Genomic DNA, 55,158 nt, shown 5'->3' on the forward strand with positions numbered 1-55,158 from the left:
GTGAATCATCCTCGGCTTTGTCTTTATCGAGATTGGCTCGAACCTTAATATTGATCTCTTCAATATTCTTGATATTGTTTTCCAGTTCTTCTGTGGATTCGTCGTGCAGATCAAGGGCAGACTTCTGAGCCATTTCTAAATCAGCCAGGATTAGCGTCTGCTTTTCTAATAGATCATCTATCTGTCTCTTTATACGATCAGCCTCGCCCTGAAGGTACTGCAAGTTCTGCCGTTTCCGCTGGTTCTCGCCATTCCTCGCAAGGATATCCTGCTGTTGCCTAATCAGCTCTGATGCTGAAACAGGTTCTTTCGGCGCATCCGGATAATACGGTTGCTCTTTGGCAAACTTCTTCTTTTGATCAGCAATTTGGCCAATTGTTGTACGGCGGTTATAAACTTCCTGCTCTTTATGATCTAGTTCGAAGCCGTCCACCTACGCCAATAATCTGCAGAAGAGTATTAGCCTTTTCTTTGGGGCTGGCTTGCATAAACTTGGGAAGATCAGAGGCTGCACCTGCTCCACGAATTCATTAAGGAGCTGCTGACCGCCCTTCTGGCCATTTGGATCGATAACTTTGAGATCACTGTTTTTGCCCTTACGCTCAACAACCAGGCCGTTTGACATTACAATGTGTAATGTCGGTGGAATCACGGAGCCGGCACGTTGCGCCTCAGAAGGGCGATACTTCTCTCCGCCTAAGGCCCAGGCAATAGAATCAAGTACAGAAGTTTTCCCCTGGTTGTTTTTACCGCCAACTATCGTTAAGCCATTAGCAGAAGGCTCGATTTTTACGGCCTTGACTCGCTTAACGTTTTCAATTTCAAGCTTGTTGATTTTAATACTCAAAATGTCCCCATCCTTTCTTGATTCTCAAGGATATAAGTTGCTTCCAGGTCCGCCATGTGGAGTAAAACTGCCAGCGGATACTTTCTGAATGCCTCTCCCATGGCCTGAATCATGGAATAGTCTTGAATACCCGGAGTAAAGCCCCCCAAGACCGCCTCCGAATAGCCATGAATTCACTGGTTTTGAGTTTTACATAACGATTAAAGGCAACAGAGCCGACTTTTCGCCATGTCCATAGGGAAATTGGTCTTTGATGGTGTAGAAAGGTTTTTGGACCCATACACCATTCTCTTTGACATTTCGCATTTCTTGGGTATAGAAGTTTATCTTGCAGAAGTCGTGAGATAAGGCTGTTATAGTGGCGGATTCAATGTTTACTGCTTCCCTTTTTGCCAGACAATCAAAGACGTTTAGCGAGTGCTCCAATAAGCCGTCTTCCCGGGATAAGTGATACTTTGTGCTGCAGGGTGCCGTATAAAAATCGGTAGTCTCCAGCCAGTTAAGCAAGTCCTGGACGCCTTCACGCTTGACGTTCTGCCAGAGTTCAATAAAGCGGGCCTTCATGGATAGGGGCCTCCTGGCTTCTCTGAGGCACTCCGGTGCTGGGCCTTCGAGGATGGGATAATCCCCATCCCAGTCAACTACAGACAATCCGAACAGGAATGATCAGTTCATGAGCCCATCTTAGTTCGTCCCCGCAACCATCTGACCTCTCCCACGCGCCGAATAACCAGTGTTCATGAGCGTTTTGCTCCATAAGTTCTCTCCCAAATCTAAGCGCGGTTTCTCTTTCCCCTGGCGCATGCTCGTGCATAAAACTGAAAGCATGCAGTGGGCTTATAGGCATAATCCCTATTTTCATCAAGCGCCGGCAGATTACCGTAACCTCGCGGAAGTTCTCAGTCTCATTACCCCTAAAAGGGTGAGAGACGAATATCCTTTTCACCGTATAATCCACACTCCTCCATCTCCTGCACCCCAAATTCCAGCGCATTCTCCCGGCTCTCTCCAAGATGTCAAATATGTGCCCAAACTTCTCGGCTGATAATTCTACCAACATGAGTTTTGCTTAATTGAAATCTTCTTGCCAATTCTGCTTTGGTTATTCCATTTGCGTATAATCTTCTTAAACTCAAAACATTGTCCTCGGTTAATTTTGAAAATGGATTATCTTCGCCTAACATGTTTCTCCTACCCTTCATTACGGCATCACGAAGATTTTCCGATTGAGTTCCAAGAAAGATATGATCCGGATTCACGCATGCGGGGTTATCACATTTATGACAGGCTTTGATGTGTTCGGGAATAGGACCATGATGCAGCGCATAATAAAATCTGTGAGCAATATAAGATTTGTGATTAGCATGGAAAATACCGTATCCGCCGTTTGCTTTGTGGCCTGTCCATATCCAGCAACTATCTGTCTTTTGTACATTGGACATAAATCTTTCCTCAACTGGCTTTATCAAAGACATTGAATAACATCCGTGTGAGCAGAATTTTTGTTTTTGATCTTTTCGGGCAATGAACGCCTTGCCACAATTAACACATATCCGGTCTTCATATTGGCGATAGTGCTTTTGCATACGACCTCCTATTGTAGAATCCAAACCTCTAGTTGCCTCCGGCCAAACTCCAACGCTCGTATTACCGCCGTCTCATCCACCGACGGATCGCCAAGGTAAATATCCATGTGCCCGCTCCCGACTCCCCTATCTTCAACAACAAAGATTCCGCGGTTAGGCTTGTCCTTGAAGTAAGGAATATAAACTTTAGTTCCAAATGGAAGCTCAGGACCGGCAGCCACCGTGTACCACTCTTCGGTTTTGGTTTGACTTGCTGTTTGCCCATAAGCTGGATCTGCAGGTGTTTTGCCTGTTGACTCTTTGCCGTCTGTGTAACCAGTGCATTCCATCACCCGGCGCTCGATCTGCGGCGCGCCCCGGCTGATCTGGTGCGGGCTATCCCGTACTACTGGAGCCGCTATCGGTTTCTCCTTAGACTCCGGAGCAAAGGCTTGTCCATGGACTGGAACCAGGCTTGAGGCCAACAAGGCCAGAGCCAGGAGGAACGCGCTCAGCATCCTCATCCTTCACGCCTGCAGAAAATGTGGCTTCATCAAACTCCCCAACGGCCTCTCGGGCACAAAGTCAGGCCGCCCTTTTTCGTAGTACCTCATCCGCGGAATCTTGTTCCCGCCCAGCTGCTTGCACTCAGCGCCGTGGAAAACTTCGCATGCTTGGGCATAATACCGGCAGCCGCTATCCCGGCATTGTTGGCGCTTCTGGCGTTCACTTTTGGTCATCGTCACCGATCCCTCCTGGCTGCCAATGAATCAATGCACTCTCGGCAAACCTGCTTCCCTCTGATCTCTACAAGATGCTCGACATTACCACAAAGCACACAACCGGGCTGATATTTCTTGAGGATGATTTGATCGTCCTGAGTAAAGGCCTCAAGTGGATCGCCTTCTTCAATCCCCAGGGTGCGCCGAAGCTCTTTAGCGATAACAATTCTTCCAAGATCGTCAATGCGACGAATTATGCCTGTAGCTTTCATCTGTTTTCGTCTCCTCTCTTTAAGGGGCAATAACTCCGGCCCATAGGAACCGGCGTATGGCTTTGAGGTAAATCCGGAAATCCCGGACCGTCCCACTGAAGCTGTCTAGGACGATCTGGTTATGATATGGTATATTTTCGGTCGAGTATGCTATACTATTGTCAAGAGTAATTTTTTCTAGGTCCGTTTGGCTTTGCAGAGTCAGCGGACCGTTTTGTTTTACGGGAATTGTGTAGCCGCAGTTCGGGCAGGTCCAGTCCAATTCTTGAGCAGAGGAATGGAATGTTTGCCCGCAGTGTGGGCATGTGCGATGTTGCATGGTTGTTGCCTCCTTATTCTCCTTTGCATCGTATCAGTGTTAGGCTTTACTCCAAAATACTCTACCAATGAAGCGCGGCAAGTTTATTTTTAACTTCAACGGGTGGAAATAAAAAACGTATGTTTCACGCCCACCTTTTGCAGCTTGCTTATCGCTGGCATATCGAATGACTTTGCTTACCATTACAACTCACCTCCCCTCCCTACGCCACTCTCTGCATCACAATCCAACATCTCACCGCGATCTCGACCGCTTCGCCGGGGCTTGTCCTCTGCTTATAGCCCACGCGATTGACCATGATGTCTAAAGTCGTGAGCTCCATGATCTCGCGGAATTCGCGGTCCGTGAGCTTGCTAAGTCAGGATTCAAGGAGTTTGCGGAGCATTGAGTTCATCCTCCTTAAGCCATCTGATACAGCATTGCAACTCTTTATTTCCCTCGCATACAAAGTTGTCAGCTACGCTACAGTCGCTCTTGCAATATTTGTCTGTAATATCTCGGCTAATAATCTGTTCTGCTACTTCCGCGATTGACATAGCCTTGATTCGTTCGAACCTGGTCAACTCGTTTCTTCCTCCTTCAACTCAGCAATCTCAGTCACCATTTGCCTGATGTCATTCCGGAGCATCCGTAAATACTCAGTTAGCATTGTAGGTTCATCTAATGCACTTTGTCCTGCGGCCTTTGCAGCCTTGAGGTCATCCATCAATTGATCTCGTTCCTTGGCTGTGATAGCTTCCCAGCCGTAAGCTTCCTGGATTTCGTCCTCGGTTTCGTAGTCACTCAGGACGGCTGTTCTTTTTTCGATTTTGGCAATCTCCTTGGCCCGCTTGGCTATTGCTTTGCCTTGGAGCTTTTCGAGTTCTGCTAAGTACATCTCAAGCGCTTTAAGGTTTGCTGGCGGTGTTTCTCTTTGCATTAAGCTTTCACCTCATTCCCGGCTTTATTTCTTCGCAATAATCACAATCCTGGCAATTGTAATCACAGTCACCAAGACCATCCGTTATGTCCTTAGCATCTGAGCACCAGCAGCCGTAGTAGTTGCACCATTTATGCATTTTGGCTTATCACCTCCGATTTTCTAAAAGAGCAACCGCATGTATAAAATAGTCTAAATCTACAGGCGCCCCACCAGCATTTAAGAAATCTTCAATGATACTGAAAACCGTATCGTCAAACCCTGGTATCCTAGCGCATAGATCGGGCCTTATCTTCATGGCCTTGATAGCCCCGGCAAAAGGCGGAGGTATCTTCGCATCGCCAAGCGACCGTTCAAAATAATCGGCGATTTCGGCATAGTTTGTCATCATTTAACCTCTTCTTGTTTCAGCCAATTAAGGCAGCATTCGTAGCAATTAGCAGTATCGGATTTTGTGCACTCGATATCTGCTAAGCCCATTTCATTGGGGCACATAATAGTAACTGCCATCTCCTCAATAGACATGCTCTTAATCAGCTCATAGTTTGTCATACTGGCTTCTACCTCCCTTAGATGCTTGTCCACCTACACCGGCCACCGCTTCGGCTCCCGGCGTATCGTCCGCCCGGCGGCAAAATACGTCGCGTTCCAGTGCCGGCCATACCGCTCCTCGCGGATCCGGCGGACGCTCTCCTGGATGCGCTGGTCGCCGATCAGCGCGCGGAGCGCGGTGCGAAGGAGGTTCTTGATGTTCATATCTTTATTCTCCTTTCTCTCCTACCTGGGGAATCTCGAGCAGCCACTCTCCTCCATCCAGTCGCATGCTGCCTGGCACTCGTTGCATGGCAGGATGCGCTCTCCGCACTCCGGGCAGAGTGACGCGCGGTAAGCCGGAATTTCAACTTCGATCATGCAGTTCGAGCACACCTCAAGGGTCTTGCGTTCCGGTTCCGCCGTAACCATGGCATGCACAGCTTCACGAAGGGCTGCCTTTGCTTCCCAGTCCAGGTTGATACCCCACTTTTCGAGCCAGGATTCTAGCGGGGATTTAGGGGTTTGTTCTGCCACCGATATCACCTCACTTTTTGACAGGGTTTTCCTCTTTCGCGTCGAAATGGTAGTTGTCCAGACTATCATCTTTTGACGAAGGGAGGTGCCTCTTATGCCAAGTACTGGCGAAAAACCAGGTAAAGGAAGTTATCAGTGCACTAAATGCGGCCAAATTATAAGACTGGATGACAACACTGATACCCTACCGCCATGCCCAAGATGCAATGGGACAAACTTTAGAAAAATAGGCTAGTCTCGCTGGAAGGGTGTTCTATTATAAGGATTTTTGGATCCTGTGGAAGAACACTCTTCCTAACCACATCCACCACCTGGAAGTAAATCGCCCTTGCTCTGTGCTGTACTGGCTTAGATATTTGCGCGGTATAAGTTGCCCTGTTTTCATGCTTTCTCGCCTCCTTTCCCTCTAAGCTATCCGCTTGCGCCTCAGCCGCTCGTAATACTCGCTGAGCGTCTGTTTGCGCTGTTCGTAATTTGGTATTGCCAGGATGAGGCCGATGTCTACACGCTGGATGACCTATTTTTTGATTAGATGAATCATTCTCTTGCCTAGCAGCTTCCCAACCTCAACCGAAGCAAAATAGAGAACCAATACCCCGCCTATGACCACCAACTCTTTCATGCCAGTACCTCCTCTCCTAAAGATAGCTTTCTTCTACTCTGCCATTGACACCCTTTGACATGTACACGCAACCGCATTCCAAACACGTTAGGCTAACTATGTCGTAATCACGGTCGAAGTTTTCCTTTTCGGTGCGTAAGTACTTAGCTAACTTTGTTCCAGCTCCGCATCCAGGGCACTTATCTGCAATTCCGGCTCCTTCGATGCTGATGATCGGCAGGTCTTTGTAGTACTGCAGAATCCTGACGGAGTACCCGAAGATCGGCATGCGCTGGATATTGGGATATTTTTGGATGATGTAGGCGATCCAGTGCATCATGTCGTTGCGGCTGCATTTACCGTGGGCGTAGCTGTTGATGAGGGAATGAATACGGGTACGGTCCTCAATGGACGGAAATTTGAGGGTTGTTGACATGGAGTGGGCCTCCTTTCTAACTAGGCTGTTTCTAAGAGTGATTTCGCCTCCTTCCAAATCTGTGAGTTCTTTATCTCACGAGTTCCCCATCCAGTTAAAAGCCTGAGAGCATCTTCTTGCTTACCTTTTTGGACTAGTTGAGCAAGTAATTTAGGTAATTCCGAACGAATCTGCGCGTGATACTTAATAAGCTCCCATGCGTCTGAACCAACACCCGTGGGCGTAATTGTAGCGCTATCCAGATTTTTTTCTATGGATTCTGACATCGCCGTTCCCCTCCTTCCCTTATCACCCCACAATCAATAACGATCTGCACAAGCTCCTTGACTGTCATGTCAATGTCGGGGATATTGGAAAACTCTTTTGGGAGTTCTACTTGGGCTACCATGGTTAATTCTTGAGGGGTTATGCCGTCTTCAATAAGCGATGAAAAACTATCGTAAAGCTTACATTCGTCACCGTGATAGGTTTTAAGAGCTGGACTCCAAAGGTCTTTTGGAAATTGACAGTATTCGCAGTGATATTCAGTCATTTAAGCGTCCTCCGGTTTTGTTGGGATGCTTTTGTAAGTTACTGTAAACTTCTTGTCCTTCCCTGTACTATCTACGAACGCTATTACACCAGGGTATCCGTTGTCTTCTACCCACTTACGAACTTTTTCAATGACGCTTTTTGTGTATTGAGTAGCAGTTCCAGAGTGACCGTTCTTTTCAAACGTAACAATTTCTTTTTCATCATCTTTGATATCTAAACGCCGTATAATAATCCCTGCTACTTGCCCGTGAGGTTTATCATTTGTGGAGTAAATACCTACAGCTTTCGCAATATACGTGAGGTCAAACAGTTCTCTTTCTGCTTTCATTTCCTCGATCGGAAGGTCCATGCCACCCTTACGATAGATTTGTTTGAGAGCGATGGCTCTGTATTGCGGTTTTAGCCCTGCTTCCTCAAGTACCGGCAGGATAATCTTTGCGGCCTCATTCAGGGCAGACATGCTTTCGATCTCGTCTGCCTTCTTACGGAGCATTTCAGGATTGGCTCTGTTCGTGATATAGGCACCGTGATCAACTACTGAAGGAACAACTTCATCAAATATCCAAGACTCAAACTTTTCAGCCCCGGGTAGTTCAGAATTTGCAATCAGTCTATATACATCACCTTTGGGGATTACATTGACTTCAATTTCCTTGTCTGGACTTTGCGGATGAGGTACCTCGCGTTTCGCTACCCACCGGCAATGCTTCAGAATAGCGTCATGTGGGTTCCTGTACCCCAGTGCTTTAGCGATATCAGTTGCTAAAAATTTCAATTCCCCGTTGTCCTCTACTGTTCTGACCTGACCGAATGATTCGTTGTTAAAAACCTGTAACTCATTCATTTCAACACATCCTCTTTTTGGCTGTGCCTTTTTCTTCTCGGATTTTTATCAGATTTATTGAACTCACACTCATTAGGAGGAAACACAGCGTCTAGGCATACAAGCATTCTTTGACGTATAATAGCTTTTTTCAATCTGCCACCTGGTAACTCCAAGACCTTCTCTATTCTGTCTAACCATTCAAGTTCTTGCCTTGTTATCATCAACATTTATACCACCCCTCAATTACTAAACCGTCATTTCATCCAAGATAGCTGTTTTAACTTCATCTAAGACCGTGATAACCTGACCAATGCTAACACAGTTATCTTTAGCAAGCTTGAGCACAGATTGTTTATTGAATGGTTCACGGTCAGCGTTTTCTGTTCCAAACAGCAGGAACTCAATCGACACGTTGAAGTATTCAGCAACTTTTTGAAGCCTCTCTATTGTCGGGGAGCTTTTCTCCCACTTATAAATAGATCCGCGGCCAATTCCTGTTGCTCTTTCAAGCTTAGGAATAGAAGTCTTGTGTTGCTTACAAAGTGTTTTGATATTGCCCATCAATGACATCTTGTCCCCTCCTTTCCGTGGAATAAATTAGTAAATTATACAGCTTAGATGTTGACAAACCACTGAAAATATTCTAATATTGAGTACAGCAAATAAACCAATTAAAAGTCGTTTGGGGACGATTTTTTAATAGGTTTTCGAAGTCCTTGGTTTTTTATTGCCTTATTTGCCTATACCTAAGCTGTTGAGATAATGATAACCTAAAATTTTAGGTTAGTCAATGGGTTATTTCCTAAAATTTTAGTTTGAAGTAAGGGGTATGCTTAATGAGTATTGTAGAAAATATTAGGTCTCTTTGTAAGCAGCGTAATACGTCCATTCCTAAACTAGAGAAAGAATTTGGGTTTGGTAATGGCGCTATCTATAACTGGGATAAAAACTCCCCATCGGTCGACAAAGTCCAAAAAGTTGCAGACTATTTCGGAGTAACCACTGATTTTATAATTAACGGCTTCGATAAGGAGATAGAAGACGTAATTAAATTTTTGGCTAAAACAGATAGAAGTCGACCATACTTTCCTGATAATATAGCTGAAATCTTAGATATTGAACTTGAACCTCTCAAAAAAGAATATTGGGACGTTCCGCTGGATTTAGAGCCTTTAGAAATGGTAGGGCTTCTCAAGGAGTTCCCCGTAACAATTGAGTTTAAGAAAGATCTATTGGACGCTCTTAGTAGGGTAAAGGAAAGAGTTAACTCAAGCGACAACGATTCCCGCATATTTACTCTCGCCGCTCATAAAATAGACGGCTACAATGATAACCTTACTCCGGAAGAGCAAGCAGCAGTGCGGGCCTTTATTGAAGCATATAGAAAACAATTTGCTAAAAAAGAGGACAAGCCGGAATGATTAAATTAGAAGAATTACAGCAAGAAGCTGTAGGTAAAGGCATTAATCTGGTCAAAAGCGAATTGCCCGTAAGAATTAAGGCAGTATATTACGCTCCCGAGGATCTCCCCCCGACCATCGCGCTTAGCAACGATATAATAACCCAAGCAGAAGAAACCTGCGTCCTGGCTGAAGAACTCGGTCATTACTACACGTCTTCAGGAAATCTACTCTCCGCAAACACGGATAGAGTCTCAATTCTTAAGCAGGAGAATCGTGCCAGGCGCTGGGCAGCCAGGAAGATAGTCCCCCTTGAAAGTATCACCCAGGCTTTTGAATCCGGAGCTCAGAACAGATATGAGTTTGCAGAATATCTTGGCATTACCGAATCATTTTTCGATTGGTCAATCAGCTATTATAAAAAAATTCACGGTCTGTTCATGACCGTGAATAATATGTACACTATATATTTTGAACCTTTTGGTGTCTTTAAGAATTTTGAATAAACTTAATGTTCACGCGGAGGAAAAATGACTAAAGTTGCAATTTATATTCGCGTTTCAACCAAGCGCCAGAAAGATAATTATTCTCCATCTGTACAGAAAAGAGCTATGACAGAGCACGCTCAAAAAATGGGCTGGGAGATATTCGATTATTACTCTGATCTTGGAGAGAGTGGCGGAGATATTGACAGAGAAGATCTTGATCGCCTTATGCGGGATGCTAAAAGAGGATGCTTTTCCCGCGTATTGGTATTAGAGCAGGATCGCCTTTCAAGGCTAGAACAAATTGACTGGGTGCATCTTGCCGATTCATTAGCCAAGCTAAGCATTAAACTTGTAACTCCAACTTCTGAAGTTAATCTTAGCAATGAAGAAGAACGTTTTATGGCTGATCTTCTGAACCTAATCGCCAATCGTGATAAAAAGAAAATTAAGCGAACTACAGCAAGAGGAAGACGCGAGGCCCATCATGCGGGCATTTATTTCGGTTCTACTACAGCCTTTGGAGTTGAGATAAATAGAGAAACGCAAGAATGGTATACAGTACCTAGGGAGGTCGAAATATCAAGGATAATCTTTGATAAATACAGCTCTTCGTTTGGATTTAATGCCGTCGCAAGGTATCTTAACAGCAAGGGATATAAATCTAAAAAAGGCGGTAATTTCACTCAGAGAAGAATATCCGATATTATAAGCAATCCCGTGTGTATTGGAGAATTTGAGCAAACGATTTTAGGTGAAACTATCCGGCATAAAATGAAGTGGGTTCCAGATCACGGGTCATACATTACTCGCAGTCAATACTATAAGGCTCAAGAAATTGCGAAAGAGAGAGGTGAAATCCAGGCCTTGTGGGAACCAAAATATTTGTTGATCGGACTCTTAGTCTGCGATGAATGCGGTAGAAAATTTCAATCACACGGCTCTGTAAATACGCTGGCCAGTGGTAGTAAAAAAACCTATTATTCATATCTTCATAGGGATGCACTTAAAACCTGCAGAGCTCGGCATAAGATGGGCGTTATCCATGAACAGATATTATCTATTTTGAAAAGCGTCGCCGGTAATCCGCAGGTTCTGAGCCAGATGCTTAATGAAAATACAAAGAAAGATAATATCGAAGCCATTGAAGCGCAAGTTAATCAATGTAAAGAAGATCGTTCAAAAGTACTTTCAAAAAAGAGTAAACTTCTTGACCTTTATATGGCTGGGGGATGGGATATAACCGAGCTAAATAATAAAAAGCATGATCTTGAACAAGAGTTAGAGCATTTGGATATTAGAGAGCAAGAATTAACAAGTAAGCTCACTATCGCGTCTCAAAACCTAATTGATGTAGACCTAGTAGCTGAAGCATTGAGCGTTTTTAATAATTTCGATGAGCTCTATGACAAAGAGCAGATCGAGTTATTACGATCGTTTATCTCTGAGATACGAGTTAAGAAAACAGGTGAAATGAAGCTATTTTTTAATGTTGATATCGGGGATAATTATCAGTCCAATTTGGGCGCGACTTCTTGACGTCACGCTTCGAGACATAGTCTCCACCGGCCCCGGTAAAAATTTTCTTGGCAATGATCTGATCCATGACCGCTTCGATTTGCGGTGCGGTAAGATCCGCTTTGGGTTGGGGCAAGGTGATGCTTACCGCGCCTCCGAGGGAATTGGTAAAAGTCAAGCGCAGAACTTTTGTGACAGTCGTAGCCATCTTCTCTCCTCCTTTCCTTGAAAAATTCGTCCTTTAGAATCTAACGTCTCTCATTTGGCTTAATCCGTTAGGTTCTTAGTGTTAGATCCTTTGCGTGAGCTCCCGTTAGACCGTCTCGATCAGCTCGAAGCGGTTGTCCCGGCGCACTCCGGTTACAGGATATTCCTGTAGGCCATAGAGAGCCTGGGCTACGTCAAACACGTCCTGGTCAAGGGCGCTTGACTTGACATTGGGGAAACTCCGTTGGCGTAGAATGGGAGACCCGGTTGCGCTAAGCCCGGTTTGGTAAGTCACCACTAAAACAGATTCCCTGGCGCTGGCAGAAACAGCCATTTCTTTCACCTCCTCCTTCTTTAAGTAGAACATATGTTCCGTTTTCAGTATAGGCTCCTTTCTCAGTTGAGTCAATACTTTTGGGAACAGTTGGTAATTATATCCCACTACCCTTGATTAAAAGTTAAGCAGATCATCCGGCTTGACTCCGACCGCCTCTGCAATGCGCATGGCCCAAGCCGGGCTAACATTCCGGCGCCCGCGCTCCAGATCGCTTATAATATTGGGGGCTAGACCGGTGCGCAGAGCCAATTCTTTTTGCGTGCCGATCGCCGCCCTCAGTCTTGCCTCTCGGATCTTCCACCCGCGGTAGACAGATTGTTCCTCACTCATGCTTTTTACCTCCTTCCCTTAATTACTAATGCGACATCAGCTATTATTAAAAAATCTCATATTCTTGTTCCATCTCTCATTATAAAACATCTAAGCTTATTCGAACATATGTTCTGTTAAATAAGCTGACTTCAGTAAATAAATATTACTTCTCACATGTTTTTTTCGCCGGAGAAGGAAACAAGAAGCGGATGCAGAATTAGAATAATAGTGAAAGATCCTATTTTTCGAGTTCCAAGACAATTGAATAAGATGCGGAAAAAATTAAGGAAAGGAAGTAATGCCTGTGGAGCAGCAAATTAGTCCCTTTACAGATTTCCTTTCGGGCAATCATCTCGTCTTGGGCGCGGCCGGGGTGGGCAAGACCCGCTTGATCTGGTCGCTCCTGCAATCCCGCGAGTTCTGTGGTGAAAATAGGATCAATATTGTACTGACTGATTCGGCTAAACGCATCTGGCAGGAGCACACGGAAACCCCCATCATCCCAGTCGATCCCTATGCTACCGATATGCGCTGGATTGCGGAACCGTCCGAACCGGGAGTGTATTTTGCAGCCTGTGACTACCTCCCCCGTGTCATAACCTTCCTTGAATGTCTAGCTAATTTCGCCAGGAGTTATGAAGGGAACATCCCTAATCCTGTACGTGTTTTTGTAGATTACCCCCTCAAGTTTTGGCGCGATGCCTGCTTTATTGAGCAGTTAGGCCGTCTCCACTTCATCAGTGAGTCGTTATCCTCTGAAGGAACGCAATTGCTTGAGGTTTGGCAGGTACTCACCCCTTCCAAAGAATTGTCTCCTAAAGCCCAGTCTCTCTGGGGCAACTCCAACTTAATTGTAATCAATCCCTTTACCCAGGCCTGGCTAAAAGAAGCAGACATCTTTGTGGGCAAACATGAGCCCCCGTTGTCTGCTGTCCAAGACGTCGTAAGCAAAGACGTAAGCCAAGGCTTTTACTATCTCCCTCACAAGTCAGAGAGCATTTTCCTAAGTAGCCAAGCGATCGGCTAGCTTAGCAAGAATTCTTCCGAAAAGCCAACAAAGCCCTTGACTCGCACCACGAGCAAGGGCTTTGTTTTTGAATCAGTGCTATTATTGACCAGATTAAATAAGAGGCGTGAGCTAACTCCGCCTCTTATCTTTATGCTTTTTCTTCGAGCAACCGCGCGAATTCTTCCTCGGTCAGTACCGGAATATCCAGTTCTTTGGCTTTGGCCAGCTTGGAACCCGCTTTGTCCCCGGCTACCACAAAAGCCGTTTTCTTGCTCACGCTGCCTGCCGCTTTGCCGCCGTAAGCTTCGATCAGGTCTTCGATTTGCTGGCGGTCCCAGCGCTGCAAGGACCCGGTCACCACAATGCTCTGCCCGTCAAAAATACTGGGGCGACTTGACTCGGCGGCGGTCATTTTTACCCCGGCTCGATCCAGCTTAGCCAGAAAATCCTTTGTACTTTCCTGCCGGAAAAAGTGCGCAATGCTCTCAGCCATGGCCGGGCCGATGTCCGGAATCCCCTGCAGTTCATCAGCAGTGGCCTCCTGCAGTCTCTCCATCGAGCCAAATTTCTTGGCCAGAATCTTCCCGGCTTTTTCTCCAACATGCCGAATTCCGAGCGCAAAAATCAAGGGAGCAAGCCCCCGCTCTTTACTATCCGCGATTGCTTGAAGCAGGTTCTCCGCGGACTTCTTGCCCATCCGCTCCAGGTCGATGATGTCTTCAAACTTCAAGGCATATAGGTCAGCCGCATCTTTAATAACTCCGGCTTCAAGGAGCTGCTGGATCACTGCCGGACCCAGCCCGTCAATATTCATGGCATCGCGCGCGACAAAGTGAATCACCGCTTCCCGCTGCTGCGCCGGACAGGTGATACTGGTACAGCGGTGGGCTGCTTCCCCTTCTTCCCGTACAACAGGACTACTGCATTCCGGACAGCGCTCAGGCATGTCAAAGACTTTCTCCCGGCCGCTGCGTTTCTCCGGCAGAGTGCGTACGATTTCCGGAATAACATCCCCCGCTTTATGTAAGATAACGTGGTCACCGATGCGCACGTCTTTGTCCCGAATGTTATCCATATTATGCAGAGTTGCCCGGCTCACGGTAGACCCGGCCACCGGCACCGGAATAAGGACGGCCGTTGGAGTCAACACTCCTGTACGCCCGACCCGCACAATAATGTCTTCAACCACAGTCTCAACTTGTTCGGCCGGAAATTTATAGGCAATAGCCCAGCGCGGGCTCTTGGCGGTGAAACCGAGCTCTCTTTGCTGTGCCAAATCGTTCACTTTAATGACGAGCCCGTCAATGTCATACGGAAAACGGTGGCGTGCTTCTGCCATCCCTTCACAATAGGAAATCAACTCTTCGATATTCTGAAAAACTTTGTATTCCGGGTTTACCGGAAAGCCCTGCTGCTTTAGGTAAGCAAGTACGTCGGTCTGGCTCCTGACCTCCGGTTCTTCCGCTCCCAGCATTTGATACGTAAAATAATCCAGCTTGCGCTGGGCGCTAATTCGGGAATTAAGCTGGCGCAGGGAACCGGCGGCGGCATTGCGGGGATTGGCAAAAGTGGGCTGGCCTTCTTCTTCGCGCTCCTGGTTGAGCTTGGCGAAGGAAGCCTTGGGCATATACCCCTCTCCCCGCACATCAAGCCGGAGAACCGTTTCTTTCAGGCGCAGGGGTATGGTAGGGATGGTTTTGACATTGGCCGTGATCTCTTCCCCCATTTCCCCGTCCCCCCTGGTCGCTCCCCGTACTAAAAGCCCGTTCTCATAGCTCAAAGCCACAGTGAGGCCGTCTATTTTTAGTTCGACCACATATTCGACCGGACCGGCCGCTGACCGTACTCTGCGGTCAAACTCCCGCAAATCCCCGGCGTCAAAGGCATTATCCAAACTGAGCAAGGGCTCCAGGTGGCGCACCTTCGGAAATTCCTTGGCCACAAACCCGCCAACCCGTTGGGAAGGGGAATCCGGGGTGACCCATTCCGGATGCTTATGCTCTATGTCCAAGAGTTCGCGCATTAAGGAATCATACTCGGCGTCAGTCATAGTCGGTTGATCGAGGACGTAGTAGCGTTCATTGGCTTCTTCGATCATATGCCTCAATTTTGCCAAGCGCTCGTGCTCAACCTGCACGCTAGTCCCTCCTTCTTTATTGGTCATTCCAAAATTCACATGCCAGTGGCTCTCTCCACATGCCCGCATTCCGACGCAGCGCATATTAGTAGTTTACCCGTAATTAGGGCTTTTCTTCCATGGATTGTTATAGCTTAACAAGCTTGGCGTATTCCGCAATCAGCTGTTTCAGTTGCCCGTCAAAAGCCACGGTGAGCATGGCCTGGCCCCCTTCTCCTTTAACACTGACTACCACACCCCGGCCAAACTTCTCATGTTCAACCTTGTCTCCAACCCGGTATTCCTCTGGCGTACGCTCGACCAGAGGAGTCCCCCCTCCCCGGGAATGTCTGCGCCCATCACGAGCGAACGCTGACCCATAAGCAGATTCTCCTGTACCCGCACCCAAAGGGTTAGATGTGCTTGAAGCGATAGAACGCTGAGACCCAGATCCAGGTTTTTTCCTCAGCGGTGGGTCAATGGGGTCCTGCTCACTTAACAGCTGCGGAGGAATTTCATCCAGAAAACGAGATGCCTGGTTATACTGAGTCTTGCCGTAAAGCATCCTCTGTCCGGCATAGGACAGATAAACCTTCTCCTTGGCTCTGGTAATCGCCACATAACAAAGCCGCCGCTCTTCCTCTAACAGCACAGGCTCAAGCTGGGAACGGCTGCTGGGGAAAATCCCTTCCTCGAGGCCGATGACAAAGACCACTGGAAATTCCAGGCCTTTGGCACTGTGCATAGTCATTAAGACCACAGCAGCTTCCCCTTGATCCAGTTGGTCCAGGTCTGTTACCAAGGCCACCTGCTCCAAAAACCCTGCCAAACCTTGAGCCGCAGTTTCCCATTCTTCCAGACCAGCTTCTTCGCCGGCCGCACTTTTCTCATCATATTCCGCAGTCACAGACAGAAACTCCTGTAAGTTTTCCAGACGCGCCTCAGCTTCCAGGCTTTTTTCATTCTCAAACATCAAGCGGTAACCCGTTTTCTCAAGTATCCCTTCCACTATCCGCGTTACTGAAGGGTCTTGGGCCACTAGTTCCCTGAGTTCCTGCATTATATGGGCAAAAGCCAGGAGGGGTTTCTGCGCCCGCGGCTGCAAATCCGGAATGTACTCTGCTTCCAATATCGCATCCAAGATCGGCATGCCCTGTTCGTGCGCGTATTCCAGGATTTTAGCCTGGCTGCTTTCCCCCAAGCCCCGTTTGGGCACATTAAGAATGCGGGCAAAATTCACTTCATCAGCCGGATTATGCAGAACGCGCACATAAGCCAGGATATCCTTAATCTCCATGCGCTCATAGAACTTAAGTCCGGAAAAAATGCGGTAGGGTATTCCATCTTTCATGAGGCGCTCTTCCACTACCCGGGACTGGCCATTTGTGCGGTAGAGCACGGCAAAATCGTTATAGGGCCGCCCTTCCACCTCTCGCAAACGCCGGATGCGTTCCGCGATAAAGCGAGATTCATCGTGCTCATCATACGCTGTATAGCAGACTAAGTTTTGCCCTTGCGGGTTTTCCGTCCACAGGGATTTTTCCTTGCGCTCCGAGTTGTTGTGCACTACGGCATTAGCCGCATCCAGGATGAGCTTGGTAGAGCGATAATTCTGCTCGAGCTTTAATACTTTGGCCTCGGGGTAATCCCGCTCGAAATCCAGGATATTCTGGACATCCGCTCCCCTCCACATATAGACAGACTGGTCATCATCCCCCACAACACAGAGGTTGCGGTAGCGTTCGGCTAAAAGCTTGACCAAGACATACTGCGCGTGGTTCGTATCCTGGTATTCGTCAATAAGAATATAGCGGAACTTCTCCTGGTAATAACGGAGTACCTCTGGCTTCTGTCTGAAGAGCCGTACCGTGAGCATGATAATGTCATCGAAGTCCAGGGCATTGCAGCTTTTTAACTTCTTGTGATACAGTGCATAGACTTTGGCGACCTGATTCTGAAAATAGTCAGAGGCTTGCTTATCAAACCCATCCGGGTCTAAGAGCTTATTTTTGGCATCGCTGATTACCGAAGCCACTCCCCGTACCGGGAATTTCTTCTCATCAAAATTCAATTCTTTGAGGCAGGATTTGAGAACTGACTGCTGGTCAGAAGTGTCATAAATGGCAAAACTGCGGGTATACCCGGGCAAATTATCAATCTCCCGCCTGAGAATACGAACACAGGCCGCATGGAAAGTTGCCACCCACAGCCCCCGGCCTTCGCTCCCTACCAATGCCTCGACTCTGCCGCGCATTTCTTTGGCCGCTTTATTGCTAAAAGTAATCGCTAAGATCTCCCACGGCTCCACACCTTGGGCAATCAAATGCGCAATCCTGTACGTGAGCACGCGAGTCTTGCCTGACCCTGCCCCCGCTAAAATCAAGAGCGGCCCATCCTTATGTAGAACAGCTTCCCGCTGCACCGGATTCAAATCATCTAGTCTGTACATCCTTTCAACGGCCCCTTTATATATCTCTCACACTCTTATATTTTTTACTTCCTCTTCTTACGATTCATACGGCAGCTTGCAGAGCTTTCCGGTATCCGCTTAGATCGTAAATCGAGGATGTCACTTGTTCATTATAGCACAGCCGGTATTTAATTCGGGCAGGGAAAATGCCTTGGACAACGAAGTAATTATGTAGAAAAAAACTCATGCGGAAATTAATGGAGGCAACTCATGGAGAAGTTCAATAAAGAAAATCTTGCCCGCACCATCGAAAACAAAATCGGTTCCATCGTTGAAAACGCGCCCACAGTCACCCGTTACCGCAAACCTTTGGTAGGTTTCGCCTCAACTAAAGACCCGCTTTTTACTGAGATGAAAAAAATCATCGGGCCTCATCATCTTCATCCCCTGGAGATGCTGCCGGAAGGGAAAACAGTTATCTCCTTTTTCCTTCCTTTTGCTAAGGAAATTGTAAAGGCCCAGCGCGCCCACACGCAAGTGGCCCGGGAATGGGCTGTGGCCTACATCGAAACTAATGAGCTAATTGCGGAAATCAGCTCGGCGCTTATAGAAAAATTGACAGCTCAAAATTTTAAAGCTGTCACGCAAAAAGCTACCCACAATTTCAACCCCTCTGACTTGACTGCAGCCTGGTCCCATAAGAGTGCAGCCTATGTCGCAGGCCTCGGCACTTTCGGGCTTCACCACATGCTTATCACTCCCTCCGGCTGTGCCGGACGTACAGGAAGCGTTGTCACTTCCACGGAAATTCCTGCCAGCCCTCGTCCATCAGACGAGTTTTGCCTCTACTATAAAACGGGGAAGTGCAGTTTCTGTGTAGATCATTGTCCGACCAAAGCTTTGACCGAGCTCGGCTTAGATAAGCAAAAATGCTACCGGAATTTGTTAGAGGTTGACGCCTCTTTTCCGGACTTGGGTCTGTGTGATGTCTGCGGCAAATGCGCCGTGGGGCCGTGCGCGCTGACCAGCTTGTAAAACCGTCCAACAATATGGCGGTACTCAAATACTCCATCCTACTTCAAAAAATCCTTATATAGCATACTGGGCTGTATTCCCTGATTGTTTTGATATTTGCCGCTTAAGTAGCGATCATACTCTCCTTCGATAGCATGGTAATAGATCTGGCAGATCTCCACCCCGGGATACACCCTTATCGGCTGCACACAGAAGATCTCCAGGGTCCAGTACCCGCTAAAGCCTACATCTCCAAACCCTGCGGTTACATGGATAAAGAGCCCAAGCCTGCCTACGGACGACCTGCCCTCAAGCATAGGTACATAGCGGTCTGTTTGGGTATACTCCAGCGTCCGTCCTAGATAAAGCCTGCCTGTTTCCAGCATTAATCCTTCAGGCGGAATAATAAGCTTACGCGTTTTATTTTCTTTCTTCATATCCAAAACGGGTTCCTCATAGACGAGCAGTTCGTTATGAAGGCGCAGGTTATAACTGTTGGGATTAAGCTGTTTCTCATTGAAAGGCTCGATCACTATCTCTTGGCCCAGCTTGTTCTTAATTTCCCGCCCCGAAAGAATCATCAATACCATCTCCCCACGCTTAGGTTAAACACAAAACGTAAGTTTATAGCTCTGCCGCCTTAGAAAAACTCGGCTGGCGCCGAGTCCTTGACGAAGGCTGCTGCCCCAGTTTTTCTTATGCGCCCTCAGACTTATACTTTCTAAATAACCAAAAAGGTCTCGCCTGTACGTCCAATATACCATAGTTCAAGCAATTTCAGGAAGAGCAGAAAGTGAAAAACAGGATTTCTAGAAGCGCGAAGGAGCACAAGAACATAGAAGGAAATAATCTTTACCTTGCAGGACTTCCCAACTCTAGTGTCGAATTCAGAAAATTGGGGCATCTGCCCATCGTACCGCTGTACCAGGAATTGCACAACCAATGATTAAACATGAGGTGTAAGATATGACGAACTCAAATCCCAAGGTTACTCCATCTGATCCCGCTTTAGATCTTCTCTACCGCCAGTTTCAACATGACCTCTTTGCCCGCCATGTGGGCATAGACATTTTAGAAATCCGTCCTGGATACGCCAGGGTTACGGCTACCGTGCAGCAGAATATGCTTAATTCCCTGGGTACGACCCACGGTGGAGCGGTCTTTACGGTCGCAGACTTCGCCTTGGCCATTGCTTCTAATTCGCATGGGGAAGCGGCCGTGGCCACCAATGTCTCCATAAACTTTATTAAGGCAACGGAAGCAGGGAATAAGCTCGAAGCGACCGCGACTGAAGAAAACCGCACCCGCAAAACCGGACTATACCGGATTGAAGTCAAGGATAATAAAGGAGACAAAGTGGCAATCGCCACTGCCTCCGTTTATCGTCTCGGCAAGCCCTTAACCGGGGAACTAGGGCCGGGAGTTTCTAAGTGAAACTCTACGGAAAAACTATCATATTGAGTACCTCTGATACATCCTTATTCAAGAACGTTGAACGCGTTTTCAATTCTGGTCAAACCCTCGGCCAACACAGCACGGGGGCAGGCGATATTGATCCGTTCAAAGCCCTCCCCGCCCGTTCCGAAGATGTACCCTTCATCCAAAGCCAGTTTAGCTTTTCTCAACATGAGATTTTCCAAAGCCTTGCCATCCAACCCGTATTCCCTAAAGTCCAGCCATACCAGGTAAGTGCCCTCGGGTTTGATTACTTTAACCTTAGGCAGCTTCTTACTGATAAAATCCGTTAGAAAATCCAAATTGCCGTTAAGGTAAACCAATAGCTGTTCAAGCCACTCTTCCCCGTCATTATAAGCTGCTTCCGTGGCCACGATCCCGAAAATATTCGGTCGTCGTACCCCGTTTTGCTCGAGGATGTCGAGATAGGTGCGGCGCAAATCCCGGTTTGGAATAATGATATTTGAGGTTTGAAGTCCGGCCAAGTTAAAAGTCTTGCTTGGAGCCGTGCAGGTGATGGAGTTTTGCGCTAATTCCTCCGAGATCATCGCCAATGGGGTATGCTTGCAACCCTCGTACACCAAATCTGCGTGGATCTCATCAGCTACGATCATGACCTTATGCCGTAAGCAAATCTCCCCGAGCCGTGTTAACTCTTCCCTAGTCCACACCCGGCCCACCGGATTATGGGGGCTGCACAAAATTAGGAGTTTAGTATCTGGGTTATCCTTGAGCTTCTGCTCCAGGTCGTTAAAATCCATGCGATAGTGCCCGTTCTCCAATCTAAGCTCATTAATCACAATGTCACAGCCGTTATTTTCAACTGCGCTGTAAAATGGGTAATAGACAGGTGCTTGGATTACTACTTTGTCTCCTGGGTTGGTATAGGCGCGCACTAGCCAGTGCAAGGCTGAAACAACTCCTGGGCTGTAAGTGATCCACTCCCGTTCGATTTTCCAACCGTGCCGCCTCTCCATCCAACCAATCACAGCCTCGTAGTATGGATTGAGGCGGTCCGCATAGCCATATACTCCTTCCTCGGCCTTACGCACAATAGCCTCAGTCACAGGTTGAGGCACCTTAAAATCCATGTCTGCTACCCACATCGGCAGCAGATCCTTTTCCCCAAACTTACTCTCGGCAAAATCCCACTTTAGGGAATTGGTATGCTTACGCTCAATAACCTCGTCAAAATCGTACCTCATAATTAATCAAAGTCTCCTCTACCGAAAATATCCGGAAATACATACTCCTACGAGCCTGTACCGTTGCTAATGCGCATATACAAATATAGATTAATACCCCGGTTGAGGGTTTTGCAACTCGAACCCTTGCTTTTTCAGGTAATCCATAATCTTGTCTTTTTCCTCAAGTCTGATATGGACCAAAGGCTGGATTTGCCCATTAATTACGCCGTTCCATTTCAAAAAAATACTTTGCGCAAACGGTTTCTTCAAAATCGGATCTACATAACTAAGATCGATTACAATAAAATTTGGGTCAATATTTTTACGGTTTGGATCAATTTCTGATTTAGCAATACTAATGACTAAACTTGAGGACGTATCTTTCGGTATTTCGTTCACTAAAGCGAACTCATCCTTATGAATCGGCGGTATGGACAGGTTTTGGTTAAAGACCAAGGTCCGACTGCGCAAATTAACGGCTGGATGTATCCCTACATTAAAGAACTTAAATTCAAAGTTCAGTTCCGGAGTTTGCACTACTTTAGGGGAATCTTTAAGGGTGAAGTAAGGACGGTCCGATTCCCGTTTATCACCCCAGGCTGAAACGGTTATGTATACTGTGACCAAGGCTGTAAGCGCCAGGATCACCGTTGCGATTGTGGCCACAATACTCGACCAGCCTAAAAATTCTTCTGTTTTTCCTCTGCTTCTTCTGCTCAATCTTGTCCCCTCCCCACTGGAAATACGCTTCTTTAGTATTAATAGGTTGGGACGTAAAAAATTCATGTTTTCAGTATAAGGGCAAAAATTCCATTATTTTATCTTAATTCCTAAAGCTGTGGCATCATCATTGCAACACTTATCTGCGCTCAAGCCAATTCAAAATATCCACAATCACCTGCTCTCTTTCCGGTTCTTGCAGCAGTTCATGATACAGCCCTGGATAGAGCTTCACCCTTTTATCTAAAGCAGTAGTCCGCTCAATAATCTTTAAAGTAGGTTCATACGGAATAATCTTGTCCTCAGTCCCTAACAGAAATAGGCTTGGTAGTTGATACTTAGAAGCTTGTGACTGGGCCAGCCTGATTCCATGCTGCAAAAATTCCGTAAAAAATGATACAGTAGCATAATGTAAAGCGAGTGGGTCTTGCGCAACATCCTCCCGATACTTTAAGTTCCTGCTGGACTGGCGTCGGACGATCGGATAAATTCGTACCCTGCCCAGATAACGTCCCGCAAGTTCGAATAATGCGCGCGGAATCCAGGCTGTTCCCCAGGGCATCGTGAGAGCGGGGGCCGCAAAAATCTGCCCGCTTATATTGCCCGGTTGATAGATGCCGTATAAAAATGTGATTAATCCGCCCATGCTATGACCCAGCGTAAACAGTTTGACGCCCGGGAACTCGCCTTTAATACTGGCTACAACCTTATCTAAATCAGTAATAAAAACGCTAAAGTCATCAGCATGTCCCCGCTCTGCTTCAGAACGTCCATGCCCCCTGTGATCGTAGGCATAAGCAGCATATCCATTATCCACCAGCGATGAAATCACGTGCTCATACTGGCCGGAGTGCCCTCCGTACCCGTGGCTGATTAACACGACACCTTTAGGATGTGCCGGGAGCATGCGGGAATAGAAGATTTTCGCTCCATCCTCTGCCTCTAGGAACTCGTACTTTCGATCAGTCAAAGCTCCGCCTCCACCTCTATTTCTACGTCTACGTCTGCTTCTTCTTTTAGGGTATAATAACCCACCCGTTTAAGCAATACTACTTCCCCTCGAGTTGGTGCAGCCTGTCTAAAGCCATTTCGTTCATTCGAGTATTCCCACCTTTGTGTACAACGGCGCTACGAAAATAAGTTTTCGCTTCTTCTCCCTGATTGAGCTATTTATCCGCATTTTGATCTGCAGAATCAGAAAACCCTTGAACAATACGAGTCCAAGGGTTAACTAATTTGCTTACATGAAAATAATTCTAAGGTTAGAGCTCCCGATTCACTTGCGTCTTGAGGCAAGCTCAGCCGCTACTTCGTCCAAACCTACTCCTCTCTCCTCCAGCATCACGAGCAAATGATAGAAAAGGTCTGCCACTTCATACCGGATTTCAGCCGGAGCGTTGTTTTTGGCGGCGATAATCACTTCCGCACTTTCCTCTCCGACTTTTTTCAGGATTTTATCGATCCCTTTATCGAAAAGATAGGTTGTGTAAGCTCCCTCCGGCATATCGCGGCGACGCGAACGGATCACTTCAGCCAGATCCTGCAGGACGCGGCTCAAACTTGGGGCATGGCGCTGCTCAGTTTGGCCCCAAGTGGGCACCGGCTTTTGTTCTGCCTGACCGAATCTAGTAAACCCAGCCTCAGCGTCGTGGTAATGAAAACAAGAAAAATAATTTTCGTGGCAGGCCATCCCCGTCTGCTCCACCAGCAGGAGCACCGCATCTTGGTCACAGTCGAAGCGGATATCTTGTACCGCTTGCGTATGTCCGGAAGTTTCCCCTTTGCGCCACAGTTGCTGGCGGCTGCGGCTGTAATACCAAGCCCGCCCTTCCGTTAAAGTTAAGCGCAGAGCTTCTTCATTCATATAAGCAAGCATTAAGACCTCACCCGAGTCTACATCTTGAACCACCGCCGGAATCAGGCCTGCACTGTTCCAGCGTATACCTTCCAGGTTTGGCTCATATTTCTTCAGAGAAAATCCTAATTCTTTTCTCTCAATATCCATCCTTAAATCCACCCTATTCTGCTAAAAATAGTACCACCTTCGGAGTCTCAATTTCGGGTATGCCACCTCACCGGTATGCCTCTTGCTTCAAGGTAGTCCTTAGCTTCTTCAATACTGTACTCCCGATAGTGGAAGATGGAGGCCGCTAGCACTGCGTCTGCTTCCCCTGTGCTGAGTCCTTCCGCCATATGTTCCAAATTCCCTACCCCACCGCTGGCAATTACGGGCAAGGACACCGCCCGGCTCACTGCCCGGGTAAGTTCAATGTCATAGCCAGACTTGGTGCCGTCCTTGTCCATGGAAGTCAGAAGTATTTCCCCCGCGCCTAACTCTTCTGCTTCCTGGACCCATTCCAACACATCCTTACCTGTTGGGGTGCGACCGCCATGAATGTAGACCTCCCAACCCCCATGCTCACGGGTGCGGGCATCAACCGCTACTACGATGCACTGGCTCCCAAAAGCGTACGCACCTTCTTGAATTAAACGCGGGTTTTGCACCGCAGACGTATTAAGAGATACTTTGTCTGCACCTGCCCGCAGCATGCGTCGGATATCTTCGTTTGTGCGCAGTCCGCCCCCGATGGTAAAAGGAATAAACATCTCTTCCGCAGTCCGCCGCACCACTTCAATCATTGTTTCCCTGCCTTCTGCCGAAGCAGAGATATCAAGAAAGACTAATTCGTCAGCACCTTCCCGGTCATAAAGAGCAGCCAGTTCCACCGGATCCCCGGCATCACGCAGATTGACAAAGTTCGTGCCTTTGACTACCCGCCCCTCATGCACATCAAGGCAGGGAATAATCCGTTTCGCGAGCATCAGCTTCACCTCCCGCTATAGCGGCAACGTCCAGATTATGTGCACCATACATGGATACCGCTAACATGAATAGTTCTGCAGTCTCTTAGGATTTACCGTTCTACCGCAGCGAACGCTTCCTCCAAGGTGAAAGCTCCGGCATAGAGAGCTTTGCCCACAATCGCTCCTTCGATCAATACTCCTTGATCGGCCTGAGCGCGAAGTTTGGTTAAATCCTCAAGCCCCGCGATCCCCCCTGAGGCAATCACGGCCAGGCCCGTCGCCTGTGCCAACCGCGCCGTGCTTTCAACATTGACTCCCTGCAGCATCCCATCGCGGGCGATGTCCGTAAATATTACCCGTTTCACTCCCACCTTCTTCATCGCCAAAGCCAGTTCCACTACACCCAAATCCGTGGTTTCGGCCCACCCCTGCACGGCTACGCGGCCATCTTTCGCATCAATCCCGACCACTATTCGTTCCCCATACCTCTGTACAGCTTCTACAACCAAGTCAGGATCGCGTACTGCCACCGTACCCAGAATGACCCGCTCCACTCCCAGCTCCAGGAGTTCCACGACCCGCTCCAGGGTTCTGATCCCGCCTCCTACTTGAACCTTTAACGACACTGCACCGACAATCTTTTTTATCACTTCATCATTAACCGGTTCTCCGGCAAAAGCACCGTTCAGATCAACGACATGAAGGTACTCCGCTCCCTGGCGGGCAAAATCTTGTGCAACCGCCACCGGATCATCCGCATACACTGTCGCCTGCTCCATTCTCCCTTGCAGCAGGCGCACAGCTTTTCCTTCTTTCAGGTCAACGGCCGGAAAGATCAGCACTATCCTTCACTCGCTTTCCAAAATTCTCTAGCATTGTTAAACCCCATGGACTTGACTTCTCCGGATGGAATTGTGCTCCCCAGATATTACCCTTCCCTACCAACGCAGGAAAGCTAACGCCATAGTCACTGCTCCCGATTAACACATTAGGATCAGAGGGGAGGGCATAATACGAATGCACAAAGTAGAAAAATGAGTTGTCCGGAATCCCTTGATGCAAGACATTCTCCTGTTCCCACTTCACATTGTTCCAACCCATGTGCGGTATTTTGCGTCCGGCAGGAAATTTTACCACCCGGCCTGGAAGCAGCCCCAGACCCCTATGTTCCCCATGTTCCTCTCCAACCTCAAATAAAACCTGCATCCCTAGGCAAATCCCGAAAAAAGGCCTGCCCGAGTTGACAAAATCAAGGAGCGGTTCTATCCATTTCCCTTGGCTGAGTCCCTCCATGGCATCGGCAAAAGCCCCAACACCGGGCAGGATTACACCCTGAACGGAGCTAAGTTCCATGGGGCTTTCCATTATCCGGGCCTTATGCCCGACTTTTGCCAGAGCTTTCTCTACACTGCGCAAATTCCCCCGCCCGTAATCCACAATCCCGATCAACTTACAGCACTCCTTTAGTAGAGAGCACCCCGGCATAGCGTGAATTTGCACGCACTGCCAAGCCAAGAGCGCGCCCCACTCCTTTGAAAACCGCTTCCAAAATATGATGCCGGTTTCTCCCCGCAAGCAGCCGAATGTGCAAAGTTAAGCCCGCTTGCACCGCTAAGGCCCGGAAAAACTCCTCCGCCATTTCCACCGGAAAATCCCCGGCCATGCCGTCCGGACAGTCAACGTCCCATACCAGGTAAGGCCGATTGGAAATGTCCACCGCTACCTGAACCAAGGCTTCATCCATCGGAAACATGCCCTCTCCGATCCGCTCTATCCCTTTTTTGTCCACGAGAGCCTCTCGTAAAGCCTGGCCTAGCACAATCCCACAATCCTCGATCGTGTGGTGGGCATCTACATTCAAATCTCCCTCGCACTCTATTTCAAGATCAAGATAAGAGAAGCGGCTGAAAGAATTAAGCATATGGTCAAAGAAGCCGATTCCGGTTGCAGCCCTGCATTCCCCGGTTCCGTCAAGATTCAGACTCACTTTTATGTTAGTCTCCCGCGTTTTCCGTTCCACCAAAGCTGTGCGCATCCAGTTCATCCCCTTCATGAAACTATTTCGTACCACCATGCCCCTAATCTATCTGACTGCTTGCAGCTTGACCAACTTCCGGGCCATAGCTATTTCCCACACTGCTTTAATCAAGGCATCATTTTCCTCCGGCAATCCGGCGCTGACGCGCAGGCTTTTACCTAGCAGCGGAAGATCTCCCATATGGCGCACCAGGAATCCCCGCTCCAGAAGTTCGTGGTGCCAAGCATCAGCATCATCAGGCTGAAACAAAATGAAGTTCGATTTGGTGGGGTAGACCTTAAAAGACGGGATTTCCGTCAGGGCCTGGAATATTTTTTCGGTTTCCCTTTTAATAACTTCAATCTGCTCTAAGTATTGATCCAAGTATTTTAAGGCCAGAACCCCTGCCTTCTGGGAAAAAGAATTAACATTGTACGGCTGCCTCACCCTGTTGATAAGGTTGATAATTTTCGCTTGTCCCAGGAGATAACCTAGCCTTAAGCCCGCCAGGCCGAAGGCTTTGGAAAAAGTGCGCATGACCAAAAGATTGGGGCAAGTTTGGATCTCGTCAACCAGAGACTGGCCGCAAAACTCCGCATAGGCCTCATCCATCACCACAATTTTGCCGCTTGATTCCACAATCCTTAATAAGTCTGCACGCGCGAACAGGGTTCCGGTGGGATTGTTCGGGCTGCACAGGATGATTACGCTTACCTCGGGTGCTTGGGCCCGCGCCAAAATTCGTTCCACATCTAAGTTAAGCCCATTGACCAGGGGCACAGGCAAATCTTTGGTGCCACTCACCTTCGCTGCAGCCTGATACATGCCAAAAGTGGGAGGGTGCAGGACAACAGCCCTCCCTTCCCCGCCAAAGGTCGAAAGCACCATATGAATAAGCTCGTCCGAACCGTTTCCGACTAAAATTTCTGCAGCGGAAACACCGGTATACCCTGCAATAGCGTCTTTCAACTCACAGGCATTAGGATCAGGATAGCGGTTAAAATGGATCATTGACCCCTCTAACTCCTCCCGCATCCCTTGAGGCCAGGGAAAAGGGTTTTCATTGGCATCCATTTTCACGACTTCGTCAAAAACCTTCCCACCTAGGGGCTCTAAACTCAAAACGTCTGCCCTGGCGAAGTCAGCAGGATTAACCAAAACCTTATTAACATCCATATCCTTCGTCCTCCCTACTTCTCCTTACTCCCGTGCTTCAACTGCCCGCGCATGTCCTTCCAAGCCTTCGCGCCGCGCTAAACCGGCGATTTTCCCTGCATCCCGCTTCAGGGCCGTCTCTGAATACCCGATCACACTTACTTTCTTTAAGAAAGTGTCGACTCCCAGCGGGGAATAAAAACGGGCAGTGCCACCCGTAGGCAAAACATGGTTCGGCCCGGCAAAATAATCCCCAACCGGTTCCGGGGAAAAACGTCCCAAAAACACTGCTCCGGCGTTGCGTACCCGCCCCAGCCAGGAGTATGGGTCTTTAACCACCAGCTCGAAATGTTCCGGGGCAATGCGGTTGGCCAGTTCCATCCCTGCTTCTAAATCAGCTACCAGCACTGCTGCTCCGTATTTCTCCCATGAGGTCCGGGCAATTTCCGTCCGCGGCAAATCCTCCAACTGCCGCTCCACTTCCCTGATCGTCCCTTCCAGGAGCTCACGGTCCGGTGAGACCAGGATAGCCGAAGCGAGGCGGTCGTGTTCCGCCTGGGACAGCAGATCTGCCGCCAGTTCCCTTGGGCGTGCGCTGTCATCTGCTAAAATTAAGATCTCGCTCGGACCGGCAAGCATATCAATATCCACAGTGCCAAATACCTGTTTTTTGGCTAAAGTAACGTATATATTTCCCGGACCCACAATCTTGTCCACCGCCGCGATCTCTTCTGTGCCATAAGCAAGGGCGGCAATTCCGTGAGCCCCCCCTACTTTATAAATCTCGGTCACTCCGGCTTCAGCCGCGGCCACCAGCACTTCCGGCACCAGGGTTCCATCCCGGCGCGGAGGGCTAACCATCACGATTTCTTCTACTCCTGCCACTCTGGCCGGCAGGGAATTCATCAAGACTGAGGAAGGGTAAGCGGCAGTGCCTCCGGGCACATAGATTCCGACCCGGCGTAAAGGCTGGATGAGCTGTCCAAGGATCGTGCCGTCCCTCTCGGCCTCGAACCAGGAAGTGCGTTTTTGCTTCTCGTGATAGCGAAGGATGTTGTGCTTAGCTTGCCGGAGAGCTTCCAGGAATTCCTCGTCCACTTGGGCATAAGCTTTTTCCAGCTCGTTCTTGTCAACTTTGAGTCCGCTTAAGCACAAATCCACTCCGTCAAATTCTAGGGTCATTTCTATAAGAGCCTGGTCCCCTGCAGTGCGCACCCGCTTTAAGATTGCGGCGACCTGCCTCTCTAAGTCTTCATCATCTCCATAAGATTTGCGCGTCAAACGGTTTAAGTCCAGATCTGTGATGCTTTCGATCTTCACGCCCTATCCCCCCAACTCGTGGTTCGATACGATAGTCCCCGGTGGGGACTATCGCCGCCATGCCATTCTGATGATACTGCTGTTGGACTGGCGGAATCGATGTTCGTGTTTCGATGCAAGTGTCATTCCGGGGCTTAACGTTAATATCCACTGTTACCGGGCTGAAAGCTCCTGCTCCCGTAACCTTTCGCTAAGTTCCTGAATCCGCAGATATTTAATTCGGTAGGAAACCCTATTGGCTATCAGGCGGGTTGTGGCTTCAAATATCTGGGCCACTTCACGCAAACGGTTCTGGCGCAAGGTCTTCCCGGTCGAGACAATGTCAACGATCATGTCCGCCAGTCCAACCCGCGGAGCCAGTTCAATGTTTCCATGCAGCTTGATCAGAGTCATCTGCAGACCCTGCTGCGTGAAGAATGATTCCGCCACCCGCGTGAACTTGGTTGCTACCCGTTGGCGGTTAAGCCCGCTCAAATCATACTCGCCGCTTGCCCGCTGGGGCGGCAGCTTTTCCTCGGGCATAGCGACCACAAAGCGGCAATACCCAAACTTAAGATCTAACAGTTCTGCTACATCCTTGTTTTCTTCCTGCAAAGTATCCTTCCCCACAAACCCGATGTCAGCCGCCCCTAGCTCAACATACGTCGGGATATCTGTCGGGCGGCAGATTATAATGCGGGCCTCCGCTTCCGCCAGGTCAAACACTAGCTGGCGCGAATCCTCGTTAACCTCGCGGCAATCGAGCCCGGCCCGGGTGAGAGCATTCACCGAATCCTCAAGCAGCTTGCCCTTAGGCAAGGCGATCGTCAGAAAATTTCTAGACAAGCTCTTTCCCCTTTCTTATATTTGAATTTTACTTGTCATATTTTTCAGTTCTATTCCAAGCGAAAGAGTGTTTATCTTTTTATCACTTTATCTTGTTAAAGTGTTAACATAGTAGTATTATAACAACGGTTTTACCCTGTGGCAATAATAAAATTATCCAACTTCGAAAAGAATTTTTACGTTTAAAACAAAATGAAGCTTCTCCATTCCTCGTGAGAAGCTACGATCTAAAAATTAATTTTAGTTCAAATAACTTTCTGAATTAACGCTACCCCTGCCACGCATAGTTTCTGCTCTCTCACCATGACCTTCATCACCTGCATGGCCTCCTTGGCGGTCATGGGAGGACGGTAGGGCCTATCTTCCGTCAAAGCCTGGTAGACATCGGCCACCGCCATCAAACGTTCCGGCACCGTCAGATCGGTTTTGTGTTCCGGGTATCCTCGCCCATCCACCGTTTCGTGGTGGTTTCCCGCCCACTCTTTGATTAGCTCAAACCCGCGCACGCGGCTGAGGATAATTTTCGTGTAATACGGGTGTGATTTGACGAGCTCAAATTCCCTTTCAGTCAGCCTCCCCGGTTTGTCCAAGACGCTTTTGGGCACAGCCAGCTTGCCGAGGTCGTGCAGCAAAGCCGCTACCCGCAGCTGAAACACTTCTTCTTCTGTCTCCAGGAACATTGGTGCTAATCGTTCCATGATTTCCGCCACGCCACGCGAGTGGTTATAGGTGTAGGTACTGGTGCTGTCAATGATGGCCGCAAACACATTAGCAATCTGCTCTACTTCCGCCCGCGTCAGACGGGCAGTCAAGTTTGGTTGGATATCTTTGAGAATCAATTCAATTCCGGTGCTCGTAAAATCAAGCCAAAACTTTTCCTGGGAAGTTAACTCCAAGAAAGCATCCACAATATCCGGGGCAAAACATTCCCCCCGGTGTTTTAGAACCCATTCCTGGTGCTCGGGGAGCTGGTCGAAATAAAAGCGGTTCCTGTCGAAGCGGCGTTCCAGGCGGTCTGCCAATTGAATGATTTGCGCCCCCACAGGTGCATCCCCCTGACATTCCTCTCCCAACTCATTCCAGGAGGTGTGATGCCAGAGCACATAATCTGCCGCCTGTAGAGAAAAAGGCATCATGGACATGAGTTCTTTGCCCATCTGGGAGTGGTCCATAAAAATGGTACGCCCAGTCTGGACGTCGCAAGCTGTTTCCGTCGCCCCGATATCATGCAGAAAGGCGGCAATATAGACATTTTCCACTTCCGCTTCGGACAGGTTTAAAACTCTGGCTAGTCGCAGCGCCGCGTAAGCCGTACGCGTAGCGTGATTAAGGGGCTGCCGTTCAGCGAGGTCAAGCGCCATCGAAAGAGCGCGGAGGAGTTCATTACGATCGTAAGTCTTCTCTTTGGCGGCATGGATCACGCCTATCAATCCCCCATCTCGATTCCTAAATTGCGTGCCGCCAGCAAAAGCGGATCCGTCAGGGGGATGAGTTTTAATTTATTAACTGCCTCGGCCAGAGGTACCCGTACGATCTCTCTGCCTTTTAAGGCCACCATTACTCCAAAATCCTCCTCCAAAGCGGCTTCCACTGCCGCTACCCCGTAACGGGTGGCTAAAATCCGGTCATAGGTAACCGGGGAACCCCCGCGTTGAAGGTGGCCAAGCACGGTAACTCTTGCTTCCATCTTGGCCCGCTCTTCGAGTTCACGGCCAAGCTTGGCCCCGATACCGCCTAGTTTTACCGGATCGGTTCGGCCCGCAATCGTCCGTTCTACCACCATCTCCCCGTCAAGCGGGTGCGCTCCTTCGGCCACGACCACTAAACTAAACTTCTTGTCCTGCTTGGCCCGGTTCTTGATGGCGAGCATCACTTTATTTAAGTCATAAGGAATTTCCGGAATTAGGATAACATCCGCACCCCCGGCCACCCCGGCATAAAGAGCAATCCAGCCGGCATAGCGCCCCATTACCTCCAGAATCATGATGCGGTGGTGTGACTCAGCCGTGGTATGCAAGCGGTCTAAAGCGTCCTGGGCCGTAGCTACTGCAGTCTGGAAACCAAAGGTTTGGTCTGTCGCCATTAAATCATTGTCAATGGTTTTGGGGACTCCGATGACATTTAGCCCTTTATCCCCCAGTTCCAAAGCGATTTTAAGGCTGCCATCCCCGCCGATAGCTACTAAAGCGTCCACCCCGTGCGCCTGCAAATTCTTGAGGACATCTTGCGAACGGTCAACCGGTTGCCCATCCGTTTCGTACGCAAAAGGGTTATCCCTGTTGGTTGTTCCTAAAATTGTGCCTCCACGCGGGAGAATACCCGAGATCTCACTCAGACTGAGCGGGATAAACTCTCCCTCCACTGCACCCCGAAAGCCATCTCGAATACCGATAACCTCAATCCCGTATTGGTAAGCGGTTTTCACTACCGCCCGAATTACTGCATTCAGCCCGGGACAGTCTCCTCCTCCGGTCAGTACGGCAAGTTTTTGCATACAGAACCACCTTCCAACCCAGATACTATTATTCTATAACTATTATTATACATGTGAACAGGGCTATTTGCCATTAGAGGGTGATTTTACCTAATTTCTACTCTACGCCATAAACGTGTGCGATATTCTTTTTCCCTGCCAATTCCTCGGCCTCATTCCGGGTTAACTTTGCTAAAGCCATCTCTACCCGTTGACCTTGTGCGCGCAGTTCGCGGCAATAAGCAATGACTTTATCCGGATCAGGTCCGTAAACGAGCACATCAGCCGCTAACGGTGAAGGAACGGGAAACTGGCCGCGAATGCTCCCCAAATGAAGCGCAAACCCGGTCGCGGGCAGTGGATAGCCAAAATCTTCGCAGAGCGTGTCATAGCGCCCACCTTCAACTACCGGAATCCCGATACCGGGGACGTAACCTTCAAAAATCACTCCGGTGTAGTACGAAAAGCGCCTCAATATTCCCAGATCGATGGCCACAAACTCCTGCACTCCAAAATCAGCCAAGTAGCGATAAATGCGGCGCAGCCCCTCTACTGCCTCTCTCATCTCCGCACTCTTGCTCCAGCTTAGAACCTCCTCCAAAACTTCTTCCTGCCCATGCAAGTGAGGCAAGCGCAATAGCAGTTCACGGGAGGTATCAGCAAGATCACTTTGAGAAACTATCCCTTCCACTCCGACAATGTCCTTGCGCGCCAGAGCATCTTCGAGTCGTACCTGTACTTCTTCTCCGATGCCGGTCGCACTAATTAATCCCTTAAAAATCCCCATATGCCCGAGATTAAATTGAAAATCCTCAATTCCCAGGGCTCGGATCCCCTCGACAGCAAGGGCAATAACTTCCGCATCCGCAAGTTCCGAGTCTGAGCCCATGAGTTCCACCCCGACTTGGCGAAACTCGCGATGGCGCAAAGAGGAATTGCGAAAAACATCCGCCCCGTAACATAGCCTGAGGGGTAACGCCGACCCGCGCAGCCTTGTGCTCACAAAGCGCGCGATCGGAGTTGTAAGTTCCGGACGCAGAGCTAAAGCATGCCCTTGGCGATCGAAAAATTTATATAGTTGATCTTCCTTATCCGCATCCGGCTCCACACAAGCCCGGTATTCGAGGGTTGGTGTGACCATCTTTTGATAGGACCAGTTCTTAAAGAGTTTGAGAATACTGGACTCCAGACTTTCCTGAAGCGCCAGCTCTTCAGGCAGCAAATCATGCATCCCCTCCGGGAGACGCAAACCCAAAACAGATCTTTGCATTTAGAAAAACACTCCTCAGTCGCGGCATTATCTTATCATTCTCTTAACGATTCCGTCATCCTCTTGCTCGGTAATCCTCCGCGCGCTTGCCTGTCTGCTACTCTGCGTTTTTCTCCGTTTCTCCGCATTCGGCCAGGCGGCGCAGAATTAGCTGATAGCCGTCAGCACCGAAATAAAGGCACTTTTTGACCCGGCTAATGGTGGCAGTGCTCGCTCCTGTAGACTCTGCTATTGCCAGATATGTTTCTTCCTGCTCCAGGAGTTTGGCTACCTCGAGGCGCTGCGCCAAAGCTTTAATTTCGGAAACCGTTGCCACATCTTCAAAGAAACGGTAACATTCCTCTTTCGTGTTTAGGAGCAAAATAGCTTCAAACAACGAATCAGTCATCTGATCACGCCAGCGTTGATCGACACCCATCTTTCATTCCTCCAAACTATGGAACGGCAGATTTTCTCTTTCTTACTTTAAGATATTAAAGTATTAAGGTGCTGTCAAGCGAGGATTTTCAAATCCATGCCCGCCAGCATAAAATCTTTGTCCTGGTAACTACTTAATGGCACACAAAAATCCCCCTTGTGTAAGTCGCAAGGGGGGATTTACATTAGATGATCTCACTGTTTCAAGAAGATAGAGCCATTCAATTTAATCACTTAGATTTTAGACTGCTCATAACAATTACTATAAGCAAAACAAAAAACCAGAGCGTTGAAATACGTTCTGGCAAATAAGCCCATTGCCACCCTATTGCAGAAGATGGCCCATCCCTTATATAGATATTAAACCCAGTTTGAAAGAAAACTAGGTGGTGCTTCCTGTAGTTAGGAAAGCATTATCATTTTATTGGCAAAACCTAGCAAATTTAAGTAATCGAGACTAGGCTGAAAAAGGCCTAGGCATATGCACCTAGGCCGCAATTTATTACCATGCTTTATTATTTTTATTATCTTTATTATCTTTATTATCTTTTTGCTCCTTATTGTCTTCAACATCAGTAATATTATCTTTGAAGATTAACACTAACAATAATACTATAATAACCCCTAACTCTGTTTCGATTACTTGATTATTGGAACTTTTAATATCTTCGCTCATACAGTGTCACCTCCTTAGTTAAGATGTTTGGAAGAAAGTTGAGGGGTGTATAAAATATCTTATTCAACATGTCATTGCGTGTTCATGGAGTAGGAAGTTGGGAAAATACAAGGGCAGGAAAAAATCCTACCCTTTGCTAGAACTACTATTGGGATACAAAAGTAATCTGTCTGATAGGGATGCGGACTACCGGGCGGATTCCATCAATTGGATTTCCATTGTTGGCAAACAGCTGAGCGTTGGTCAATAATGCAACTCCATCTTGGATTCCACCAAAGCTGCCAACCCAAAAACTTGAATCTGTACCTATTCCCAAACGTGCACCGATTGGATAGGTGTCAAATAATGCTAGAATTGGAGGAACAGGACTAAAGGGTACTCCGAATGGTAATCCAAATAGCATATGGTTAATCCCCTTCCTTTTCGACTACCACAAGCGTGGTGATATAAGATAAGAAATTCGGGATTACCATTGATGATTACTTCTAATTTAGGATATGTCCAAGTTTTTAAAGTGTTACAAAGTAGTTGTTTTATTTGGGTAATACAAAAGAACCAGGCTTACCCCTAGTTGGCCTGGTCCTTTTTTGTGTGTACGCTACTTGCCCAACAAAGTAGCGCTCTGATGAAGAGTACTAATCCTTTTTACATGCGGACGTTATTAAATACTCAGATTTAGCCATCCGAGATGAACCAAGTTGTCTCAAAATACATACTATACAGTAACCCTAAAACTGATTTCAAGTAGACTAGAAGAAAATTATGGTAACATTCAACGGCAAGAGAAACCAAAGCTAAGCTACCAGGGGGAGATAAAATATGTTCATGGGCTTTTTACTGCTCATTAGTGGTTCCTTCTTGTATTGGCTGTTGAAACCTCCGGTTCCTCATAATTCTATACTCCAGGAAGAATTCGTATTTCCAATGAATCCTTCTCTAGACGGTGAGGGCGTGGCTGGATGTTTGACTTCCCAACACTATATACGTTAACCCTATTTTTCCTTATGGTTCTGTTTCTCATTTGGAGGCCTCATGGTATTAATGAATCCATCCCCCCTACCATTAGTGCAATATTAATTTTACTCGTCGGAATCGTTCCGCTGAGTGATATATCCAAAATACTGGGAATTGTAAGCGGAGCTTCTATTACCATCCTTTCTACGATTGTGATGTCCATTGTTCTTGACAGCATCGGTTTTTTTCGCTGGACCGCCTATAACCTAGTGAAACTAGCCGATGGTTCAGGGGTTTTGCTCTACTGGTATATTAATCTGCTCTGCTTCCTCATGACCATGTTTTTCAACAATGACGGAAGTATCCTCATCACCACCCCTATTATCATTCATATCGTCACTATTTTGAAACTTAAAGCTAATCAACAATTCCCTTATCTTCTTTCCGGGGCATTGGTTGCTACTGCCTCTAGTGCACCGATTGCTGTAAGCAACCTGGCCAACTTGATCGCTTTGAAAATTGTCGGGTTGGATTTGAATTCTTATGTGTCCATGATGTTCGTTCCTTCGATGGTTGGAATCACGACCATCACCTTGCTTCTGTTTTATTACTTTCGTAAGGATATCCCGAAAAGAATCCTGGTTCTTCCGGCATCCTCTATTGACGGAAAATTCTTCGACTCCCCCTCTTCCATTCCTCGTCATCCTTTAGAGAACAATGCTCCCCATCGTCCTCCTCCGCACCATCCTCCGCACCATCCTCCGCACCATCCTCCGCACCATCCTCCACACCATCCTCTACCGGATTCCCCTCCTCGCCTTTCTTTAGCGGACAACACTAATCATCCGGCTGAGATCGACATGCCCATGTTCAAGATTTGCATCGCTATTGTCATCCTGATTAGAGCCGGTCTGTTTGTAGGCGCTAGCTTTGACATCCCTATCGAATGGATCGGCATCTTCGGTGCCCTATTGCTCATTGGATATAGATGGTACCGGAAAGGTGTAGGGCCGTACGACATTGTAAAGAAAACGCCTTGGCATATTATTTTATTTGCCTTTAGTATCTATGTCGTCGTTTACGCCCTGCATAACATCGGTTTAACCGCACTGCTTGTCAAACTTCTTCGCGAACCCCTATCAGCCAACTATTTGAGCGCCAGTCTGATCAGCGGCGGATTGCTTACGGTGATGTCAAATTTATTCAATAATCTTCCATCGGTCATGATCGGGACCTTTACCCTTACAGGAATGGGACTGGATTTACCCACGCTGCACATTGCCTATCTGGCTAACATTATTGGATCAGATATCGGCTCTTTGATTATTCCCATGGGAACTCTGGCCTCCCTCATTTGGATGTTCCTGCTAAAGAAAAATGGGATTAGGATTAGTTGGGTGGATTGTATAAAAGTAACCATCATGGTAATTCCCATTGGGCTGATCATTAGTTTACTAAGCCTTTATATTTGGGTAGAATGGCTATTCTACTAGAAAGAATCATCGCGTTCAGTGGTAGAAACTGTGAGAAGGCCTAGGCATATACACCTAGGCCAACATTTATTGCCATTTATCTTTATTGCTAAAAATAGTAATATTATTAGTATTAGTATTTGTATTATCGTTATTATTTGGATTTCTGTTTTTATTTGAATTACTGTCATTATTGTCATTATTGTTATTAATTTTATGATAATCTTTGACGAACAGTAAAAATAATACAATTATAATCGCCAACTCTGTTTGGATTACTTTATGCCCGTGACATTCACAATCTCCGCTCATAAAGTTTCACCTCCTATTTTAGAAGTGCGGAACCTAGGCATATACACTTAAGCCAACATTTATTACCATCCTTGATTTCCCTGATACCATTGAAACTCTTTATTATCTTTATTGCCTTTATTGCCTTGATTGCCTTGATTGCCTTGATTGCCTTGATTGCCTTGATTCTCGTTATTATTGTTATTCCCTTTATTATCTTTATTATCTTTATTATCTTTATTATCTTTATTATCTTTATTATCTTTATTATCTTTATTTCCTTGATTCTCGCTTTCCCCTGTTAAACCATATATTTTCATCAACTGCCTAACTTCTGTAACTAAAAATAAGACTATAATAATCGCCAACTCTGTTTGGATTACTTTATGCCCGTGACATTCACAATCTCCGCTCATTAAGTTTCACCTCCTATATTTAGCGCATAGAAGAAAATCGGGGATGTCTAATATATCTTATTCAGCATGTCCATTGGGTGTTCATGCGAGGAGTTGCAGAGTTAGAAAAAACATGGGTAGGAAAAAATCCTACCCTGCAACTCCATCCTTATACCCTATTTATTTTATTCTTCTTCTCCTTTATTCCATGCGTAGATGTTGTATATCAATAATGCTATAATAGCAGCCAATTCTGTTTGGACTACTATTTGGCTACTACCTTTAGGATCTTCGGCCATATAGTTTCACCTCCCTTATTAAAACGTGCAAACGAAAGTGGGGGTTGTCTAATCTATCTTATTCAACATGTCCATTAGATGTTCATGCGAGGGGTTGCAGAGTTGAAAAAACATGGGTAGGAAAAAATCCTACCCATGCTTAAATATTATTGGGATACATAGGAACTTGGTTATGATACTTTTATGCTTCATCCTGTTCAGACTCTTCTTGAAAAGCCGTGAGAATTGAGTCTAATGGTTCACGTCCACAAGCAACTGCATTTACTTTATCGGCAAATTCCTTTCTGATTAAATGTTTAAGCGGTTGTTCAACACTATTGAAATTCTTAAACGCCTCCCTGGCCATTGCGTCCCATTCCTGATAAAAATTCAAATAATCATCTGCTTTTACTTTCGTGCGCGCTGTACCTTCTTCAAGCACACATTCAAAATCTTCATCATCGCCCATAGTTCCGTAATCACAAGTTATTTGTTCACCAGGGTATATGTCTCTTGCCGCTAAATCGAACTCATATGCCGTAGCGATGCAATTCGGACGAAAGCTGTGATTCATATACCTTGAGTGATCCCAGCAAACGATATATTGGCCGTTGTTATTTTGATAAGAGTATTTATATACGATTTGCTGCCGAAGTTCATCGAGGGAATCGACATAATCCTCCTCTAAGATCATATCCAACTCATCCAAAATCCAGATGATTGTTCCTTTCGGGATAAATTTTGTAGCAAATATCCCGAGACCTACCTCTTTACTTACGAAGCGGAGTTCTGTGTCCGGATGCATCATGGTTTCTAGTTCACCCCCTCAGAATAATATACAATATACACCAATTTTTCGGAGGGTCACTTTCCATATGGAATGGGAAGAGGTTTTTTTCCTAATACGGAAATATTTCATCCCTTGATACATCTTGGCAAAAGAAGAGATCAATCTACCCTTGATGAAGTAGCAAAGCTGAGCATGTTTACATAGCTTATACCAGATATGTTTGTCCATTAAGGAGGATGTGAACATGGATTTCTCAACCTTTGGAAGACATGTCGTTGCGGATGCTTGGGGTATAAATTTCGAGCTACTAAATGATGTTAAACTGTTACAAAAGTATATGGTTGAAGTCGCTAAAGCATGCTGCCTAACAATTCTTTCAGCTCAAGCTTATAAATTTCAACCACAGGGAGCAAGTATTATTTTGCTGATAGCTGAAAGCCACTTTTCAATCCACACTTACCCTGAAAAAGGATTTGCAGCGATTGACTGTTATACTTGTGGAGAAGCAGTTGACTCTCATGATGTTGTCACAAAATTCCTTGCAATACTAAAACCAAATGAATTTAACGTAGTGAAACTGGTACGTGGCTTAGGAGCTATCGAAATATTGGAAAATCAGTAATCTTGCCGTAAATGAAAGGAGTCATTACTGATGGTTGAAAAGTATTCTTTAACCGGCTATGAAAAGGATGATGATCATTTATGGTTATGGGATGACGTGCCCGAAAAGGGATTTGAACTAGGATATAAGGTAGAAGAGTTACTTCACTATGAAAAATCAGAATACCAGGAAATAAGCATTGCTGCAAGCAGTGGGTTTGGAAAAATGCTAGTCCTTGACGGCATCCCCCAATATACAACTAAAGATGGCTATATTTACAATGAAATGCTTACTCATGTTCCCTTAACCACCCATCCCCACCCCAAAAAGATCGCCATAATTGGAGGAGGCAATTGTGGAGCAGCCCGTGAAGCTATAAAATATGATGCCATGGAAGAACTAAATATCGTAGAAATTGATAAAAGAGTAGTGGAAGTAAGCAATATGTGGTTGTCAAAAACTGAAATATGGAAGGAAGACAAGCGTGTAAATATTATTTATCGCAATGGAGCGGAGTGGATCAAGGAACAGAAAGCGATTTATGACATTTTACTTTTAGACAGATCCGATCCATATGGGCCATCAATTGGTTTGTATAAAGAAACATTCTACAAAAATATTTTTAATAGCTTAAAAAATGATGGTTTAATGGTTTGTCAGTCGGAATCCCCTTACTTTTATTTAGATATTTTAACAAATACTATTAATATTCTGCGTACTATATTCCCTATTGTTTTGGTTTATTTAGCTACGATACCATCCTTTCCCGGCGGCATCTGGAGTTTTACACTCGCTTCCAAAAAATGGAGCCCTCTCACTGCTGATCTTTCACGTTTGAAGTGCGAAGATAGTCAGTATATAAATCAGCAATTATTTACTTCTTGTTTTCAATTGCCAAATTATTTACTAAAAGCATTAGATATTAAATAGCACCTAGGTTCAATTGCTTTTTTCAGGGCTTATCTTCACACTTAAAGCACCATTCTCATAGTATGTAGTACAAGCTTACAATAGAGGGTGATGAAAGTGAATGATAAATTCTTTAACAATTTTTCGCTTCTTGGTAGTGCCGGTGGTGTGGCAAAGGCTATATTATCCATTCTAAATAAATCTGCTGAGGACAAAAATGATCTAATTCACCCCTTTATAGTCAACTCAACATTTCACTTAATAGACTACAAACAAAAAGAAGTAAATTATTATAAGAATCTATTTCCAAATTTACAAAATAATTTATACGCTTATAATTTTGACCTTAAAAACACCTTCATGTTTAAGGAACACCTAAAAAACACTCAAACAACCCATGTAATTGATTGCTCGTGGGCTGATACTGTTGATATGTTAAGGATCTGCAATGAATTAAATGTTAATTATATTAATACTGCATTTGAAAGCACAATAGTAGATGAAGATGAATCATTAGAGGGCTTCGGTTTAATTGAAAGGTATAATTTATTTGAGAAGAATAAACATGATTTCAAAAGTTCAACGGCAATAATAGCCTCCGGAATGAATCCGGGAGTTGTGCAGTGGATGGCATTAGAGCTAATCAAGAAAAGTCCTGATCAAAAACCGCTTGGGTGTTATATCGTTGAACATGATAATTCATTTTTTGCTGACAAGTCCTTGGCCGACAAGAAAACTATTTATACCACCTGGTCACCGGAATGCTTCCTGGATGAAGCAATAATTAGCTATCCCATGTTCCTTAAACATCGAATGCCACTTTTTTTATACGAAAATGTATATGACCTTGAATTTAAGGTATCGTTGGGAGAAAGAAGTTTTACCGGTTGCCTGATGCCGCACGAAGAATCAATAACACTTGGGAAATTATTTGATATGGAAACGGGCTTTATTTATAAAATAAACGACCATACTTCAGAATTAATCCGGGCAAACCTTGACCACATTGATGATCTTTGGCAGTGGGATATGGAGGTACTTGACCCTGCCCAAAAAGAACTTGAAGGCGAGGATTTAGTTGGTGTGCTTCTTGTTTATAAGGATAAAGAAAAGTTCATGTATAATGTTTTAGGTAATAAAGATATTTTTAATAAATATAAAGTCAATGCAACTTATTTCCAAGTAGCCTGTGGCATATATGCTGCAATTGCAACCTTACTGTTGGATAATCTTCCCCAAGGAATTTATTATGTCGACGAGCTACTGGTAAAAACAAATACGAACTATGGGAAATACCTGACTTATTATATGACTGATTTTGTAGTAGGAGAAAATAACACTTCGCAAGGAAGTCTGCTGCACAGGATAAAGCAAGAGGATACCTCAAATATCTCAAACCCCTAAAGGAAAATCGCGGCGAACATCGAATCCGTTCGTCCCGAAGAAGTCTCTATGGAATGGACGAACGGCGATACTGTCCACCGGACAGTATCGTCTCGAACTTCGAACCTCGATTTAGGGAGTAGGTCCTATTGGCCTATTCCCTTTTTTGTTGGTGAGAAGCACTCAGTTGTCTTCTAATACATAGGTTAAGGAGGAGGAGATGAAAATGAGTTTCTCAACCTTTGGAAGACATGTCGTTGCAGATGCTTGGGGTGTTAATTTTGAGCTATTAAATAATGCTGAATTCTTGCAAAAGTACATGGTTGAAGTCGCTGCAACCTGCTGCATAAAAATTCTTTCTGTCCAAGCTTATAAATTCCACCCAAGGGAGCCTCCATTGTTATGCTGCTAGCTGAAAGCCATTTTTCAATCCACACCTACCCTGAGCAAGGATTTGCAGCGATTGATTGTTATACTTGTGGAGAAGCAGTTGACCCTAATGATATTGTCACAAAATTCCTTATGATATTAAACGCAAATAAATTCTATGTTAAAAAACTGCTACGCGGCTTAGGAGCATCGAAATATTATCCTAAGGAGCTGGTGATGTGGAAATAAAAAATGGCTTGATTCAGGAGGTTTCTAGTATACTCGCATTAGATTATAAAGTTTTCCCAAAGGAATGGCATCTTTCCGAGCACTTCGTTAAACAAATATTAACAAAAAACCCTGAAATCTATCGGGTTTTATATTATCTGGATAAAATCAAAGGATATTATTGTCTTTATCCTTTGCCTAAAAAGCCATATGAAATGCTTCTCGCAGGGAATCTTAAAGAAACAGAACTGTTGGATTATGTAACTGATTATTCTAATCCTAAAGAAGTATATTTATACTTCTTTACTTTAATCGTTGATATCCATGATCCGTTACACAAACAATATGCCAAAAACTTAATTCAGGATATACGTAAAACTTTATGCAGTCTTGAGGAAAAAGGTATTCGTTTTAGTGAAATAGGTGCGATTTCCATAACTAAAGAAGGGGACAGAATCTTAGAGAGAATGGGACTGTGTTTTACTGAAGACATTTCAGAAAAACTTGGAACAAGGGCACTAGTTTATCGCTGCAAACTCTCAGAATTGAAAATTAGCCTGGATTGAGGCAAGAACAGGGACAAACACGGTTTGTCTAACATATATTGAGATTAGGACACGGTAAAATAATTGGACTGTTCTAAAACTTGAAAAGAAAGGAGGGTAAGAAATGGCTGACGACAGCACACAATACCAACAAAACAGACTCGATTCAGTTATTACAAGCCTGGAATTTATATCTGCAACAGCTAGCTTCATTGCAGTCATTCTTCCTCTAATTTCCCGGTTATTTCCTGCAGAGGACTCCGAGGAGGAATAATTGTTAAATAAAAATGAAGTTTTTCTAATGGTATTTCTAGGCTTACGGCTAAGACAATCGAAAAGTATTTTTTACTTCAGTAACTAAGGTGCCAAAAAAGGCGCCTTAGTTTGCTTAGTGTTTGAAGGTTTAATGAGAGAAAGAACCTGCCTCGAATAACATCATCCAATGATTAGAATCAGTTGGAACATACGTTAATCGAGACAGATCCTATTTAGAATATATGCCAAACACAGTAAAAAAGTTACAGAATAAGCTCCATTCATAATAATCCTGGGGTGCTGCCAAGATAAGAAGGATCCAATTCATCCCATTATAGTCAACTCAAAATTTCACCTTGTAGACTATAAACAAAAAAATGGAATAATACTTCCCAAGGAAGTCTCCTACGAAGGATTAAGCAGGGAGCTACCTCAGCCCCCAAAGGAAAGTAGCGCTGTGCCTAGAGTAAGATCAAATTCACCAATAACTATATTTTAACCTCGAAAACGAAAAAGGGAGTAGGTCCTATTGGCCTATTCTTTTTCGTTGAAAAATACTCAGATATGATCATCTGGGATGTATCCGAGTTGTCCCCAAATACATACTATAGACTAAGCGGAAGACAACCACAGCATTTAACGGTACTGACCTGACCATTATTGGTGAAGGACATCAGAGCAGAAAAATCTGAGTTAAAGATAATCACGGTAAGAAAAAACCAAAGCAAAAGGGATCAACAGCAGAGAATAACTTCTGTTTCCTGACTCCTCGGTGAAGGGAGGGAAGATAAAAGAGTAATCACTCTGATTGTGAGGTAATTAGACATGATGGTTCAGAACGAACTCGTGTGGTTTATTCTAGGGATAATTTTTGCAATAGTTATTGGGTGCCTGATCTGGCTTTACTGGCGATATTGGGGAGCAGGTTCACTTCAGGACTATATATCGGAAAGTGAGGAGCCAGATGGGGACTATCGGATTTTGAAAAAGGTCAAAACTGCTGTACAGAAAATAGCCTTAGTGGAGCAGGACGGACAATTTTTTGTATTCGCAAATGGGGACGAGATGTTCAGTACCGCAGAAGGTGAGGACAAATACGCGGAGGCGCTTATTCACGTGCCGATGGCCGTTACCCAAATGCGGGAGCGTATTCTTATTATCGGTTCAGGTGGGGGTATTTCAACCCGTGAAGCTCTCCGTTATCCGGAAGTAAATGAAATTACGGCCGTCGATATTGACGCCACAATTATGGACTTTGGCAAAAACTTAGAACCCTTGGTCAGGTTCAATCAAGGGTCGTTGAATAATTCCAAAGTTCGTACGGTAATCCAGGACGGTCGTCAATTCTTGGAAAACTCGACAGAAAAGTGGGATGTCATTATTATTGATCTCCCAGAACCAAGTAGTTCGTGCCCGCAGCTTGGTCGTCTGTTCAGCGTGGAGTTTTATAACCTCTTAAAAGAACATTTACAACCGGGAGGTATTCTAAATGTGGCCTGCTCCGTTTCCTCTGAGATGCCTTCATACTATTGGGCTGTCCAGGCAACGCTCAGGGCAGCCGGTTTTAATATATTACCCTATCATTTTGACTTTATCGTGGAATGGGGAGAAGATTGGGGATTCTGTCTTGCAGCAACTCAACCTATTTTGAAAAGGGATGTTCAAATTAAGGTTCCAACCCGTTACCTGAATCAGGAGCGATTAAAAGATATGCTGCGCATTCCCTATTATCTCTTAGGCGATTGGAACAGTAAAGACATACAAACTGATAACAATAGCCTTCTTGTGGATGTTGTGGAGGAAACCTGGGAAGGCTAGGGGTTTGCTTGGCATCAAGTTTTGGAACTGCCTGCGTCAAAGGGGTACGAAAAGGGAATAGGCCAATTGGCCTATTCCCTTTTCGTGTGTATAAACTCTTGTGGATCTGCTCACCGTTTAATAATAATTAACCAAAGGACAATATTGCTTCGCGGATTATTTTGGCAGCCAGCAAGGATGTCCTTTCACTATGGTCATTTACCGGGGATACTTCCACAAGATCAAAACCTACCACCCTTAAACCCCTCAATTCATGAATCGCCTGGATAATTTCATTGGAACTACACCCTCCTGGCTTAGGTGTACCGGTACCCGGTGCATAAGCAGGATCTACCACACGATGTCCAGGGTAACGTAAACAGGGCGGTCACCGAACTGTGTAACTACCTTATCTTATCCACCTTATCCAGCATCGATGGGTGAAGAAGAGGAACAAAATCGAAATCCTTATCATCAGGATTTTCAAGCAAGTAGTCAATGATTCTCATTGGAACTCTTACCGAAAGTATCAGACACCACGTTTGCAAGTTGGATATTTGATACAGTAAGACAATTTTGAATCCGGTTCTTCTCGCTGGACTTAAAGTTTGTGAGCTTAAAACAGTAACGCATCAAGTCACGCAATTGACGAATTGGAAGGGGCGGCATAAAGCTTCCGGCAACAAGGTCATGCTTAAACAGGTCGGCAATCCACTTGGCATCCTTTTTATCGGTCTTCTTGCCGCGAATGGCCTTCACGTACTTTGGGTGAGCCAGAGTGATTTCACAGGTGGCTTCTAAAATATTGTACACGGGTATCCAATACTTGCCAGTGGATTCCATGCAAACATGTGTGCAGGAATTGGAGGAAAGCCACTCTGACAGCTTTCGCAAATCGTTTGTGAAGGTAGAAAAACGATGGGATTTGTAAGTGGGCTGATAATTGGCGGCTGTTTCCTATATTGGTTATTAAAACCTCCGGTTAACCATAATTCCATCATCCAGTAAAAATTCTTATTTTCTAAGAATCCATCTCGCGACAGTGAGGATTTAGCTGGATGTTTGACTATGAGAAAAGCCTAGGCTTTACACCTAGGCTAATTGGGTGTTCGTGGAAGGAGCAGGGATTTAGGAAAAAAACAAGGGTAGGAAAAAATCCTACCCTTTGCTATAACTACTATTGGGATACAAACGTAATCTGTCTGATTGGGATGCGGACTACCGGGCGGATTCCGTCAATTGGTTTTCCAACGTTGGCAAACAGTTGAGCGTTGGTCAATAATGCAACACCATTTTGGATTCCACCAAAGGCGCCGGTCCAAAAACTAGCATCCATACCTATTGTTAAAGTTGCACCAATTGGATAAGTGTCAAATAATGCCACAATAGGAGGAACAGGACTAAAAGGTACTCCGAATGGCGATCCAAATAACATATGGTTAATCCCCTTTCTTTTCGTTTACCACAGAAAGTGGCGACATAAGATAAGAAATTGGGAATTACCACTGATGATTACTTCTAATTTATGATATGTACAAGTTTCTTAAGTGTTACATGATCTGTACTTGCTCGGCTTAAAAAACCTTGCGTTCCAGTCCTTTGCTATATTATTTCTACTCTTCCTTCTACCTCGATGGGGGTTTTTATTGAGTCCAGTACCGGACAGTGAGCCTCCACTGCTGCGGCCAATTGTTGAATTTTATCTTTTGGCTCAGGGCTCGCTATTTTGGTCAAATAACTAATCTTCCTAAACCCCGGTTTAGCCTCCCCAATCCCTAAATATCCTCTTAGATCAATATCCCCGGTTACCTCTACTTCAACTTTATCCAGTTTAATTCCCATTACTGCGGCGTATGCCGCATAAGTTATCTCTTGACAAGTACCCAAAGACGCTAAAAATGTTTCTAAAGGGTTAGGGCCCGCATCAGATCCCCCAAATTCCTGTGGCTCATCTATAACCACTGTGTGATTGCCCACTTGGGCTTCAGTTTTTAGATTCTCTACTAGTTTTGTGTTAGCTTGAACTACAGCCTGAGCTAATTCCGGCCTTTTTGTGAATGCCTTGATAACTTGGTTAAAAATTCCTTGCAAATCTTTACTCATTTTGTTCACTCCTTTTTTCTTTTAATAAATCCAGAAAAGCTTCTACTCTTAATCCAAGCTGTCCATCCCCATCTCCGTAATCAGTCTGAATTTCAAGTAATGGGATATTTACTTGCTTAAGCGCCCTTTTAATTTTACCTGCTTCGTTGTTATAAGGATGACAGAATTGCAAGGCGTAATGTATAACCCCATCGACTTGATATTCACGGGCCAGTCGAATTATATCCTCAACCCGCTCTTGATTTGGAGTGAAACACGCACAGTTAATCCCCAGGTGTCGATGGGCTAATGACCTGATTTTGTCTTCCACTGCTTCACCTTGCCCGTTACATAAGTTGCTAAAGAGCCTGGTCCCAATACACGATTCTTCACAAACTACCACAGCGCCATATCTTTCAATAATATTATGGAGCCGCCAATTAGGAAAGGACATAGGACTTCCGGCAATTAGCACCCTGAGAGCGCCCTTTTGAGTGACTCCAACTCCCTCAGCTATCCTTTTTTCTAACTCGTCGCAGAGAAAATTAACCTTCTCTGTAAACCGCTTTACCTCATCCTGCATGCCTAACTGCACAACCGTCAGAGCATCAAGCCCACTGAGAGGGGCAGGATCAGCCATGCGGCAATTAAACAGTCGCTGGAGGGCTTTGAATTTTCCTTCTACCAACATAATACTTTGCTGCAATTTTTCAGATGTTATTTTCTGGCCGCTCACGTTCTCCAAATATTTCTTAAACTCCAGGAATTCGCCGGTAAAAAACTCTTTGCTCCGTTCATTCTTTTTCTGAGGCACCTCAATTAAATATACGTGATGGTGGTTTACAAGTTCCTCAAACATTTTTTTCTTACCATCACATGTTGTTTCCCCCACAATTAAATCACTGACTTGCGTATACGGACAGGCTTTGCTTACTTTATACCCAAAAGATGCTTTGATGAGAGGACATGTATTACGCGGAAGATAATATTCCGCATCTTGCTCTGCAAAATTTGACCCTGCACAAAGTCCGACATGTTGCCCGTCGACAGCCAAAACCAACTCTTCAGGAATAAAGACGCAGTAGCTGCCTACCACTATGCCGCCCTGCCGGCGATGTTCTACCAGTTCCTTAACCCGGTGTCCATGGGGATCTGCTAAAACAGAATCGAAATAATCCATATTCACAGGACGATTGCTTTGTTTCTTATGATGTTTTCTAACTAAAACAGCCAAGCCTCTGAGAAGCCGATCATGCTTATCTAAATCAACCCCCAGTTTATCCCACATTTGCTCATATTCTGTCATCAAGATACCTCTTTTTCTTCAATTGGAGAGTCAACTCATTATAGCAAACATCAGAGTTTATTATAAATACTTTTTATCGCTATAAATGATTGATATCTATCGCTATTATCGATACATTTTAGATAAAAAAATGCAGGATAGACCTGGAAGACAGTTCAACACACAAGTAACACTATCAATAAATACGGTCATAAAAAAGGAAGGCCCCCAAGACAACGGAGGCCTTTTCTGACCCTACACAACTCTATATCGATGAAACAAATGATAATACGTGGAGATTTAACTATAATTGGGTATTCCTAAAGTGTATCCACCGTCTACAAAAAGGGTGGCACCCGTAACATAGCGTGCTTCATCCGAAACCAGGAACAGCGCTGCAGATGCAATTTCTTCAGGTTCTCCCAATCTGCCCAGAGGAATTCGTTTCAGTTTGCTTTGATGCTCAGCCTTAGTATCCGGACTTTCGTTGGTTTTTCCAATAACTGTTTTAGTAGCGATGACCCCCGGGCAGACTGCATTCACCGTGATACCGTTAGGAGCAAGTTCGATAGCCAAAACTTTCGTCATCATGTTGAGTCCTGCTTTCGTTGTCGCATAATGAATGATGCCTGGTCTCGCAATCTGACTGGACGTCGAGCTTATATTGACTATTCGACCCTCCGTCTTCTTCTCAATCATTGCAGCCGCAAACAGTTTTGAACACATGAACGCTCCGGTAAGATTGGTGTTGACGACATCTTCCCATTCCGCAACAGAGAGATTGGCTAAAGGAGTCACCGGATATATTCCGGCATTGTTTACCAGAATGTGTACTTCATCATAGGTTTCATAAGCCTGTGTCAGTAGTTGTTGCACATCACTCTCTTGCCTGACGTCAACTGTGAGAGCGGTACATCCAGGCCTCAGCTCATTAAGCTTCTTTACAACATCGTTTAAGCTTTTCTGATGACGGCCGGTTATCAATACCTTGGCACCTTCTTGGGCAAGTCTTAATGCTATGGCTGCGCCAATCCCTTTAGATCCTCCGGTAACAACTGCAACCTTGTTGCTTAAATCCGTTTGAATGGGCATTAAATCCGCCTCCTAACTAACCGTTCTCAACGTATAGAGAGCAAATATTTTAGCTGCCGCAACTAATTCATCCACAGGTACAAATTCCTTGTTTGTATGAGCTACGCTCAAGCTGCCCGGACCATAAAAAACGGCGGGAATCCCGGCAGAAAGGGTCCAGTAGGCATCACCTGCTGACAACACTCCTGCAAACGCAGCGTTTTTCATTGTAATTTCCTCCGTTAGGCTCTTGAGGCTTACTAGATAGGGATTGTTTTGCGGAACTTCACGAGGATCCCGGCGTTCAAAAACCGAGAATTCCTTGAGTGTAAATTGAGGGTCTTTCGCCTTCATTCTCTCGATCGCTTCGAGAATTTTATGTTCAATATCAGTCGAGGTTTGAGGCGCAACAAATCGATAATCGATGGTAACACTACATTGATCAGGAACAATGTTTGTTTTTTCTCCACCTTGAATGGTCCCAATATTAATCGTATCCACTCCCATTAAGGGATGAGCTTGACGTTCAGATTGGAGAATCTCCTGAATCAAAGCCATCATTTTTTCAATGGCATTTATCCCAGCCGCCGGATTGCCTCCATGAGCAGATTGCCCCCCGACTGTTATTTTGACCCAAATCCGTCCTTTAAACGCGGTGAACAAGTTGAGACTACTTGGTTCACCTAACAGGTGAAATGTCGGCTTGGGCCAGCCTAGTTTGTCCAAGCCTTCATTGATTACATAGCGCAACCCCATAGGCCCAGCAATTTCGTCATCAACTGTTGCGCATAGATAAAGGGTTCCTTTTGGTTTAACTCCAGCTTCTCTCAAAGCTCTGATGGCTATGATTTGAGCAGCCAGAGCACCCTTCATATCCGCTGTGCCGCGTCCAAGCAGTTGGTTCCCTTCCAAGACAGCTTGAAACGGATCATGTTTCCAGCCTTCTCCGGCGGGGACGACATCCATATGCCCACTTAACATTAGTGTTTCCTGCGACGTTCCATCTCCGACCCACCGACCACAAACATTGGGTTTACCGGCTTGCCCGGAGATGATCTTAACCTCTAAACCCAGCGTCGAATACTCCTGTGCGATAAACTTCGAGATTCTTTCATAGTCTGCGGGAGGATTCTCCGTAGGCATAGCAACCAGTTCTTGGGTCAATTTTATGACGTCTTCCTGGCTGATATTTGATAATACCTTGTGCTCCAAGGTTTGAAACGACATATACATTCCCCCAATCAAGCGATTAAAACGATCGAACAGTTTTTGTTCATCCCTACTTATTCGACAAACAATTCGGCAATGAGAGTCGCTCGTTTAACCATACAATTTAATAAGACGTATTCATGAAGAGCGTGAGCACCGTCGCCTACGGCACCAATTCCATCAAGCGTTGGAATACCTAATGCAGAAGTGAAGTTACCGTCGCTAACACCCCCTACGTTTTTGCCTCCCAAATCCAACCCTAGGTTGCGGGCGATTCGTTTGGCCTTTTCATAGAGTTCGCGGTTCTGGACAGTAGACTCTAAAGGCGGACGATTGATTTGTCCGGTTATTTTCACCGTCGTACCGTCCATAAAAGGCTGTAACCCTAATATTTCATGTTCGGCCCGTTCAAGTTCCGTCTGAGTCATTGCTCTAAGATCAATTTTAGCTTCCGCGCGATCGGCGACGACATTGGCTAGTGTTCCGCTGTTCACAAAGCCAACATTTACTGTTGTACCTTTTACATAATCAGTCATAGCATGAAGCCGAATGATTTGACGAGAGATTTCCTCAATGGCACTGATTCCCTTGTCATGGTCATTCCCGGCATGTGCGGATTTTCCCGTTACGGTCAGATGATAAAGGCCCCAACCTTTGCGCGTACGTTTTACAGCTCCTTCCGGGCCAACCGCAGGCTCCGGAACCAACACAAAGGTGCTTTTTGCGGCTTGTTCCTCAATCAAAGCTCGCGAACTTTGGCTGCCTATTTCTTCATCAGATGTACACAGGAACACAATTTTTTTGGAAATGTGTTTTCCGCTGTTGATAAGTGCCTTGAGTGCAAAATAAGCTTGAACGAGTCCACCCTTCATATCAAAGACTCCGGGACCGAAGGCTTTATCACCCTCTATCCGAAACGGTCGCTTTTTGATTTCTCCTACCTGCCACACGGTATCCATATGGCACAACACGAGAATTTGCTCTTCTCCGGTCCCCCAGGAAGCAAGCAAGTGGTTTCCTGAATTCTCCTGCTCTATAATCTGAACGGCCGCTCCAATTTCTTGAAACTTGGGCGCAAGATAATCCGCAAGTTTGTTCACTGCTTGTTTGCACGTAGAAGGGCTTTCTATCTCAACCATTGAACGTAACATCTCAACCATTGGATCGTATTGTTTCTGCAGATATTCTACAAATGCCCCCAACGCTAATTCCTCCTCATCATTTACCCACTTTCACACTGCATTTTATTTTAGAGGTTTATTATAGGTTTCAGGCAAGGTTAAAATAGCAATGAATGAAACAATGGCAGCTCCAATGACATAGAAAGAAGGTGCCAAATTATTCTTGGTCGCGGCAACTAAAAAGGTAGCAATAAAGGGCGCCATACCGCCCAATAACGCGGTTATGATGTTATAGCCAATGGATAATGTGGTGTATCGCACATTGGTTGGGAATATTTCAGCAATAAACGCTACCCCTGCACCCGAGAACATAGAAAGGAACAGCCCTAGGACCAGTTGTGCAATAACCAGTTTCATGAAGGAACCATCACTCACAAACATAAAAAGTGGATAGGTAAAAATAGCGAATCCAATGCAGGAAGTGAGAAGCAGTGGTTTACGACCAATTCTGTCGGAAAGGTGACCCATTAAAGGGATAAATATTACAAGAAGAATGTAAGAAAAGAAATTTGACAGCAGGGACTGATTAAGAGGCAACTTTAAAATCTTATTGATATAACTGGGCATAAAAGTTAACAAGATATAGAAGGATACGGTCCATATAACCGTCATTCCCATTGCTTGAATAATGCCCTTGTAATTTGTCCGAACCGCAGTAGTTATTGGGTTTTTAACGACCTCAGCAGACTCTTCTACTTTCTGGTACGCCGGGGTGTCTTCAAGTTTAACCCGCATGTACCATCCAATAATACCGAGTACTATCCCAAAAATAAATGGAAGTCTCCAACCCCACGAGTGCAAAGCTTCTTTAGCCAATACATTAGTCAGTATAAGACCGGTCAAAGAACCCAGCATTAATCCGCCGATTGTGCTGACTTGTTGCCAGCTGCCATAGAATCCTCTTCTGTTATCGTTGGCATATTCAACAATAAATGAGGTCGATCCTCCCCATTCTCCACCCGTAGATATTCCCTGAAGCAACCTGGCTAATGTGAGTAAAAGAGGTGCGACGAAGCCTATAGTTGCATAAGAAGGAATAAGCCCGATAGAAAATGTAGAAAAAGCCATGATAAGAATTGTCAATGACAGTGCATTTTTACGTCCGTACTTGTCGCCGATGTACCCGAAGATTACCGCACCTAATGGGCGCATAACAAACCCAACGCCAAACACCACGAATGTTAATAATAGACTTGCCAGAGGATCATTGTTTGGAAAAAAGATAGAGGCAATGATAGGTGCTAATGTGCCGTAAATTCCGTAATCAAACCACTCCATTACATTGCCCACGGCACCGGCCGAAACGGCTTTCACCCTGGTTTTGACCCCGTACTCCCCCTCCTTTGGAGTTTGATTGTTACTTTCTGAGAAATTTGTCAAGATAATATCCCCCTTTCAATCTTACTTATCCTCTCAATGTGCAAATTTAATGCCAATTGTGAAAGTCAGAATAATAAGCATCTTAGAGGTTCCAGAAAGCAAAACAGGGTATAACTGGTTGGGGTTAGTGCAACCAGTTATACCCTGTTAGACCCAGTTCATATCCTCTTTGAAGGTCATGCAATAAACGTTCTCCTTCGGCGGTAATGATACTTCCTTGTCTGCCTGAACCACTCACTATGCATCCGAGTTTTTGTAATGCTGTAAGTCGTGTACGGACCTGCTGCTCCGTAAGAGAGATTCCCCTAAGCACAAGTTTTCTCTGAAGAGACTCTCGCCCAATCCGCTCCCCCTTTTGCCTTGCTTCAAGCAGTTCTTCCAATATAATTGAAAATTCATTAACATTCCCAGCAATCAGTAAATTATCCCAGTGAGAACCAGATTCTGGGTGTGCTAACTCAACACTGCTTTTATGCACCAATCTACTTACAATCTGATAAAACATCTCCAAAGACTCGTCCTCGTCTCTCCCCAATTGGGTACAAAACCTTATCATTTCCTTCAACTCTCGGACATTTCCCGGCCAGTCGTAAGCCATCATCAGTTCTAAGGTCCCTCTGGGAATTCTCACCTTTGCTTCATAGTACTTCGTAAAAAAATATTCACTAAGTTCGATAATTTCATCGCGCCTGTTGCGCAAAGGCGGAACTTCTAATGGAGATACACATAAGCGAAAATAAAAATCACGGCGAAAAGAACCTTGTTTTACCATTGTCTCAATGTCCTGATTCGTCGCTGCAATAATTCGGACATCTACTGGGATTATCTTTGTTCCTCCTATGCGCATTATTTCCTTCTCTTCCAATACACGAAGCAACTTTACTTGAATATGAGGGGATATTTCCCCTATTTCATCTAAGAAGATCGTCCCTCCGTCAGCAAGTTCAAATAACCCTGGTTTCCCTGCTTTGCGGGCTCCGGTAAATGCTCCCTCTTCATAGCCAAAGAGTTCACTCTCAATCAGTGATTCCGGTAAAGCCGCCAGATTCAGGGCTACGAATGGTCGTTTTTCGCGCCCTGAGGCGTTATGTATTGCTTGAGCAAACAATTCCTTACCAGTCCCACTCTCTCCCAGAATTAATACAGGCAACTCTGTAAGTGCCATTTTTTCGGCGGTATGAATTACTTGTTTCATCGACTCGGAGTTAAAAATAATGTGCGAAAACTTATATTTAGCCACGTAGCCGTCATTTCGACCTACACCCATATTGTTTCCGCTGGATTTTATTCCTTCTCTGGCGTGTTTTAGAATAAGAATAATTCCGCTAAGCTCATTATCTTCGAACAGCGGCATTTTCGTAATGAGCATCTTGGTATCGTTCATTTTCCAACGTCCGTTTACTTCCGATATCCCGGTTGAAGTTATCGTTTCAAGCCTTAAACCCG

General features: G+C 45.7%; 69 protein-coding genes and 4 pseudogenes (1 of these 73 only partly in view). 15 read left to right on the plus strand and 58 right to left on the minus strand.

Annotated elements, in window-relative coordinates:
• The 16 genes and pseudogenes from ACYQ2N_RS02260 to ACYQ2N_RS02335 all read right to left on the minus strand — a co-directional run.
• Positions 1–847 (minus strand): annotated as a pseudogene (locus ACYQ2N_RS02260) (AAA family ATPase); the annotation flags it as partial.
• Positions 844–996 carry a hypothetical protein gene (locus tag ACYQ2N_RS02265; protein ID WP_459997319.1) on the minus strand — a complete coding sequence of 51 codons (153 nt, stop codon included), beginning with the start codon at positions 994–996 and terminating at the stop codon, positions 844–846. The pseudogene ACYQ2N_RS02260 and the gene ACYQ2N_RS02265, both read right to left, overlap by 4 nt.
• A 40-nt stretch (positions 997–1,036) precedes the next feature.
• Positions 1,037–1,411: a hypothetical protein gene (locus ACYQ2N_RS02270; RefSeq protein WP_459997320.1), complete on the minus strand. Its 375-nt coding sequence runs from the start codon at positions 1,409–1,411 to the stop codon at positions 1,037–1,039.
• Positions 1,412–1,484: 73 nt separating this feature from the next.
• On the minus strand, positions 1,485–1,805 hold the full coding sequence (locus ACYQ2N_RS02275; protein WP_459997321.1) for a DUF7768 domain-containing protein: 321 nt from the start codon (positions 1,803–1,805) through the stop codon (positions 1,485–1,487).
• A gap of 58 nt (positions 1,806–1,863) precedes the next feature.
• A complete protein-coding gene (locus ACYQ2N_RS02280; RefSeq protein ID WP_459996757.1) occupies positions 1,864–2,433 on the minus strand; it encodes an HNH endonuclease in 570 nt (189 codons plus the stop codon).
• 8 nt (positions 2,434–2,441) lie between these two features.
• Positions 2,442–2,930, minus strand: a complete 489-nt coding sequence (locus tag ACYQ2N_RS02285; protein WP_459996759.1) for a 3D domain-containing protein — start codon at positions 2,928–2,930, stop codon at positions 2,442–2,444.
• A gap of 9 nt (positions 2,931–2,939) precedes the next feature.
• Positions 2,940–3,152, minus strand: coding sequence for a hypothetical protein (locus tag ACYQ2N_RS02290; RefSeq protein WP_459996761.1), 213 nt, complete (start codon positions 3,150–3,152; stop codon positions 2,940–2,942).
• A gap of 2 nt (positions 3,153–3,154) precedes the next feature.
• Positions 3,155–3,406, minus strand: a complete 252-nt coding sequence (locus ACYQ2N_RS02295) for an AbrB/MazE/SpoVT family DNA-binding domain-containing protein (RefSeq protein WP_459996762.1) — start codon at positions 3,404–3,406, stop codon at positions 3,155–3,157.
• A gap of 19 nt (positions 3,407–3,425) precedes the next feature.
• Complete coding sequence (locus tag ACYQ2N_RS02300) at positions 3,426–3,725, minus strand: CpXC domain-containing protein (protein WP_459996764.1); 300 nt, start codon at positions 3,723–3,725, stop codon at positions 3,426–3,428.
• A gap of 39 nt (positions 3,726–3,764) precedes the next feature.
• Entirely contained in the window at positions 3,765–3,908 is a 144-nt protein-coding gene (locus tag ACYQ2N_RS02305) for a hypothetical protein (protein WP_459996766.1), read from the minus strand.
• 182 nt (positions 3,909–4,090) lie between these two features.
• Entirely contained in the window at positions 4,091–4,288 is a 198-nt protein-coding gene (locus tag ACYQ2N_RS02310) for a hypothetical protein (RefSeq protein WP_459996768.1), read from the minus strand.
• Positions 4,285–4,644, minus strand: coding sequence for a hypothetical protein (locus ACYQ2N_RS02315; RefSeq protein ID WP_459996770.1), 360 nt, complete (start codon positions 4,642–4,644; stop codon positions 4,285–4,287). Before ACYQ2N_RS02315 ends, ACYQ2N_RS02310 begins: the two co-directional genes overlap by 4 nt.
• 148 nt (positions 4,645–4,792) lie before the next feature.
• Positions 4,793–5,032, minus strand: a complete 240-nt coding sequence (locus tag ACYQ2N_RS02320; RefSeq protein ID WP_459996772.1) for a hypothetical protein — start codon at positions 5,030–5,032, stop codon at positions 4,793–4,795.
• The gene (locus tag ACYQ2N_RS02325) at positions 5,032–5,196 is read right to left on the minus strand and encodes a hypothetical protein (RefSeq protein WP_459996774.1); all 165 of its coding nucleotides are present in this window, start codon (positions 5,194–5,196) and stop codon (positions 5,032–5,034) included. The genes ACYQ2N_RS02320 and ACYQ2N_RS02325 overlap by 1 nt, the downstream gene beginning before the upstream one ends.
• A 33-nt stretch (positions 5,197–5,229) precedes the next feature.
• Positions 5,230–5,400 (minus strand): hypothetical protein, encoded by a 171-nt coding sequence (locus ACYQ2N_RS02330; RefSeq protein WP_459996777.1) that lies wholly within the window; start codon positions 5,398–5,400, stop codon positions 5,230–5,232.
• Between the two features lie 21 nt (positions 5,401–5,421).
• A complete protein-coding gene (locus ACYQ2N_RS02335) occupies positions 5,422–5,712 on the minus strand; it encodes an Rpo12/RPC10 RNA polymerase subunit family protein (RefSeq protein WP_459996779.1) in 291 nt (96 codons plus the stop codon).
• A 94-nt stretch (positions 5,713–5,806) separates the two neighbouring features.
• Between ACYQ2N_RS02335 and ACYQ2N_RS02340 the strand changes: the two genes are divergently transcribed.
• The gene (locus ACYQ2N_RS02340) at positions 5,807–5,947 is read left to right on the plus strand and encodes a zinc ribbon-containing protein (RefSeq protein WP_459996780.1); all 141 of its coding nucleotides are present in this window, start codon (positions 5,807–5,809) and stop codon (positions 5,945–5,947) included.
• A gap of 403 nt (positions 5,948–6,350) precedes the next feature.
• Here the strand turns inward: ACYQ2N_RS02340 and ACYQ2N_RS02345 are convergent, their stop codons facing one another.
• The 6 genes from ACYQ2N_RS02345 to ACYQ2N_RS02370 are packed head-to-tail and all read right to left on the minus strand — an operon-like array spanning position 6,351 to position 8,679.
• A complete protein-coding gene (locus ACYQ2N_RS02345; protein ID WP_459997322.1) occupies positions 6,351–6,749 on the minus strand; it encodes a hypothetical protein in 399 nt (132 codons plus the stop codon).
• A 20-nt stretch (positions 6,750–6,769) separates the two neighbouring features.
• Positions 6,770–7,015 carry a hypothetical protein gene (locus tag ACYQ2N_RS02350; RefSeq protein ID WP_459997323.1) on the minus strand — a complete coding sequence of 82 codons (246 nt, stop codon included), beginning with the start codon at positions 7,013–7,015 and terminating at the stop codon, positions 6,770–6,772.
• Positions 7,000–7,281, minus strand: coding sequence for a hypothetical protein (locus tag ACYQ2N_RS02355; protein WP_459997324.1), 282 nt, complete (start codon positions 7,279–7,281; stop codon positions 7,000–7,002). Before ACYQ2N_RS02355 ends, ACYQ2N_RS02350 begins: the two co-directional genes overlap by 16 nt.
• On the minus strand, positions 7,282–8,127 hold the full coding sequence (locus ACYQ2N_RS02360) for a BRO-N domain-containing protein (protein WP_459997325.1): 846 nt from the start codon (positions 8,125–8,127) through the stop codon (positions 7,282–7,284).
• Positions 8,124–8,336 carry a hypothetical protein gene (locus tag ACYQ2N_RS02365; RefSeq protein ID WP_459997326.1) on the minus strand — a complete coding sequence of 71 codons (213 nt, stop codon included), beginning with the start codon at positions 8,334–8,336 and terminating at the stop codon, positions 8,124–8,126. The genes ACYQ2N_RS02360 and ACYQ2N_RS02365 overlap by 4 nt, the downstream gene beginning before the upstream one ends.
• A gap of 19 nt (positions 8,337–8,355) precedes the next feature.
• A complete protein-coding gene (locus ACYQ2N_RS02370) occupies positions 8,356–8,679 on the minus strand; it encodes a helix-turn-helix domain-containing protein (protein ID WP_459997327.1) in 324 nt (107 codons plus the stop codon).
• 266 nt (positions 8,680–8,945) lie between these two features.
• Here ACYQ2N_RS02370 and ACYQ2N_RS02375 point away from each other — a divergent pair, with 266 nt between their 5' ends.
• The 3 genes from ACYQ2N_RS02375 to ACYQ2N_RS02385 are packed head-to-tail and all read left to right on the plus strand — an operon-like array spanning position 8,946 to position 11,533.
• A complete protein-coding gene (locus ACYQ2N_RS02375; RefSeq protein ID WP_459997328.1) occupies positions 8,946–9,530 on the plus strand; it encodes a helix-turn-helix domain-containing protein in 585 nt (194 codons plus the stop codon).
• A complete protein-coding gene (locus tag ACYQ2N_RS02380; RefSeq protein WP_459997329.1) occupies positions 9,527–10,015 on the plus strand; it encodes an ImmA/IrrE family metallo-endopeptidase in 489 nt (162 codons plus the stop codon). The genes ACYQ2N_RS02375 and ACYQ2N_RS02380 overlap by 4 nt, the downstream gene beginning before the upstream one ends.
• Positions 10,016–10,039: 24 nt before the next feature.
• Positions 10,040–11,533 carry a recombinase family protein gene (locus ACYQ2N_RS02385; protein WP_459997330.1) on the plus strand — a complete coding sequence of 498 codons (1,494 nt, stop codon included), beginning with the start codon at positions 10,040–10,042 and terminating at the stop codon, positions 11,531–11,533.
• On the opposite strand, the gene ACYQ2N_RS02390 is transcribed toward ACYQ2N_RS02385, so the two are convergent.
• From ACYQ2N_RS02390 to ACYQ2N_RS02400, 3 genes are all read right to left on the minus strand, one after another.
• Positions 11,481–11,720, minus strand: a complete 240-nt coding sequence (locus ACYQ2N_RS02390; protein ID WP_459997331.1) for a DUF2922 domain-containing protein — start codon at positions 11,718–11,720, stop codon at positions 11,481–11,483. The genes ACYQ2N_RS02385 and ACYQ2N_RS02390 overlap by 53 nt on opposite strands.
• Positions 11,721–11,825: 105 nt before the next feature.
• Positions 11,826–12,053, minus strand: coding sequence for a DUF1659 domain-containing protein (locus ACYQ2N_RS02395; RefSeq protein WP_459997332.1), 228 nt, complete (start codon positions 12,051–12,053; stop codon positions 11,826–11,828).
• A gap of 117 nt (positions 12,054–12,170) precedes the next feature.
• A complete protein-coding gene (locus ACYQ2N_RS02400) occupies positions 12,171–12,386 on the minus strand; it encodes a helix-turn-helix domain-containing protein (RefSeq protein WP_459997333.1) in 216 nt (71 codons plus the stop codon).
• Between the two features lie 286 nt (positions 12,387–12,672).
• Between ACYQ2N_RS02400 and ACYQ2N_RS02405 the strand changes: the two genes are divergently transcribed.
• A complete protein-coding gene (locus tag ACYQ2N_RS02405) occupies positions 12,673–13,395 on the plus strand; it encodes a hypothetical protein (RefSeq protein ID WP_459997334.1) in 723 nt (240 codons plus the stop codon).
• 130 nt (positions 13,396–13,525) lie between these two features.
• Here ACYQ2N_RS02405 and ligA read toward each other — a convergent pair whose 3' ends face one another.
• Positions 13,526–15,541, minus strand: a complete 2,016-nt coding sequence (gene ligA / locus ACYQ2N_RS02410) for an NAD-dependent DNA ligase LigA (RefSeq protein ID WP_459997335.1) — start codon at positions 15,539–15,541, stop codon at positions 13,526–13,528.
• Positions 15,542–15,641: 100 nt separating this feature from the next.
• The gene (pcrA, locus tag ACYQ2N_RS02415; protein WP_459997336.1) at positions 15,642–17,942 is read right to left on the minus strand and encodes a DNA helicase PcrA; all 2,301 of its coding nucleotides are present in this window, start codon (positions 17,940–17,942) and stop codon (positions 15,642–15,644) included.
• Between the two features lie 231 nt (positions 17,943–18,173).
• Between pcrA and ACYQ2N_RS02420 the strand changes: the two genes are divergently transcribed.
• A complete protein-coding gene (locus tag ACYQ2N_RS02420; protein ID WP_459997337.1) occupies positions 18,174–18,938 on the plus strand; it encodes a 4Fe-4S binding protein in 765 nt (254 codons plus the stop codon).
• A gap of 38 nt (positions 18,939–18,976) precedes the next feature.
• On the opposite strand, the gene dcd is transcribed toward ACYQ2N_RS02420, so the two are convergent.
• Positions 18,977–19,498: a dCTP deaminase gene (dcd, locus tag ACYQ2N_RS02425; RefSeq protein WP_459997338.1), complete on the minus strand. Its 522-nt coding sequence runs from the start codon at positions 19,496–19,498 to the stop codon at positions 18,977–18,979.
• Between the two features lie 385 nt (positions 19,499–19,883).
• Here dcd and ACYQ2N_RS02430 point away from each other — a divergent pair, with 385 nt between their 5' ends.
• Positions 19,884–20,351 carry a hotdog fold thioesterase gene (locus ACYQ2N_RS02430; protein ID WP_459997339.1) on the plus strand — a complete coding sequence of 156 codons (468 nt, stop codon included), beginning with the start codon at positions 19,884–19,886 and terminating at the stop codon, positions 20,349–20,351.
• Positions 20,352–20,395: 44 nt separating this feature from the next.
• Here the strand turns inward: ACYQ2N_RS02430 and ACYQ2N_RS02435 are convergent, their stop codons facing one another.
• The 17 genes from ACYQ2N_RS02435 to ACYQ2N_RS02515 all read right to left on the minus strand — a co-directional run bounded on the left by ACYQ2N_RS02435 (position 20,396) and on the right by ACYQ2N_RS02515 (position 35,640).
• A complete protein-coding gene (locus ACYQ2N_RS02435; RefSeq protein ID WP_459997340.1) occupies positions 20,396–21,577 on the minus strand; it encodes a MalY/PatB family protein in 1,182 nt (393 codons plus the stop codon).
• A 90-nt stretch (positions 21,578–21,667) separates the two neighbouring features.
• Entirely contained in the window at positions 21,668–22,279 is a 612-nt protein-coding gene (locus tag ACYQ2N_RS02440; protein WP_459997341.1) for a hypothetical protein, read from the minus strand.
• Between the two features lie 139 nt (positions 22,280–22,418).
• On the minus strand, positions 22,419–23,249 hold the full coding sequence (locus ACYQ2N_RS02445) for an alpha/beta hydrolase (RefSeq protein ID WP_459997342.1): 831 nt from the start codon (positions 23,247–23,249) through the stop codon (positions 22,419–22,421).
• Between the two features lie 306 nt (positions 23,250–23,555).
• Positions 23,556–24,284 (minus strand): bifunctional phosphoribosyl-AMP cyclohydrolase/phosphoribosyl-ATP diphosphatase HisIE, encoded by a 729-nt coding sequence (gene hisIE, locus ACYQ2N_RS02450; RefSeq protein WP_459997343.1) that lies wholly within the window; start codon positions 24,282–24,284, stop codon positions 23,556–23,558.
• Positions 24,285–24,331: 47 nt separating this feature from the next.
• Entirely contained in the window at positions 24,332–25,102 is a 771-nt protein-coding gene (hisF, locus tag ACYQ2N_RS02455; protein WP_459997344.1) for an imidazole glycerol phosphate synthase subunit HisF, read from the minus strand.
• Between the two features lie 92 nt (positions 25,103–25,194).
• Positions 25,195–25,926 (minus strand): 1-(5-phosphoribosyl)-5-[(5-phosphoribosylamino)methylideneamino]imidazole-4-carboxamide isomerase, encoded by a 732-nt coding sequence (gene hisA / locus ACYQ2N_RS02460; protein ID WP_459997345.1) that lies wholly within the window; start codon positions 25,924–25,926, stop codon positions 25,195–25,197.
• Positions 25,904–26,533, minus strand: coding sequence for an imidazole glycerol phosphate synthase subunit HisH (gene hisH / locus ACYQ2N_RS02465; RefSeq protein WP_459997346.1), 630 nt, complete (start codon positions 26,531–26,533; stop codon positions 25,904–25,906). The genes hisA and hisH overlap by 23 nt, the downstream gene beginning before the upstream one ends.
• Before the next feature lies 1 nt (position 26,534).
• Entirely contained in the window at positions 26,535–27,119 is a 585-nt protein-coding gene (gene hisB, locus ACYQ2N_RS02470; protein ID WP_459997347.1) for an imidazoleglycerol-phosphate dehydratase HisB, read from the minus strand.
• A gap of 48 nt (positions 27,120–27,167) precedes the next feature.
• Positions 27,168–28,277: a histidinol-phosphate transaminase gene (gene hisC, locus ACYQ2N_RS02475; protein WP_459997348.1), complete on the minus strand. Its 1,110-nt coding sequence runs from the start codon at positions 28,275–28,277 to the stop codon at positions 27,168–27,170.
• A gap of 24 nt (positions 28,278–28,301) precedes the next feature.
• Positions 28,302–29,576 carry a histidinol dehydrogenase gene (hisD, locus tag ACYQ2N_RS02480; protein ID WP_459997349.1) on the minus strand — a complete coding sequence of 425 codons (1,275 nt, stop codon included), beginning with the start codon at positions 29,574–29,576 and terminating at the stop codon, positions 28,302–28,304.
• Between the two features lie 153 nt (positions 29,577–29,729).
• Entirely contained in the window at positions 29,730–30,401 is a 672-nt protein-coding gene (gene hisG / locus ACYQ2N_RS02485) for an ATP phosphoribosyltransferase (protein WP_459997350.1), read from the minus strand.
• Positions 30,402–30,646: 245 nt separating this feature from the next.
• Complete coding sequence (locus ACYQ2N_RS02490) at positions 30,647–31,822, minus strand: HD-GYP domain-containing protein (RefSeq protein WP_459997351.1); 1,176 nt, start codon at positions 31,820–31,822, stop codon at positions 30,647–30,649.
• 5 nt (positions 31,823–31,827) lie between these two features.
• Positions 31,828–32,895, minus strand: a complete 1,068-nt coding sequence (locus tag ACYQ2N_RS02495) for a 6-phosphofructokinase (RefSeq protein WP_459997352.1) — start codon at positions 32,893–32,895, stop codon at positions 31,828–31,830.
• A gap of 97 nt (positions 32,896–32,992) precedes the next feature.
• Positions 32,993–34,144: an ATP phosphoribosyltransferase regulatory subunit gene (gene hisZ / locus ACYQ2N_RS02500; protein WP_459997353.1), complete on the minus strand. Its 1,152-nt coding sequence runs from the start codon at positions 34,142–34,144 to the stop codon at positions 32,993–32,995.
• Positions 34,145–34,241: 97 nt separating this feature from the next.
• A complete protein-coding gene (locus ACYQ2N_RS02505; RefSeq protein WP_459997354.1) occupies positions 34,242–34,562 on the minus strand; it encodes a YerC/YecD family TrpR-related protein in 321 nt (106 codons plus the stop codon).
• Positions 34,563–35,063: 501 nt separating this feature from the next.
• Positions 35,064–35,237: a hypothetical protein gene (locus ACYQ2N_RS02510; protein WP_459997355.1), complete on the minus strand. Its 174-nt coding sequence runs from the start codon at positions 35,235–35,237 to the stop codon at positions 35,064–35,066.
• A 145-nt stretch (positions 35,238–35,382) separates the two neighbouring features.
• Positions 35,383–35,640: a hypothetical protein gene (locus ACYQ2N_RS02515; RefSeq protein WP_459997356.1), complete on the minus strand. Its 258-nt coding sequence runs from the start codon at positions 35,638–35,640 to the stop codon at positions 35,383–35,385.
• Positions 35,641–36,196: 556 nt separating this feature from the next.
• Here ACYQ2N_RS02515 and ACYQ2N_RS02520 point away from each other — a divergent pair.
• On the plus strand, positions 36,197–37,684 hold the full coding sequence (locus tag ACYQ2N_RS02520) for an ArsB/NhaD family transporter (RefSeq protein WP_459997357.1): 1,488 nt from the start codon (positions 36,197–36,199) through the stop codon (positions 37,682–37,684).
• A 66-nt stretch (positions 37,685–37,750) separates the two neighbouring features.
• On the opposite strand, the gene ACYQ2N_RS02525 is transcribed toward ACYQ2N_RS02520, so the two are convergent.
• The 3 genes from ACYQ2N_RS02525 to ACYQ2N_RS02535 all read right to left on the minus strand — a co-directional run bounded on the left by ACYQ2N_RS02525 (position 37,751) and on the right by ACYQ2N_RS02535 (position 39,435).
• Positions 37,751–37,975 (minus strand): hypothetical protein, encoded by a 225-nt coding sequence (locus tag ACYQ2N_RS02525; RefSeq protein ID WP_459997358.1) that lies wholly within the window; start codon positions 37,973–37,975, stop codon positions 37,751–37,753.
• Positions 37,976–38,037: 62 nt separating this feature from the next.
• Positions 38,038–38,370 (minus strand): hypothetical protein, encoded by a 333-nt coding sequence (locus ACYQ2N_RS02530; protein WP_459997359.1) that lies wholly within the window; start codon positions 38,368–38,370, stop codon positions 38,038–38,040.
• Between the two features lie 459 nt (positions 38,371–38,829).
• Positions 38,830–39,435, minus strand: coding sequence for an SET domain-containing protein (locus ACYQ2N_RS02535; RefSeq protein ID WP_459997360.1), 606 nt, complete (start codon positions 39,433–39,435; stop codon positions 38,830–38,832).
• 226 nt (positions 39,436–39,661) lie between these two features.
• On the opposite strand from ACYQ2N_RS02535, the gene speD (ACYQ2N_RS02540) reads away from it, so the two are divergent.
• From speD (ACYQ2N_RS02540) to ACYQ2N_RS02570, 7 genes and pseudogenes are all read left to right on the plus strand, one after another.
• Positions 39,662–40,039 (plus strand): adenosylmethionine decarboxylase, encoded by a 378-nt coding sequence (gene speD, locus ACYQ2N_RS02540; RefSeq protein ID WP_459997361.1) that lies wholly within the window; start codon positions 39,662–39,664, stop codon positions 40,037–40,039.
• 30 nt (positions 40,040–40,069) lie between these two features.
• Positions 40,070–40,948: a polyamine aminopropyltransferase gene (speE, locus tag ACYQ2N_RS02545; RefSeq protein ID WP_459997362.1), complete on the plus strand. Its 879-nt coding sequence runs from the start codon at positions 40,070–40,072 to the stop codon at positions 40,946–40,948.
• A gap of 96 nt (positions 40,949–41,044) precedes the next feature.
• Positions 41,045–42,331 carry an S-adenosylmethionine decarboxylase related protein gene (locus ACYQ2N_RS02550; RefSeq protein WP_459997363.1) on the plus strand — a complete coding sequence of 429 codons (1,287 nt, stop codon included), beginning with the start codon at positions 41,045–41,047 and terminating at the stop codon, positions 42,329–42,331.
• A gap of 205 nt (positions 42,332–42,536) precedes the next feature.
• Positions 42,537–42,928 (plus strand): annotated as a pseudogene (gene speD / locus ACYQ2N_RS02555) (adenosylmethionine decarboxylase).
• Positions 42,919–43,473 (plus strand): hypothetical protein, encoded by a 555-nt coding sequence (locus tag ACYQ2N_RS02560; RefSeq protein WP_459997364.1) that lies wholly within the window; start codon positions 42,919–42,921, stop codon positions 43,471–43,473. Before speD (ACYQ2N_RS02555) ends, ACYQ2N_RS02560 begins: the two are co-directional and overlap by 10 nt.
• A gap of 103 nt (positions 43,474–43,576) precedes the next feature.
• Positions 43,577–43,726 (plus strand): hypothetical protein, encoded by a 150-nt coding sequence (locus ACYQ2N_RS02565; RefSeq protein ID WP_459997365.1) that lies wholly within the window; start codon positions 43,577–43,579, stop codon positions 43,724–43,726.
• Positions 43,727–44,532: 806 nt separating this feature from the next.
• Positions 44,533–45,525, plus strand: coding sequence for a spermidine synthase (locus ACYQ2N_RS02570; protein ID WP_459997366.1), 993 nt, complete (start codon positions 44,533–44,535; stop codon positions 45,523–45,525).
• A gap of 127 nt (positions 45,526–45,652) precedes the next feature.
• On the opposite strand, the pseudogene ACYQ2N_RS02575 reads toward ACYQ2N_RS02570, so the two are convergent.
• From ACYQ2N_RS02575 to ACYQ2N_RS02620, 10 genes and pseudogenes are all read right to left on the minus strand, one after another.
• A pseudogene (locus ACYQ2N_RS02575) lies at positions 45,653–45,891 on the minus strand (arginase family protein); the annotation flags it as partial.
• A 23-nt stretch (positions 45,892–45,914) separates the two neighbouring features.
• Positions 45,915–46,437, minus strand: a pseudogene (locus ACYQ2N_RS02580) (IS110 family transposase); the annotation flags it as partial.
• A 244-nt stretch (positions 46,438–46,681) separates the two neighbouring features.
• Complete coding sequence (locus ACYQ2N_RS02585; protein WP_459997367.1) at positions 46,682–46,939, minus strand: hypothetical protein; 258 nt, start codon at positions 46,937–46,939, stop codon at positions 46,682–46,684.
• Between the two features lie 167 nt (positions 46,940–47,106).
• Positions 47,107–47,607 carry an OsmC family protein gene (locus ACYQ2N_RS02590; RefSeq protein ID WP_459997368.1) on the minus strand — a complete coding sequence of 167 codons (501 nt, stop codon included), beginning with the start codon at positions 47,605–47,607 and terminating at the stop codon, positions 47,107–47,109.
• A complete protein-coding gene (locus ACYQ2N_RS02595; RefSeq protein WP_459997369.1) occupies positions 47,600–48,892 on the minus strand; it encodes a double-cubane-cluster-containing anaerobic reductase in 1,293 nt (430 codons plus the stop codon). The genes ACYQ2N_RS02590 and ACYQ2N_RS02595 overlap by 8 nt, the downstream gene beginning before the upstream one ends.
• Before the next feature lie 279 nt (positions 48,893–49,171).
• Complete coding sequence (locus ACYQ2N_RS02600) at positions 49,172–49,963, minus strand: SDR family NAD(P)-dependent oxidoreductase (RefSeq protein WP_459997370.1); 792 nt, start codon at positions 49,961–49,963, stop codon at positions 49,172–49,174.
• Positions 49,964–49,975: 12 nt separating this feature from the next.
• A complete protein-coding gene (locus ACYQ2N_RS02605) occupies positions 49,976–51,169 on the minus strand; it encodes a M20 family metallopeptidase (protein ID WP_459997371.1) in 1,194 nt (397 codons plus the stop codon).
• 56 nt (positions 51,170–51,225) lie between these two features.
• Entirely contained in the window at positions 51,226–52,353 is a 1,128-nt protein-coding gene (locus ACYQ2N_RS02610) for a M20 family metallopeptidase (protein WP_459997372.1), read from the minus strand.
• A 42-nt stretch (positions 52,354–52,395) separates the two neighbouring features.
• Positions 52,396–53,712 (minus strand): MFS transporter, encoded by a 1,317-nt coding sequence (locus ACYQ2N_RS02615; protein ID WP_459997373.1) that lies wholly within the window; start codon positions 53,710–53,712, stop codon positions 52,396–52,398.
• A 124-nt stretch (positions 53,713–53,836) separates the two neighbouring features.
• Positions 53,837–55,158 carry the 3' portion of a sigma-54 interaction domain-containing protein gene (locus ACYQ2N_RS02620; RefSeq protein WP_459997374.1) on the minus strand. Its footprint extends 784 nt past the window's final position, so only the last 1,322 of its 2,106 coding nucleotides appear in the window; the start codon falls outside the window, past its right edge; the stop codon is at positions 53,837–53,839.

It is taken from the genome of Paradesulfitobacterium aromaticivorans (assembly GCF_054657415.1).

Coding starts and splice junctions, on each gene's coding strand:
- ACYQ2N_RS02270 (WP_459997320.1), bottom strand. CDS start 1,411: ATGAAGGCCCGCTTTATTGAACTCTGGCAGAACGTCAAGCGTGAAGGC.
- ACYQ2N_RS02300 (WP_459996764.1), bottom strand. CDS start 3,725: ATGCAACATCGCACATGCCCACACTGCGGGCAAACATTCCATTCCTCT.
- ACYQ2N_RS02435 (WP_459997340.1), bottom strand. CDS start 21,577: ATGAGGTACGATTTTGACGAGGTTATTGAGCGTAAGCATACCAATTCC.
- speE (WP_459997362.1), top strand. CDS start 40,070: ATGGTTGAAAAGTATTCTTTAACCGGCTATGAAAAGGATGATGATCAT.
- ACYQ2N_RS02430 (WP_459997339.1), top strand. CDS start 19,884: ATGACGAACTCAAATCCCAAGGTTACTCCATCTGATCCCGCTTTAGAT.
- ACYQ2N_RS02595 (WP_459997369.1), bottom strand. CDS start 48,892: ATGACAGAATATGAGCAAATGTGGGATAAACTGGGGGTTGATTTAGAT.
- pcrA (WP_459997336.1), bottom strand. CDS start 17,942: ATGTACAGACTAGATGATTTGAATCCGGTGCAGCGGGAAGCTGTTCTA.
- ACYQ2N_RS02290 (WP_459996761.1), bottom strand. CDS start 3,152: ATGACCAAAAGTGAACGCCAGAAGCGCCAACAATGCCGGGATAGCGGC.
- dcd (WP_459997338.1), bottom strand. CDS start 19,498: ATGATTCTTTCGGGGCGGGAAATTAAGAACAAGCTGGGCCAAGAGATA.
- ACYQ2N_RS02525 (WP_459997358.1), bottom strand. CDS start 37,975: ATGAGCGGAGATTGTGAATGTCACGGGCATAAAGTAATCCAAACAGAG.
- ACYQ2N_RS02585 (WP_459997367.1), bottom strand. CDS start 46,939: ATGTTATTTGGATCGCCATTCGGAGTACCTTTTAGTCCTGTTCCTCCT.
- hisZ (WP_459997353.1), bottom strand. CDS start 34,144: ATGCAAAGATCTGTTTTGGGTTTGCGTCTCCCGGAGGGGATGCATGAT.
- ACYQ2N_RS02305 (WP_459996766.1), bottom strand. CDS start 3,908: ATGGTAAGCAAAGTCATTCGATATGCCAGCGATAAGCAAGCTGCAAAA.
- ACYQ2N_RS02505 (WP_459997354.1), bottom strand. CDS start 34,562: ATGGGTGTCGATCAACGCTGGCGTGATCAGATGACTGATTCGTTGTTT.
- ACYQ2N_RS02280 (WP_459996757.1), bottom strand. CDS start 2,433: ATGCAAAAGCACTATCGCCAATATGAAGACCGGATATGTGTTAATTGT.
- ACYQ2N_RS02315 (WP_459996770.1), bottom strand. CDS start 4,644: ATGCAAAGAGAAACACCGCCAGCAAACCTTAAAGCGCTTGAGATGTAC.
- ACYQ2N_RS02365 (WP_459997326.1), bottom strand. CDS start 8,336: ATGTTGATGATAACAAGGCAAGAACTTGAATGGTTAGACAGAATAGAG.
- ACYQ2N_RS02600 (WP_459997370.1), bottom strand. CDS start 49,963: ATGCCCATTCAAACGGATTTAAGCAACAAGGTTGCAGTTGTTACCGGA.
- ACYQ2N_RS02285 (WP_459996759.1), bottom strand. CDS start 2,930: ATGCTGAGCGCGTTCCTCCTGGCTCTGGCCTTGTTGGCCTCAAGCCTG.
- ACYQ2N_RS02510 (WP_459997355.1), bottom strand. CDS start 35,237: ATGAGCGAAGATATTAAAAGTTCCAATAATCAAGTAATCGAAACAGAG.
- ACYQ2N_RS02360 (WP_459997325.1), bottom strand. CDS start 8,127: ATGAATGAGTTACAGGTTTTTAACAACGAATCATTCGGTCAGGTCAGA.
- ACYQ2N_RS02605 (WP_459997371.1), bottom strand. CDS start 51,169: ATGTCGTTTCAAACCTTGGAGCACAAGGTATTATCAAATATCAGCCAG.
- ACYQ2N_RS02355 (WP_459997324.1), bottom strand. CDS start 7,281: ATGACTGAATATCACTGCGAATACTGTCAATTTCCAAAAGACCTTTGG.
- ACYQ2N_RS02530 (WP_459997359.1), bottom strand. CDS start 38,370: ATGAGCGGAGATTGTGAATGTCACGGGCATAAAGTAATCCAAACAGAG.
- ACYQ2N_RS02370 (WP_459997327.1), bottom strand. CDS start 8,679: ATGTCATTGATGGGCAATATCAAAACACTTTGTAAGCAACACAAGACT.
- ligA (WP_459997335.1), bottom strand. CDS start 15,541: ATGACCAATAAAGAAGGAGGGACTAGCGTGCAGGTTGAGCACGAGCGC.
- hisB (WP_459997347.1), bottom strand. CDS start 27,119: ATGCGCACAGCTTTGGTGGAACGGAAAACGCGGGAGACTAACATAAAA.
- ACYQ2N_RS02515 (WP_459997356.1), bottom strand. CDS start 35,640: ATGCTATTTGGATTACCATTCGGAGTACCCTTTAGTCCTGTTCCTCCA.
- hisC (WP_459997348.1), bottom strand. CDS start 28,277: ATGGATGTTAATAAGGTTTTGGTTAATCCTGCTGACTTCGCCAGGGCA.
- ACYQ2N_RS02570 (WP_459997366.1), top strand. CDS start 44,533: ATGATGGTTCAGAACGAACTCGTGTGGTTTATTCTAGGGATAATTTTT.
- ACYQ2N_RS02345 (WP_459997322.1), bottom strand. CDS start 6,749: ATGTCAACAACCCTCAAATTTCCGTCCATTGAGGACCGTACCCGTATT.
- speD (WP_459997361.1), top strand. CDS start 39,662: ATGGATTTCTCAACCTTTGGAAGACATGTCGTTGCGGATGCTTGGGGT.
- hisF (WP_459997344.1), bottom strand. CDS start 25,102: ATGCTCGCGAAACGGATTATTCCCTGCCTTGATGTGCATGAGGGGCGG.
- ACYQ2N_RS02565 (WP_459997365.1), top strand. CDS start 43,577: ATGGCTGACGACAGCACACAATACCAACAAAACAGACTCGATTCAGTT.
- ACYQ2N_RS02340 (WP_459996780.1), top strand. CDS start 5,807: ATGCCAAGTACTGGCGAAAAACCAGGTAAAGGAAGTTATCAGTGCACT.
- ACYQ2N_RS02520 (WP_459997357.1), top strand. CDS start 36,197: ATGTTTGACTTCCCAACACTATATACGTTAACCCTATTTTTCCTTATG.
- ACYQ2N_RS02535 (WP_459997360.1), bottom strand. CDS start 39,435: ATGATGCATCCGGACACAGAACTCCGCTTCGTAAGTAAAGAGGTAGGT.
- ACYQ2N_RS02295 (WP_459996762.1), bottom strand. CDS start 3,406: ATGAAAGCTACAGGCATAATTCGTCGCATTGACGATCTTGGAAGAATT.
- ACYQ2N_RS02325 (WP_459996774.1), bottom strand. CDS start 5,196: ATGACAAACTATGAGCTGATTAAGAGCATGTCTATTGAGGAGATGGCA.
- ACYQ2N_RS02375 (WP_459997328.1), top strand. CDS start 8,946: ATGAGTATTGTAGAAAATATTAGGTCTCTTTGTAAGCAGCGTAATACG.
- ACYQ2N_RS02420 (WP_459997337.1), top strand. CDS start 18,174: ATGGAGAAGTTCAATAAAGAAAATCTTGCCCGCACCATCGAAAACAAA.
- hisIE (WP_459997343.1), bottom strand. CDS start 24,284: ATGGATATTGAGAGAAAAGAATTAGGATTTTCTCTGAAGAAATATGAG.
- ACYQ2N_RS02380 (WP_459997329.1), top strand. CDS start 9,527: ATGATTAAATTAGAAGAATTACAGCAAGAAGCTGTAGGTAAAGGCATT.
- ACYQ2N_RS02350 (WP_459997323.1), bottom strand. CDS start 7,015: ATGTCAGAATCCATAGAAAAAAATCTGGATAGCGCTACAATTACGCCC.
- ACYQ2N_RS02385 (WP_459997330.1), top strand. CDS start 10,040: ATGACTAAAGTTGCAATTTATATTCGCGTTTCAACCAAGCGCCAGAAA.
- ACYQ2N_RS02330 (WP_459996777.1), bottom strand. CDS start 5,400: ATGAACATCAAGAACCTCCTTCGCACCGCGCTCCGCGCGCTGATCGGC.
- ACYQ2N_RS02495 (WP_459997352.1), bottom strand. CDS start 32,895: ATGCAAAAACTTGCCGTACTGACCGGAGGAGGAGACTGTCCCGGGCTG.
- ACYQ2N_RS02390 (WP_459997331.1), bottom strand. CDS start 11,720: ATGGCTACGACTGTCACAAAAGTTCTGCGCTTGACTTTTACCAATTCC.
- ACYQ2N_RS02400 (WP_459997333.1), bottom strand. CDS start 12,386: ATGAGTGAGGAACAATCTGTCTACCGCGGGTGGAAGATCCGAGAGGCA.
- ACYQ2N_RS02395 (WP_459997332.1), bottom strand. CDS start 12,053: ATGGCTGTTTCTGCCAGCGCCAGGGAATCTGTTTTAGTGGTGACTTAC.
- ACYQ2N_RS02320 (WP_459996772.1), bottom strand. CDS start 5,032: ATGACAAACTATGCCGAAATCGCCGATTATTTTGAACGGTCGCTTGGC.
- ACYQ2N_RS02590 (WP_459997368.1), bottom strand. CDS start 47,607: ATGAGTAAAGATTTGCAAGGAATTTTTAACCAAGTTATCAAGGCATTC.